The sequence below is a fragment of the Leifsonia sp. EB34 genome, from assembly GCF_041260585.1.
In the GTDB taxonomy this organism is placed as follows: domain Bacteria; phylum Actinomycetota; class Actinomycetes; order Actinomycetales; family Microbacteriaceae; genus Leifsonia.
The window spans coordinates 111511-166737 of record NZ_JBGCCV010000001.1 but is presented as its reverse complement, the minus strand read 5'-3'; the positions used below and the strand labels follow the sequence as shown (position 1 = coordinate 166737).

58 protein-coding genes, 2 tRNA genes and 1 other RNA gene (2 of these 61 cut by a window edge) are annotated in these 55227 nt (G+C 70.0%); 34 read left to right on the top strand and 27 right to left on the bottom strand.

The window, feature by feature from the left end; all coding sequences use genetic code 11:
• Positions 1 to 795: the end of a UPF0182 family protein gene (locus tag ABIA36_RS00855; protein WP_369960298.1), read on the top strand. 2181 nt of this gene lie to the left of the window's left edge; only the last 795 of its 2976 coding nucleotides appear in the window; its start codon lies off the left edge, out of view; it ends in the stop codon at positions 793 to 795.
• A 171-nt stretch (positions 796 to 966) separates the two neighbouring features.
• On the top strand, positions 967 to 2160 hold the full coding sequence (locus ABIA36_RS00850) for an ROK family protein (protein WP_369960296.1): 1194 nt from the start codon (positions 967 to 969) through the stop codon (positions 2158 to 2160).
• Between the two features lie 16 nt (positions 2161 to 2176).
• Here the strand turns inward: ABIA36_RS00850 and ABIA36_RS00845 are convergent, their stop codons facing one another.
• Entirely contained in the window at positions 2177 to 3316 is a 1140-nt protein-coding gene (locus ABIA36_RS00845) for an ROK family protein (RefSeq protein WP_369960294.1), read from the bottom strand.
• Positions 3317 to 3391: 75 nt separating this feature from the next.
• On the opposite strand from ABIA36_RS00845, the gene ABIA36_RS00840 reads away from it, so the two are divergent.
• Complete coding sequence (locus tag ABIA36_RS00840; protein WP_369960291.1) at positions 3392 to 3922, top strand: isochorismatase family protein; 531 nt, start codon at positions 3392 to 3394, stop codon at positions 3920 to 3922.
• Positions 3923 to 3946: 24 nt separating this feature from the next.
• Here the strand turns inward: ABIA36_RS00840 and ABIA36_RS00835 are convergent, their stop codons facing one another.
• From ABIA36_RS00835 to ABIA36_RS00820, 4 genes are all read right to left on the bottom strand, one after another.
• Positions 3947 to 7354: an ATP-binding protein gene (locus ABIA36_RS00835; RefSeq protein ID WP_369960289.1), complete on the bottom strand. Its 3408-nt coding sequence runs from the start codon at positions 7352 to 7354 to the stop codon at positions 3947 to 3949.
• Positions 7351 to 8073: a DUF4194 domain-containing protein gene (locus ABIA36_RS00830; RefSeq protein ID WP_369960287.1), complete on the bottom strand. Its 723-nt coding sequence runs from the start codon at positions 8071 to 8073 to the stop codon at positions 7351 to 7353. The genes ABIA36_RS00835 and ABIA36_RS00830 overlap by 4 nt, the downstream gene beginning before the upstream one ends.
• Complete coding sequence (locus tag ABIA36_RS00825) at positions 8070 to 9566, bottom strand: DUF3375 family protein (RefSeq protein WP_369960285.1); 1497 nt, start codon at positions 9564 to 9566, stop codon at positions 8070 to 8072. The genes ABIA36_RS00830 and ABIA36_RS00825 overlap by 4 nt, the downstream gene beginning before the upstream one ends.
• 79 nt (positions 9567 to 9645) lie before the next feature.
• Positions 9646 to 9722: transfer RNA gene (locus tag ABIA36_RS00820), tRNA-Met, on the bottom strand.
• Positions 9723 to 9845: 123 nt separating this feature from the next.
• Between ABIA36_RS00820 and ABIA36_RS00815 the strand changes: the two genes are divergently transcribed.
• The 7 genes from ABIA36_RS00815 to ABIA36_RS00785 are packed head-to-tail and all read left to right on the top strand — an operon-like array spanning position 9846 to position 15782.
• A complete protein-coding gene (locus ABIA36_RS00815; protein ID WP_369960283.1) occupies positions 9846 to 10913 on the top strand; it encodes a response regulator in 1068 nt (355 codons plus the stop codon).
• Positions 10910 to 11920, top strand: a complete 1011-nt coding sequence (locus tag ABIA36_RS00810; RefSeq protein ID WP_369960281.1) for an ATP-grasp domain-containing protein — start codon at positions 10910 to 10912, stop codon at positions 11918 to 11920. The genes ABIA36_RS00815 and ABIA36_RS00810 overlap by 4 nt, the downstream gene beginning before the upstream one ends.
• On the top strand, positions 11917 to 12669 hold the full coding sequence (locus tag ABIA36_RS00805) for a PHP domain-containing protein (protein ID WP_369960279.1): 753 nt from the start codon (positions 11917 to 11919) through the stop codon (positions 12667 to 12669). The genes ABIA36_RS00810 and ABIA36_RS00805 overlap by 4 nt, the downstream gene beginning before the upstream one ends.
• Positions 12666 to 12821 (top strand): hypothetical protein, encoded by a 156-nt coding sequence (locus ABIA36_RS00800; protein ID WP_369960277.1) that lies wholly within the window; start codon positions 12666 to 12668, stop codon positions 12819 to 12821. The genes ABIA36_RS00805 and ABIA36_RS00800 overlap by 4 nt, the downstream gene beginning before the upstream one ends.
• Positions 12818 to 13204 (top strand): response regulator, encoded by a 387-nt coding sequence (locus ABIA36_RS00795; RefSeq protein WP_369960275.1) that lies wholly within the window; start codon positions 12818 to 12820, stop codon positions 13202 to 13204. The genes ABIA36_RS00800 and ABIA36_RS00795 overlap by 4 nt, the downstream gene beginning before the upstream one ends.
• The gene (locus tag ABIA36_RS00790) at positions 13201 to 14979 is read left to right on the top strand and encodes a sensor histidine kinase (RefSeq protein WP_369960273.1); all 1779 of its coding nucleotides are present in this window, start codon (positions 13201 to 13203) and stop codon (positions 14977 to 14979) included. The genes ABIA36_RS00795 and ABIA36_RS00790 overlap by 4 nt, the downstream gene beginning before the upstream one ends.
• Entirely contained in the window at positions 14976 to 15782 is an 807-nt protein-coding gene (locus ABIA36_RS00785; protein WP_369960271.1) for a carbon-nitrogen hydrolase family protein, read from the top strand. Before ABIA36_RS00790 ends, ABIA36_RS00785 begins: the two co-directional genes overlap by 4 nt.
• Positions 15783 to 15795: 13 nt before the next feature.
• On the opposite strand, the gene ABIA36_RS00780 is transcribed toward ABIA36_RS00785, so the two are convergent.
• A complete protein-coding gene (locus ABIA36_RS00780) occupies positions 15796 to 16992 on the bottom strand; it encodes a pyridoxal phosphate-dependent aminotransferase (protein WP_369960269.1) in 1197 nt (398 codons plus the stop codon).
• 148 nt (positions 16993 to 17140) lie between these two features.
• On the opposite strand from ABIA36_RS00780, the gene ABIA36_RS00775 reads away from it, so the two are divergent.
• The 4 genes from ABIA36_RS00775 (at position 17141) to ABIA36_RS00760 (ending at position 21767) form a co-directional block, all read left to right on the top strand.
• A complete protein-coding gene (locus ABIA36_RS00775; protein ID WP_369960267.1) occupies positions 17141 to 18895 on the top strand; it encodes a trypsin-like peptidase domain-containing protein in 1755 nt (584 codons plus the stop codon).
• Between the two features lie 133 nt (positions 18896 to 19028).
• Entirely contained in the window at positions 19029 to 20072 is a 1044-nt protein-coding gene (locus ABIA36_RS00770; RefSeq protein WP_369960265.1) for a glycosyltransferase family 2 protein, read from the top strand.
• A 2-nt stretch (positions 20073 to 20074) separates the two neighbouring features.
• On the top strand, positions 20075 to 20893 hold the full coding sequence (locus ABIA36_RS00765) for a CDP-alcohol phosphatidyltransferase family protein (RefSeq protein ID WP_369960263.1): 819 nt from the start codon (positions 20075 to 20077) through the stop codon (positions 20891 to 20893).
• Positions 20886 to 21767 (top strand): glycosyltransferase family 2 protein, encoded by an 882-nt coding sequence (locus ABIA36_RS00760; RefSeq protein ID WP_369960261.1) that lies wholly within the window; start codon positions 20886 to 20888, stop codon positions 21765 to 21767. The genes ABIA36_RS00765 and ABIA36_RS00760 overlap by 8 nt, the downstream gene beginning before the upstream one ends.
• A 59-nt stretch (positions 21768 to 21826) precedes the next feature.
• Here ABIA36_RS00760 and ABIA36_RS00755 read toward each other — a convergent pair whose 3' ends face one another.
• The 7 genes from ABIA36_RS00755 to ABIA36_RS00725 form a co-directional block, all read right to left on the bottom strand.
• Positions 21827 to 22762 carry a hypothetical protein gene (locus ABIA36_RS00755; protein ID WP_369960260.1) on the bottom strand — a complete coding sequence of 312 codons (936 nt, stop codon included), beginning with the start codon at positions 22760 to 22762 and terminating at the stop codon, positions 21827 to 21829.
• A gap of 73 nt (positions 22763 to 22835) precedes the next feature.
• Complete coding sequence (locus tag ABIA36_RS00750) at positions 22836 to 23135, bottom strand: helix-turn-helix domain-containing protein (protein ID WP_369960258.1); 300 nt, start codon at positions 23133 to 23135, stop codon at positions 22836 to 22838.
• Positions 23136 to 23228: 93 nt separating this feature from the next.
• Positions 23229 to 23528, bottom strand: a complete 300-nt coding sequence (locus ABIA36_RS00745; protein WP_369960256.1) for a helix-turn-helix domain-containing protein — start codon at positions 23526 to 23528, stop codon at positions 23229 to 23231.
• Between the two features lie 136 nt (positions 23529 to 23664).
• Entirely contained in the window at positions 23665 to 23985 is a 321-nt protein-coding gene (locus ABIA36_RS00740; protein ID WP_369960254.1) for a hypothetical protein, read from the bottom strand.
• 136 nt (positions 23986 to 24121) lie between these two features.
• The gene (locus ABIA36_RS00735; protein ID WP_369960252.1) at positions 24122 to 24856 is read right to left on the bottom strand and encodes an ABC transporter ATP-binding protein; all 735 of its coding nucleotides are present in this window, start codon (positions 24854 to 24856) and stop codon (positions 24122 to 24124) included.
• Positions 24857 to 25741, bottom strand: a complete 885-nt coding sequence (locus ABIA36_RS00730; protein WP_369960250.1) for an ABC transporter permease — start codon at positions 25739 to 25741, stop codon at positions 24857 to 24859.
• 54 nt (positions 25742 to 25795) lie between these two features.
• A complete protein-coding gene (locus ABIA36_RS00725; protein ID WP_369960248.1) occupies positions 25796 to 26488 on the bottom strand; it encodes an NTP transferase domain-containing protein in 693 nt (230 codons plus the stop codon).
• A 386-nt stretch (positions 26489 to 26874) separates the two neighbouring features.
• Between ABIA36_RS00725 and ABIA36_RS00720 the strand changes: the two genes are divergently transcribed.
• Genes ABIA36_RS00720 through ABIA36_RS00710 form a run of 3 tightly spaced genes read left to right on the top strand, consistent with a single transcriptional unit; the run spans position 26875 to position 29825 of the window.
• Positions 26875 to 27915, top strand: coding sequence for an ATP-binding cassette domain-containing protein (locus tag ABIA36_RS00720; protein ID WP_369960246.1), 1041 nt, complete (start codon positions 26875 to 26877; stop codon positions 27913 to 27915).
• Complete coding sequence (locus ABIA36_RS00715) at positions 27891 to 29468, top strand: hypothetical protein (protein ID WP_369960245.1); 1578 nt, start codon at positions 27891 to 27893, stop codon at positions 29466 to 29468. Before ABIA36_RS00720 ends, ABIA36_RS00715 begins: the two co-directional genes overlap by 25 nt.
• A gap of 57 nt (positions 29469 to 29525) precedes the next feature.
• Entirely contained in the window at positions 29526 to 29825 is a 300-nt protein-coding gene (locus ABIA36_RS00710) for a DUF3039 domain-containing protein (protein ID WP_369960243.1), read from the top strand.
• A 19-nt stretch (positions 29826 to 29844) separates the two neighbouring features.
• Here the strand turns inward: ABIA36_RS00710 and ABIA36_RS00705 are convergent, their stop codons facing one another.
• Positions 29845 to 31149 carry a nicotinate phosphoribosyltransferase gene (locus tag ABIA36_RS00705; RefSeq protein ID WP_369960242.1) on the bottom strand — a complete coding sequence of 435 codons (1305 nt, stop codon included), beginning with the start codon at positions 31147 to 31149 and terminating at the stop codon, positions 29845 to 29847.
• 91 nt (positions 31150 to 31240) lie between these two features.
• Here ABIA36_RS00705 and murI point away from each other — a divergent pair, with 91 nt between their 5' ends.
• The 4 genes from murI to ABIA36_RS00685 all read left to right on the top strand — a co-directional run bounded on the left by murI (position 31241) and on the right by ABIA36_RS00685 (position 34463).
• On the top strand, positions 31241 to 32059 hold the full coding sequence (gene murI / locus ABIA36_RS00700; RefSeq protein ID WP_369960240.1) for a glutamate racemase: 819 nt from the start codon (positions 31241 to 31243) through the stop codon (positions 32057 to 32059).
• 41 nt (positions 32060 to 32100) lie between these two features.
• Positions 32101 to 32856 (top strand): ribonuclease PH, encoded by a 756-nt coding sequence (rph, locus tag ABIA36_RS00695; protein ID WP_369960238.1) that lies wholly within the window; start codon positions 32101 to 32103, stop codon positions 32854 to 32856.
• On the top strand, positions 32856 to 33455 hold the full coding sequence (gene rdgB, locus ABIA36_RS00690) for an RdgB/HAM1 family non-canonical purine NTP pyrophosphatase (RefSeq protein ID WP_369960236.1): 600 nt from the start codon (positions 32856 to 32858) through the stop codon (positions 33453 to 33455). Before rph ends, rdgB begins: the two co-directional genes overlap by 1 nt.
• A gap of 105 nt (positions 33456 to 33560) precedes the next feature.
• Positions 33561 to 34463 carry a cation diffusion facilitator family transporter gene (locus tag ABIA36_RS00685; protein ID WP_369960234.1) on the top strand — a complete coding sequence of 301 codons (903 nt, stop codon included), beginning with the start codon at positions 33561 to 33563 and terminating at the stop codon, positions 34461 to 34463.
• Positions 34464 to 34481: 18 nt separating this feature from the next.
• On the opposite strand, the gene ABIA36_RS00680 is transcribed toward ABIA36_RS00685, so the two are convergent.
• From ABIA36_RS00680 to ABIA36_RS00665, 4 genes are all read right to left on the bottom strand, one after another.
• Complete coding sequence (locus ABIA36_RS00680) at positions 34482 to 35189, bottom strand: DedA family protein (RefSeq protein ID WP_369960232.1); 708 nt, start codon at positions 35187 to 35189, stop codon at positions 34482 to 34484.
• A gap of 173 nt (positions 35190 to 35362) precedes the next feature.
• Positions 35363 to 35444, bottom strand: a tRNA-Leu gene (locus ABIA36_RS00675).
• 17 nt (positions 35445 to 35461) lie between these two features.
• Positions 35462 to 36499: an LLM class flavin-dependent oxidoreductase gene (locus tag ABIA36_RS00670; protein ID WP_369960230.1), complete on the bottom strand. Its 1038-nt coding sequence runs from the start codon at positions 36497 to 36499 to the stop codon at positions 35462 to 35464.
• Positions 36500 to 36555: 56 nt separating this feature from the next.
• A complete protein-coding gene (locus ABIA36_RS00665; protein ID WP_369960228.1) occupies positions 36556 to 37836 on the bottom strand; it encodes an MFS transporter in 1281 nt (426 codons plus the stop codon).
• A 70-nt stretch (positions 37837 to 37906) separates the two neighbouring features.
• Between ABIA36_RS00665 and prfB the strand changes: the two genes are divergently transcribed.
• The 6 genes from prfB to ABIA36_RS00635 all read left to right on the top strand — a co-directional run bounded on the left by prfB (position 37907) and on the right by ABIA36_RS00635 (position 43338).
• Positions 37907 to 39019, top strand: coding sequence for a peptide chain release factor 2 (gene prfB / locus ABIA36_RS00660; RefSeq protein WP_369960226.1), 1113 nt, complete (start codon positions 37907 to 37909; stop codon positions 39017 to 39019).
• A gap of 118 nt (positions 39020 to 39137) precedes the next feature.
• Positions 39138 to 40265, top strand: a complete 1128-nt coding sequence (gene ftsE, locus ABIA36_RS00655; RefSeq protein WP_369960225.1) for a cell division ATP-binding protein FtsE — start codon at positions 39138 to 39140, stop codon at positions 40263 to 40265.
• Positions 40262 to 41167 carry a permease-like cell division protein FtsX gene (gene ftsX, locus ABIA36_RS00650; RefSeq protein WP_369960223.1) on the top strand — a complete coding sequence of 302 codons (906 nt, stop codon included), beginning with the start codon at positions 40262 to 40264 and terminating at the stop codon, positions 41165 to 41167. The genes ftsE and ftsX overlap by 4 nt, the downstream gene beginning before the upstream one ends.
• Positions 41168 to 41250: 83 nt before the next feature.
• Positions 41251 to 41727 (top strand): SsrA-binding protein SmpB, encoded by a 477-nt coding sequence (gene smpB / locus ABIA36_RS00645; protein WP_369960222.1) that lies wholly within the window; start codon positions 41251 to 41253, stop codon positions 41725 to 41727.
• Between the two features lie 47 nt (positions 41728 to 41774).
• A complete protein-coding gene (locus ABIA36_RS00640) occupies positions 41775 to 42566 on the top strand; it encodes a tyrosine-protein phosphatase (RefSeq protein ID WP_369960221.1) in 792 nt (263 codons plus the stop codon).
• Positions 42567 to 42630: 64 nt separating this feature from the next.
• On the top strand, positions 42631 to 43338 hold the full coding sequence (locus tag ABIA36_RS00635; RefSeq protein WP_369960219.1) for a DUF5666 domain-containing protein: 708 nt from the start codon (positions 42631 to 42633) through the stop codon (positions 43336 to 43338).
• Between the two features lie 15 nt (positions 43339 to 43353).
• On the opposite strand, the gene ABIA36_RS00630 is transcribed toward ABIA36_RS00635, so the two are convergent.
• Complete coding sequence (locus tag ABIA36_RS00630; RefSeq protein ID WP_369960218.1) at positions 43354 to 44019, bottom strand: SIMPL domain-containing protein; 666 nt, start codon at positions 44017 to 44019, stop codon at positions 43354 to 43356.
• Positions 44020 to 44144: 125 nt separating this feature from the next.
• Here ABIA36_RS00630 and ssrA point away from each other — a divergent pair.
• Positions 44145 to 44539: a transfer-messenger RNA gene (gene ssrA, locus ABIA36_RS00625) on the top strand.
• A 186-nt stretch (positions 44540 to 44725) separates the two neighbouring features.
• Here ssrA and ABIA36_RS00620 read toward each other — a convergent pair.
• A complete protein-coding gene (locus tag ABIA36_RS00620) occupies positions 44726 to 45904 on the bottom strand; it encodes a site-specific integrase (RefSeq protein WP_241705291.1) in 1179 nt (392 codons plus the stop codon).
• A gap of 1429 nt (positions 45905 to 47333) precedes the next feature.
• Between ABIA36_RS00620 and ABIA36_RS00615 the strand changes: the two genes are divergently transcribed.
• Entirely contained in the window at positions 47334 to 48437 is a 1104-nt protein-coding gene (locus ABIA36_RS00615) for a fatty acid desaturase (protein ID WP_369960215.1), read from the top strand.
• 1165 nt (positions 48438 to 49602) lie between these two features.
• On the opposite strand, the gene ABIA36_RS00610 is transcribed toward ABIA36_RS00615, so the two are convergent.
• From ABIA36_RS00610 to ABIA36_RS00595, 4 genes are all read right to left on the bottom strand, one after another.
• Positions 49603 to 49788 (bottom strand): hypothetical protein, encoded by a 186-nt coding sequence (locus tag ABIA36_RS00610; protein ID WP_369960214.1) that lies wholly within the window; start codon positions 49786 to 49788, stop codon positions 49603 to 49605.
• A gap of 173 nt (positions 49789 to 49961) precedes the next feature.
• Positions 49962 to 50279 carry a hypothetical protein gene (locus tag ABIA36_RS00605; protein ID WP_241705295.1) on the bottom strand — a complete coding sequence of 106 codons (318 nt, stop codon included), beginning with the start codon at positions 50277 to 50279 and terminating at the stop codon, positions 49962 to 49964.
• Entirely contained in the window at positions 50276 to 50905 is a 630-nt protein-coding gene (locus ABIA36_RS00600; RefSeq protein ID WP_369960211.1) for a hypothetical protein, read from the bottom strand. Before ABIA36_RS00600 ends, ABIA36_RS00605 begins: the two co-directional genes overlap by 4 nt.
• Entirely contained in the window at positions 50902 to 51468 is a 567-nt protein-coding gene (locus tag ABIA36_RS00595; protein ID WP_369960209.1) for an RNA polymerase sigma factor, read from the bottom strand. Before ABIA36_RS00595 ends, ABIA36_RS00600 begins: the two co-directional genes overlap by 4 nt.
• Before the next feature lie 135 nt (positions 51469 to 51603).
• On the opposite strand from ABIA36_RS00595, the gene ABIA36_RS00590 reads away from it, so the two are divergent.
• The 5 genes from ABIA36_RS00590 to ABIA36_RS00570 all read left to right on the top strand — a co-directional run bounded on the left by ABIA36_RS00590 (position 51604) and on the right by ABIA36_RS00570 (position 53864).
• The gene (locus ABIA36_RS00590; protein ID WP_241705298.1) at positions 51604 to 52035 is read left to right on the top strand and encodes an Asp23/Gls24 family envelope stress response protein; all 432 of its coding nucleotides are present in this window, start codon (positions 51604 to 51606) and stop codon (positions 52033 to 52035) included.
• Positions 52032 to 52223 carry a DUF2273 domain-containing protein gene (locus ABIA36_RS00585; RefSeq protein ID WP_369960207.1) on the top strand — a complete coding sequence of 64 codons (192 nt, stop codon included), beginning with the start codon at positions 52032 to 52034 and terminating at the stop codon, positions 52221 to 52223. Before ABIA36_RS00590 ends, ABIA36_RS00585 begins: the two co-directional genes overlap by 4 nt.
• A gap of 74 nt (positions 52224 to 52297) precedes the next feature.
• On the top strand, positions 52298 to 52597 hold the full coding sequence (locus tag ABIA36_RS00580) for a hypothetical protein (protein WP_369960205.1): 300 nt from the start codon (positions 52298 to 52300) through the stop codon (positions 52595 to 52597).
• On the top strand, positions 52594 to 53175 hold the full coding sequence (locus ABIA36_RS00575; RefSeq protein WP_241705301.1) for a DUF6286 domain-containing protein: 582 nt from the start codon (positions 52594 to 52596) through the stop codon (positions 53173 to 53175). Before ABIA36_RS00580 ends, ABIA36_RS00575 begins: the two co-directional genes overlap by 4 nt.
• The gene (locus ABIA36_RS00570; protein WP_369960203.1) at positions 53172 to 53864 is read left to right on the top strand and encodes a hypothetical protein; all 693 of its coding nucleotides are present in this window, start codon (positions 53172 to 53174) and stop codon (positions 53862 to 53864) included. Before ABIA36_RS00575 ends, ABIA36_RS00570 begins: the two co-directional genes overlap by 4 nt.
• A 71-nt stretch (positions 53865 to 53935) precedes the next feature.
• Here the strand turns inward: ABIA36_RS00570 and ABIA36_RS00565 are convergent, their stop codons facing one another.
• The 3 genes from ABIA36_RS00565 to ABIA36_RS00555 form a co-directional block, all read right to left on the bottom strand.
• Positions 53936 to 54469, bottom strand: a complete 534-nt coding sequence (locus ABIA36_RS00565) for a hypothetical protein (protein WP_369960201.1) — start codon at positions 54467 to 54469, stop codon at positions 53936 to 53938.
• A gap of 63 nt (positions 54470 to 54532) precedes the next feature.
• A complete protein-coding gene (locus ABIA36_RS00560; protein WP_241706178.1) occupies positions 54533 to 54700 on the bottom strand; it encodes a hypothetical protein in 168 nt (55 codons plus the stop codon).
• Positions 54701 to 54912: 212 nt separating this feature from the next.
• Positions 54913 to 55227, bottom strand: partial view of a hypothetical protein gene (locus tag ABIA36_RS00555; protein ID WP_369960198.1) — the 3' portion only. Its footprint extends 90 nt past the window's final position; only the last 315 of its 405 coding nucleotides appear in the window; its start codon lies off the right edge, out of view; its stop codon occupies positions 54913 to 54915.

The following is a 55227-nucleotide window of genomic DNA, read 5'->3' as shown; positions in this document are numbered from 1 at the left end:
CAGATGCCGGGGCAGGAGACCCCGTCGTTCTCGCTCTACTCGACCTTCATCCCGCAGGCCGCCAGCGATTCCAGTCGCTCCATCCTGAAGGGCTATCTGGCGGTCGATGCGGACGCGGGCTCGACCAAGGGCCAGGTGGCGTCCGGCTACGGCAAGCTCAGACTCCTGTCGTTGCCATCGAGCGACACCATACCCGGGCCCGGTCAGGTGCAGAACAACTTCAACTCCGACCCGACCGTCTCCCAAGAGCTCAACCTGCTGAGACAGGGCAAGACCGACGTGATCAACGGCAACCTGCTCACGCTGCCGGTCGGCGGTGGTCTGCTGTACGTCCAGCCGGTCTACGTGAAGTCGACGGGGGAGACGAGCTACCCCATCCTGCAGAAGGTGCTCGTCGCCTTCGGTGACAAGATCGCGTTCGAGGACACGCTCGATAAGGCGCTGGACTCGCTGTTCGGCGGCGACTCCGGAGCCACGGCAGGGGACAAGAACGTCCCGGCAACGGGCGGAGGCTCGACCGGCGGCGGTTCGAGCGGCACCGGCTCGGGATCGAACGCCGGTGCGAACAACACCGCGCTGCAGCAGGCCCTCCAGGCGGCCAAGCAGGCGTTGGCAGCTCGCCAGACCGCGCTCCAGAACGGCGACTGGGCCGCGTACGGCGTCGCGGACGCGCAACTGCAGCAGGCGCTTCAGAACGCGATCGCGGCGGAGGGCGGAAGCGGCACCGTGACGGCCCCCGGCTCGACGGCGACCCCGAAGCCGGCACCGACACCGACGACGACGCCGAAGAAGTAGCGCCGGGCGAGGCCGGCCGGAACGACCCGCATCCACCTGGGTGCGGGTCGTTCCTGTATGTTCAGGGGCTGTGCTAAGTGGAGGCGGATGGCCTGCGGAGGCTTGCGTCCCGGTAGGTATTTCAGGGTGAAACCCTTGCGCGGACTTTGATTGTCTACTTTACTAACAAATATGCTCATCGATGAACTGCGGCGTCCCGGCCCCGACCGACGCCCGGTCGGCGCTGACGGCGCGATGGTCCCGGGCCGCGCGCTGCGTCCGCGCACGAAAGTCCTTCCCGAGCATGCCCGCAACCACAACCGCTCGCTGGTGCTGCAGTCGCTCTATCGCAACGGGCGGGCGAGCCGCGCGGACCTCGCCAGGGAGACCGGCCTCACCCGCGTCACGATCTCCGACCTGGTCGGCGAGCTGATCGCCGAGGGTCTCGTGGTCGAGCTCGGCCAGCGCGACGACGCCCGCCCGGGCAAGCCGGCCGTCCTGCTCGACGTGAACAGGGCCGCCACCCAGATCGTCGGCGTCGACCTCAGCGAGCACGCCGTCTTCCGCGGCGCGGTGCTCGACATCGACGGCGCCGTGCTGCGCTCGGCAGAGGTCGAGCTGGCCGGCAGCCGTGGCGAGGAGGCCGTCGCCAAGGTGCTCGCGCTGGTCGACGAGCTGGTCGCCGCGGCCTCCGCGCCCATCCTCGGCGTCGGCGTCGGCTCGCCCGGCATCGTCGACGCGACGGGCACGGTCGTCGCCGCGCCCAACCTCGGCTGGACGGACGAGCCGCTGCAACGGCGCATCGCCGAGGCCACGGGCCTGGCGGTGTTCGTCGCGAACGACGCCAACGTCGCCGTGCTCGCCGAGCACGGCTTCGCCGACGCCCAGGGCGACATGATGCTGGTCAAGGTCGGCCACGGCGTCGGCTCCGGCCTCCTGGTCGCGGGCGCACTGGTCTTCGGCAGCCGGTTCGCGGCGGGGGAGATCGGCCAGGTGATGGTCGGCACCGACGACGGCGCCCAGGGGCCCTACGACCGCGAGAAGTGCCTGGAGGCCTGGCTCGCCGTCCCGCGCCTGCAGGCGAAGCTGGCCGCGGCCGAACACGCGGGCGAACCGGTCGAACCGGTCCTGCGCGAGGCGGGCCAGCGACTCGGCGTCGCCCTGGCCCCGATCGTCGGTGCGCTCAACCTGTCCGAGCTGGTCCTGAGCGGCCCGGACGAGCTGCTCGCCGGGACGCTCCTCGATGCGGTGCGCGACACGCTGCGCAGCCGCACGATGGCCGGCTTCCACTCGGGGGTCACCATCCGGATGACCGCGCAGGGGCGGGATAGCGTCCTTCGGGGGTGCGTGGTCATGGTGCTGTCGGCGCAGCTCGGGGTGTCCTGACGAGGGTGGTCGCCCCTCACCGCGCCCAGCTCACCCCGAGCGTCGCCTGCAGCGCGTACTGCGCCGCCCCGCGGAACGGCTGCTCCTGCGCGGTCTTCGCGTAGCGGAAGCTGAGCGGCATCGCGGCGCGGACCGGGTGGCGGGCGGCCTCCGCGCGGACGTGGCCGATGAATTCGGGGCCGAGCTTGGGGGCGGCGCCGCCGAGGACGACGTTCGGGACGTCGAGGGCGGCGCCGACCATCAGCAGGGCCCTGGCCAGCACGCGGGCGCCGGCGGCGATGCGTTCGCGGGAGGCGGGGAGGGCGGCCAGCCCCGCGACATCCACCGCCTCCAGGTCGGCGCCGTGCGCGAGGCCGAGCAGGCTGGTCACCGAGACGACCTCCTCCAGGCAGCCCCGGTTGCCGCACGCGCAGAGGGGCGCGTCGTCGCCGAACAGCACGGGCACGTGGCCGATCTCGCCCGCGCGGTGGGTCGCGCCGGCGAGCACGTCGCCGTCGACGATGACGGCCGCGCCCACGCCGGTGCTGAGCGAGACGAAGAGCTGGTTGGCGCCGAACTCGTCGGAGATCGCGTAGTCGGCGATCGCTTCCGCGTCGGCGTCGTTGACCAGGTGCACAGGGGCGGAGACGACGCCGGCGAGCTCGTGGCCGAGGTCGACGTCGACCCAGCCGAGCTGCACGCTCTCGCGGATCAGGTCGGCGTCCACGATGCCGGGGACCTGGACCGCCACGGCGACCACGCGGGCCGTCGTCGCACCGGCGAGGCGGCGGACGACCGTGCGCACGTCCTCCACCGTCGCGGTCGCGGCGGTGCGGTGGGCGACGCTGTGCACCACGTCGCCGAGCAGGTCGACCACGGCTCCGCGGACCAAGCCGGGCTGGACGATCACGGACAGCAGCACGTTGCGGGAGGCGTCGACGCGCAGGGTGGTCGCGCGCTTGCCGCCGGTGCTCTCGGCGAGGCTGCCCTCCACGACGAGGCCGTCGGCGATCAGGCCGGCGAGGAGCGAGGAGACGGTCGCCGAGGTCAGCCCGGTGCGGCGCGCGATGCCCGCCCGGGTGGCCAGGCCGTCGCCGGAGAGCACGAGCTGGAGGGCGCTGGTGCGGTTGCGCTCCCGCACGGCGGACTGCGTCGCCTTGCCGTGATCGTCAGCCACAGTCCTCCTCGGCGCGCACCGGTCGTGGTGGCCCCCGGTTTACGACCATAGCGAACCCGGCGCATGATGGAACGCATGGGATATGGCCTCATCCTCGTCGACGTCCAGCGGAACATGCTGGAGGGCGAGACCGCCGTCGAGGGCGCCGCGGAGTTCCGCGGGGTGCTCGCCGGCCTGCTCGACGCCGCCCGCGACGCGGACGCCGCGATCGTGCACGTGAAGAACGACGGACGCCGCGGCGATCCCGACGAGCCGGCCACGCCGGGCTGGGAGCTGGTCTTCACTCCGCTGCCCGGTGAGCCGATCGTGCGCAAGGACGCCGCGAACGCCTTCGAGTCCAATCCGGCGCTGGCGGACGTGCTGCGCGCGATGGGCGTGGACACCCTCGTCGTGGCCGGCCTGCAGAGCGAGTACTGCGTGCAGGCGACCGCCGTCGGCGCGCTGGAGCGCGGATTCGACGTGATCGTGCCGGCGGGGGCGCACACGACCTACGACGACGGCGAGCCGGCGCGCGACATCGTGGAGCGGGTCACCCTCGACCTGATCGCGGCCGGGGTGGAGGTGCCGGAGTTGGACGAGGTGACGTTCGTTCCGACCGCTCGGTAGCGGTGGAGCGCCGGAGCGCCGCGGCTAGTGCGCCGCGATCCGCTCGCCCTCCAGCGCCTCCCGGATGCTGAGCGAGTAGATCCGCGACAAGCCCGGCCGGGCCGGGTCGCCCGTGACGTAGGCCACCGACTCCACGTGCTCCTCGAACGCGTTCACCTTGTCGCGCGGGGCGCCGACGATGAGCTGGAAGCCCAGCCCGCGGAAGGCCGCCAGCGCGCGCCCGGTGTACTCGTTGTCCGCCTTCACGAAGCCCTCGTCGAGCACGATCGGGGCGTAGGTGGGGGTGGCGTCCGTGCCGTCGCCGAGCCGGTACCGCAGCGCGGCTCCCAGCACGAACGCGATCAGCTCCTGGCCCTCGCCGCCGGACTTGCCTGCGACGCCCTCGTGCACGATCTGGGCGCCGTCGGCGCGGGTCTCGATCGCCCGGAACTGGTAGTGCTCGCGCGCGTCGAGCACCCGGCGCCGCCAGGCCTCGCCCGCCCGGGAGCGCTCCTCGAGGCGGGACAGGTCGCGGCGCAGGGCGAGGAAGTCGCGTTCGACCGCGGCGGCGTCCCTCCGGTCGGCTCCGACCGCGACAGCGGCGGCGGTGTGCGTGCGCAGCGTGCGGGTGAACTCGTGGAGGTCGCTGTTCGACACCGGCCGCGGGTCGATGTCGAGCGTCGACCCCTCGCGGAACTCGATGCCGCGTAGGGCGTTCGAGATGGGACGGACGCCGCGGCGGATCGCGTGGCCGTCCTCCTCGATCTGGGTGAGGAGGGCGCGCAGGCTGTCGCCCATGCTCGCGCCGGCCTTGACCAGCCAGTCGGCCTTGGCGCGCGGGAGGTCGTCCTCCACGAGCACCCGGTGGATGGCCTGCACGGCCGGGAGGCTGTCGATGCTCGCGTCGATCCCGGCGCCGGGGTCGAGGTCGCGGTAGCGCTCGAACGTCACGACGAGGAGCTGCTCGTAGTGCTCGACGCTCTGCTGGTGGGCGTCGATCTGGTCGCGGAGGGCGGCCAGCGCCTCGGCGTAGCGCCGGTCGACGTCGGCGGGCTCCCGCGGCGCCGCGAACGGCAGCGTGCCGAGCAGCAGCCGCTCCTCGGCGGTCAGGGCACTGTTGTCCGCGAGGGCGTCGGCGACGCTGTCCTCGATGTCGATGAGGTCGGCGTGCTGGGCCTCCAGCTCGTCCACGCGCGTCTGGAGGGCGGCGCCGCGGCGAGCGGCGTCGATGCGCTCGCGGTCGTGGCGCTCGGCCTCCTCCTGGAGGGCGGCGGCCTCGGGGTGCGCGACCGAGACGTTCGCGAGCTGCTCGGCGAGCTCGGCCACGCGCGCGGCGTGCGGCGCGACCTCGATGGCTTCCCACTCGAGCGCGCGGATCGCGCCGAGGGCCTCGCTGCGCCGGCGGCCCTCGCCGTGCTCGGCCTCTGCGCGGTCGGATTCGGCGCGTGCGTTCGCGAGCTCGGCCTCCAATGAGGCGATGCGGGTCGCGAGCTCGTGGATGCGCGGGGTGTTGTCCAGGCCGATCCAGGACGCGGTGCGGCGGTCGTCCTTGATGACGCGGCCGCGCGCGGCCGAGCGCATGCCGGAGCGGGTGACCGCGCCGGAGACGCCGGCGGGTCGCGGCGCGTCCAACTCGTCCGGCGACTCGACGCACAGCACGCTGCGGTCGGCCACCAGCTCGTCGTGCAGCCAGCCGTGGAACGGGCTGGCGTCGTCGAACTGCAGCAGGGCGGGCACGGTGCGGTCGACCGGGTCGAGGGCCGGGGCGCGGCCGGCGGCGGCCGGGACCAGCACTACCCGACCGCGCATGTCGGCCTCGTTCACGAAGCGGCGGACGGCGTCGAAGCGGCGCTCGTCGACGAGCAGGTGCGTGGCGACGTCGCCGAGCACGGCCTCCACCGCGCGGCTCCAGTCCCGGCGGCCGGGCGCGACCTCGAACAGCTCGCCCGCGTACGGGAGGTCTTCGGGGCGCAGGCCGGTGCCTTCGGCGATCCGGCGGCGGCGCTCGTCGGCGTCGGCGGGGACGTTGCTGCGGCGCTGCTCGAACGACCGCTTCTCCGCGGTCGCGGCGGCGATGGCCTTCTTGGCGGCGTCGACGCGGCCGGCCAGCTCGTAACGGTGCGCCTGCTGGTCGTCGTCCGCGGTGATGTCCGCGAGCCGGGACTCCGCCTCGCGCTGCAATGCGGCGAGCTCGTCGGCGGACTCCGGCGCGGTCAGTCCCGCGCGGGCGAACAGGGCGTCGGCCGCGGCGCGCTCACGGGTCTGCGCCGCGAGCACCCGCTCGGCGAACTCCTGTTCGCGGCGCAGCGCCACAGACGGGTCGCCGCCGGCCGCGGCGAGCCGCGCCTGGGTGTCCTGGTGCGCCCGGTGCGCCGCGCGCTCCTCGGCGTCGGCCTCCCGCCGCAGCGCCTCCTGCTCGCGCTTGCGGTCGCGGACCTCGTCCACCCGGCCGGACACCCAGTCGCGGATGCGCTCGGCCAGCCAGACCCGCAGCCGCGGGGCGGTCTCGCCGTCGGCGGGGGAGAGCAGCCGGCGCTTGCCGGTGGCGTCCTCGGCCGCCGCGGCGTACTGCTCGGCGCGGGCCGGGACGTCGGCGAGCACCTCCAGCTTGCGCCGCGTGGTCTCGAAGACGTCGTAGAGCGCGGACGCCTCGCGGTAGCTGCTCAGCGTGGTCTCCCAGCGGGAGAGCGCGCGCGGCTCGGTGAGCACGAAGCTCTTGAACAGCTCGTCGATCGAGAAGACGCCCTTGGACGCCTGGGCGCGGCGCAGCAGGGTCAGCGCCTTGAGCTGCGACTCGTCGCTGCCGCCGATGCCGAGCTCCTCGCACAGCCGCACACGGTGCTCGGGCTGCGAGGAGGTGACCAGGTCGCGCTCCGGGTGCACGAGCCGGCCGAGGGAGGCCCGGGTGAGCGGCGACGAGCTGCCGGGCTCCTGGACCAGCTCGTTGAGACGGCCGAGCGGGAACTCGCCGTGCGCGAGCAGGTAGACGGTCGCGGTGGTGACCTCGTCCTGGGTGGAGGTGTCCGGCCCGATCCAGGCCAGCCGTGCGGCAGTGATCGTCTCGCCCAGCTCGGTGCGCCAGGTGATGGCGGCGCCGCTCGGGAACGCCGTGCCGAGCGGGCGGAGGAAGTGCGTCGTGGTGGTGTCGGAGCCGGCGTCCTTCACCTCGTCGGTCTTGCCGCGCGCGTAACTGTAGACGGTGCGCTCGGAGCGCTGCCGGGAGTCGTCGCGGGCTGCGCGGTTGAACTCCTGCGGGTTCGGCATGATGACGGCCGACATGGCGTCGAGCACAGTGGACTTGCCGCGTCCGGTCGGGCCGAGGATGGCGATGCCGCCCCGGCCGACCGGCATCCGGTGCAGGCCGTCGTAGCTGCCCCAGTTGAGGAGCTGGACGAGCTCGATGCGGAACTGGCCGCGGCGCAGCAGGCCGTCGTCGGCGGGCAGGTCGGTCACTCGGCGTCCTCCTCGGCGCTGTCGATGTCGGTGCTGTCGATGTGGGCGCTGTCGATGCCGGCGCTGTCGATGCCGCCGGGAGCGTCCTCGCCGGCCCCCTCCAGGAACATCCGCTCCAGGTGCAGCAGCTCGGTCGTCCCGATCAGCGGCACGACCGCGGGGGAGACGACGAACAGGTCGGGGTCCTCCGGCGTCGGCGTCAGCAGCTCCAGCCGGTCGAGGGCGGCGATCGCCGCGCGGATGCGGCGGTCCACCCGCACCTCGTCGTGGGCGGAGTCGCCCTGGAACCGGCCGAGGAACTCCGCGATGTGGTCGCGGGTGACGGTGACCGGCTCGTCCTGGGCGTCGGTGTAGGCGTGCTCCTGGCGCAGCAGCACCAGCAGCAGCGACGCGTCGCGGGACAGCGGCTTCTCGCGGCGCAGCAGCACCGGGACGCCGTCCTCGCCGTTCTGGCGCTTGAAGGCGACCTCGTGCTCACGGTCGAGGTGCAGGGTCAGGAACAGCTCGCCGAGCCGGGCGCGGATGTCGTCCTCGTGGTCGAGGAGGTTCCGCCAGGCGTCGGGCTGCGTGGCGCGGGTGATGAAGCGGCTCGTCAGCAGGGTGACGAGCGCGGTGCGCGCCTCGCGGGGGAGGGCGTCGGAGGCGCGGTCGCCGAAGGCATCGGTGTGCTCCTCGCCGTTCTCGCTGCCGATCGGGTCCTGTTCGAGCGTGTCCGTCACCGGTCCTCCGCCTCCGTCTCGAGCGCGTCCCGTCCGAAGACGAGCAGCGGCATGGTCACTTCGCGGTCGCCGCCGGCCAGCTCCAGCGGCACGGTCTGGACGCCCTCGGCCACGGCGCCGTGCTCGGCGCCCAGCTCGATCAGGCTCACGGCCAGCCCGAGCCGGCGGAACTCCGGCGGCGTCTCGGCGTACACGTCGGCGCCGGTCACGGTCTCGGCGCGCGCGAGCAGCGCGTCGACCGTCTCCCGCACCGCGGCAGCGCTGGTCCCGACCGCGAGCCGGAGCGCCTCGCGCTCGTGCTCGGGCAGCGGGTCGTCGTTGTCGGTGATCGCGACCCCGACCTCCGGGCGGCCGCGGTCGCGCCAGAGCTGCGTCTGAGTCACGTCCACGAGATCCCAGCCGCCGATGCCGAGGACGTCGCCGTCGACCAGCACCGGGCCCGGCCGGCGCTGCGTCCACAGCGCTCCGGCGTCGAGCGCGCGCGCGGCGAGCGAGAGCAGCCGGGCGTGCCGCTCCGAGCCGCTGCGGCTGAGGAACCGGCGGAGCGACGAGGTCCAGCGCACGTAGGTCTCCTGGACGGTCTGCTCCTCGGCCAGCAGCGAGGTAATCAGGGTCTCCAGCTGGGTGCGCTGACGCTCGGTGAGCTCCGTGCCCGGACGGGACAGCACGCGGTCGATGTCGGCACGCATCCCCTCCAGCTCGCGCGAGGACAGCATGGCGGCGAACCCCCGGTAGGCGCGGCCCTCCGGCGTCTGCTCCAGCAGATCGTTGTCGCGCAGGAAACGGTCCACCAGCGCACCCTTGCCGACGTGCTGCGCGGAGGCCGTGCGCGCGACCTCGCGGTGGCGCTGCTCGACCATTGCGCCGAGCTGGCGGAAGTCCTCCGGGAGCGTGGCGGTGAGCCGCAGCACCTCGCGCACTTGGCGGGCGACCGCCTCCGGGGAGGCCGCATCGGCCCCGTCGCGCGCGATCGCGTCGCGCCGGGCCTGCAGCTCGGCGATCTCCCGGTCGAGGCGTTCGAGCTGGGACTGGGCGGTCGGGTCGGTGAGCGCGGCGAGGTGGTGGACGGCGTGGGCGATGCTCGCGAAGCGCGCCTCCGACACCGCGCTGTCCGGCTCCGCCAGCTCGCGGACGATCCGCAGTGCCTGGAGGGCGTACTGCGAGAGCCGGTAGCGGGCGCGGCCCTCGCCGGCGCCGGCGCGGGTGCGGACCAGCCAGCGGCTGTCCACCCAGCTCCGGCAGTACTCGGCCGGCGAGGTGCGCGAGGACTCGGTCTCGGCCACGAGTGGAGGCTCCCGGTCGTCGCCCAGCGCGTCCAGCGCCTCGGCGACCTTCTGGTGGAACCAGTCGGCCGAGACCGTGCCGTCGGCGTACTCCAGGTGGCGCGAGAAGAGCGGGAGGACCCAGCGGCCGTTGTAGCTGCGCAGCAGCGCCCAGGTGGGATGCTCCTCCCAGACCGCCGAGACGCGCCCGGCGTCGAGAGCCTCGTCCAATCGTCCTCCGGGTGCGAACAAGAGCGTGCAGACAAAAATCGGCCCGGACCTGGGGATTTCTCCTCAAGTCCGGGCCAGTTGGTTGCGGGGGCAGGATTTGAACCTACGACCTCTGGGTTATGAGCCCAGCGAGCTACCGAGCTGCTCCACCCCGCGGCACAAGAAGTGACTCTATCACGGCCTCGGGGCACTGTGAAATCGGGTGCGGCCCCGGGCGCGTCCGATTCGCCCAGACCGGGCGTCCCACTAGAGTCGAGCCAGGGATTCGGGAGAAGGCGTATGGCGAACTCTGCTCAGAAGTACCGCGTGTGCGTGATCGAGGACGATCCGGACGTCGCGTTCTACATGAAGACGGTGCTCGAGAAGCGCGCCGACGCGCAGGTGGTCGCCGTGACCGATCCCTCCATCGCCCTCGACACCATCGCCGCCTTCGAGCCGGACGTGGTCATCACCGACATCGAGATGCCGGGGATCTCGGGCATCGACCTGCTCCGCGAGCTGCGCGGCCGCCACCCGGGGATGCCGGTCGTGGTGATGACCGCGCATGTCTCGGTCGACTACGCCGTCTCCGCGCTGCGGGCACAGGCGGACGAGTTCCTCACCAAGCCGATCGCATCCTCCGAGCTCGTCGCGATCGTCGGCCGGCTCGCCGAGGAGGGCCGCGCCAAGCGCGCCGTCAGCCAGCGGCAGGTGGTCCTCGCGATCGGGGCCCACCCGGACGACGTGGAGATCGGCGTCGGCGGCATCCTGTCCGCGCACCGCGACGCGGGCAACGAGGTGGTCATCCTGACGCTGTCGCGCGGTGCGCGCGGCGGCGACGCCGAAGACCGCCAGCACGAGTCGCTGGCCGCGGCCGAGCTGCTCGGCGCCCGCCTGTTCCTGGAGGACCTGGAGGACACCCGCATCTCCGCCGCCGACCCGACCGTCAGCATCATCGAGCGCGTCGTCGCCGAGGTGAAGCCGGACATCGTCTACACGCACTCCGCGCACGACCGCCACCAGGACCACCGGGCCGTGCACGCCGCCGTCAGCGTCGCGACCCGCGACGTGCGCACGGTGTGCTGCTTCCAGAGCCCGTCCGCCACCATCGACTTCCGGCCGACCCGGTTCGTTCCGATCGACGGGTTCACGGAGGCGAAGCTGCGGCTCATCGACTGCTTCCGCTCGCAGGCGGAGCAGCGCGCCTACCTCGAGCACGATTTCGTCCTCGCCACCGCGCGGTATTGGTCCCGGTTCGGCGGCGGCACGAACTGCGAGCCGCTGGAGGTCATGCGCGACACCGCCGACATCTCGGTGCCGGCCGCGAGCATCCACACCGACGCCCGGATCAGAAGGAATCAGGAATGACCCAGAGCACCACCCGCGTCCTCGTCACCGGGGCAGGCGGACCGGCCGGGATCGCCGTCATCCGCTCGCTGCTCAAGCGCGCCGACGTGGAGGTGTTCGCCGCCGACATGGACGGCTGGGCGAGCGGGCTGTACCTGGTGCCCGAGCAGGCCCGCCGGATCGTGCCGCCGGGGAAGTCACCGCAATTCGTGGACGACGTGATCGCGCTGTGCGCCGCCGACGGCGTCGACGTGCTGTTCTCGACGGTGGACGTCGAGCTCCCCGGCCTCGCCGAGCGCCGGGACGAGCTGACCGCCGTCGGCACCGCCCTCGCCGCGCCGAGTCACGAGACGCTGGTGACCTGCCTCGACAAGTACCGGCTGGCGCAGGCCGTCGACGGCCACGCGCGGCTGCCGGAGACCCGGCTGCTCGACCGCGACGGCGTCGGCGCGGAGTGGGTCTTCCCGGTCATCGTCAAGCCGCGCAGCGGCGCAGGCTCGCGCGGCGTCCGCCTGATCGCCGACCGCGCGGCCCTGGAGGCGCTGGGCGAGGATCGCAGCATCATCGTCCAGGAGAACCTTCCCGGCGAGGAGTTCTCCGTCGACGTGCTCGCGGGTCTGGACGGCAACGTCATCGCCGCCGTGCCCCGCTCGCGGGAGCGCGTCGACTCCGGGGTCTCGATCGCCGGCCGCACCGTGCGCAGGGCCGAGCTGTCGGAGACCGCGGCGGACGTCGCACGCGCCATCGGCCTGACCGGCGTCGCCAACGTGCAGCTCCGCTACAGCAGCGACGGCGTCCCCGCGCTGCTGGAGGTCAACCCGCGCTTCCCCGGCGCGATGCCGTTGACGATCGCAGCGGGCGTCGACATGCCGTCGCTGCTGCTCGACCTGGTGCTCGGCCGGCCCGTGCCGTCCGCTGTCGACTTCGCCGAGCTCGCCAACGTGCGCTTCCTGGAGGACGTCTTCCTCGACCCGGGCGACGTGCTCGTGTCCGAGAACGCGGCGCACGCGGAAGGGCTGGACGAGTGACCGGAGAGGCGACAGGGCTGAGCGGACTCCTGGAGGGCGACTTCCACGTCCACTCCACCTTTTCGGACGACGCCCGCAGCACGCTCGCCGAGAACATCGCCGCGGCGCAGCGCGCGGGGCTCCGCTCGGTGCGGTTGACCGACCACGTGCGCGCCTCGACGGCCTGGGTGCCGGAGTTCGTCGCCGCCGTCGCGGCCGAGCCCGTGCCGGACGGCCTCACCGTGCTCACCGGCGTGGAGGCCAAGCTCCTCGACGTGACCGGCGCCGTCGACATCCCCGCCGACCTGGTCGTGGGCCTCGGCGGCGTAGACGCCGTGGTCATCGGCGACCACCAGTTCCCCGGCATCGACGGGCCGTGGTCGCCCGAGGCCACCCGGGAGCGGCTCGCGGCCGGCCTCACGGCGGACGACGCCCTCGACCTGCTGATCGAGGCGAGCATCCGGGCGATGGAGGGCACGCCGCACGCGCAGCTCGCGCACTGGTTCTCCATCCTGCCGAAGGTCGGGCTCGCCGAGGAGCAGCTCGGCGCCTCCCGGCTGGCGGCCTGGGCCGCCGCGGCGGCCGCCACCGGCACGATCGTGGAGGTCAACGAGAAGTGGGCCTGCCCCGGCCCCGCGGCGGTCCGCGCGCTCCGCGCCGCCGGTGCGCGTATCGTTGCGTCCACCGACAGTCACGACGCCGCCGACGTGGGCCGCTACGACCGTGTGGCGGCCGTGCTCGGCGCCGTCGAACGGGAGGAGCAGGCATGAGCCCCGTCGACCTGACCCGCGTCCAGCGCGAAGAGCTGCAGCGCGAGCTCGACCGCAACCGGCGCTGGGAGCTGCGACTGCCGCTCTACGGCGCCGTCGCCCTCCTGATCATCGCCGCGGTCGTCGTGGTGCGGGTGGTGTTCTTCCCGTGACGGCCAAGCGGGTCGTGATCGCGGACGACGACGCCGACATCCGCGGGCTCATGGTCATCGCCGCCAACCGTGCCGGGGTGGAGATCGTGGCCGCCGTCGACAACGGCCGGGCGGCCCTCGACGCGGTCACCGCCGGCGGCGTCGACCTTGCGGTGCTCGACATCTCGATGCCGGGGCTCAACGGCGTTGAGGTCGCCGAGGCGATCCGCGGCGACGAGCTGACCCGGAGCACGCTCATCCTCATGGTGTCGGCCTCCGTGCAGCTCCTCTCCGACCACGGCGTCGTCGCCGACCGCTCGGACAGCTTCCTGATCAAGCCCTTCAGCCCGCGCGCGCTCTCCGAGCGCATCCGCTCGATGCTCGGACTGGGGGAACCCGCATGACGCTCGACCGCTGGCTGAGCCGCATCCCGCTCGAATCGCCCTCCGTCTTCGTGAAGCTGGTGCCGACGCTGGTCGGCTACATCATCGCGCTGGGCCTGTCGCTCATCCCCGGGGTGGTGAGCGCGCACATCCCGCTCTACATCGCCGCCTCGGTGGCCGTGATGATCGGCGCCTTCCTGCTCGCGCTCCTGGTGCCGTGGCCACGCATCGGCGTGCACTGGACGGTGGTCGTGCCGCTGGTGGCGATGCTCTCGATCGGCCTGATGCGGATCGGCACCGGAGGCACCACGTCGTCCATCGGCGTCATCCTGCTGCTGCCGTTCATCTGGATCGCGACCGAGGACGGCCGGCGCAACATCCTCATCGCCGCGGGCGGGATCTTCCTCGTGCTGATCGGCCCGATCCTGGTCGACGTCGCCTCGACCAGCCCCGCCGACCTCATCCGCGCCTTCTTCTCGCCCGTCATCTATGCGATCGTCGCCGCGGTGGTCAACGAGATCGCGCAGCGCTCGCGGAGGCAGCTCGAGGCGACCCGCGCGGCGGCGCAGCAGCGCGAGGACATGCTGGAGCAGGCCGTGCGCACCCAGGACGAGCTGGTGCTCAACGAGGCGAGGCTGAAGACCGCGAACCGCCTCATCCAGAGCATCTGGAACGCCGTGACGGAGCAGTCCGTGATCGGCACCGACCTCGACGGCGTGATCGACGTCTGGAACCCGGGCGCCGCGAAGATGCTCGGCCTGACCGAGGCGCAGGTCCTCGGCGCCGACCGCAAGGTCATCGAGTTCCACCTCGTGAGCGAACTGGAAGAGCGACTGCGCGACATGGACGCGCGCTTCACCACGGTGTCGGGGATGGACGACTTCTCCGCTCTCGTCGACACGGTGCGGGCGGGCTACGCCGACGTGCGCGATTGGACCTACGTGCGACCGGACGGCAAGCAGGTGCCCGTCCAGGTCGCCGCGACGCCGCGGCTGGACGAGAACGGCCACCGCGTCGGCTTCATCTTCGTCGCCACCGACATGACGCAGGCGCGGGAGTTCGCGCGCCTCAAGGACGAGTTCGTCGGCCTCATCTCGCACGAGCTGCGGACGCCGCTCAGCTCGATCCTCGGCTACCTGGAGCTGATGCGCGACGACGACGAGTCGCCGCTGTCCGACGAGCAGCTCCAGTACCTAGGCGTCGCCGAGCGCAACGCGCACCGGCTGCTGCGGTTGGTCGGCGACCTGCTGTTCACCGCGCAGGTGGAGTCCGGCCGGTTCCCGATCGACATCAAGGACGCCGAGCTGCGCTCGGTGGTCGGCGCCTCCATCGAGTCGGCCACCCCGGTCGCCGCGACCGCGGGGGTGGCACTGGTCTGCGACGTGCCCGACGAGCCGGTGGAGGTGCGCGGCGACACCGTGCGCCTGGGCCAGGCCGTCGACAACCTCGTCTCCAACGCGCTCAAGTTCACCCCGTCGGGCGGGACGGTCACCCTCTCGTTGCGCCGCGAGGGCAACGAGGCGGTGGTGGCGGTGACGGACACCGGCATCGGCATCCCGGCGGTCGAGCTCAGCCAACTCTCGCAACGCTTCTTCCGGGCCTCGACCGCGACGCGCAACGCGGTCCCCGGTGTCGGCCTCGGCCTGACGATAACCAAGGCGATCGTGACGGCGCACGGCGGCCGGCTCGACATCGCCAGCGAGGAGGGCATCGGCACGTCGATCAGCCTGCGGCTCCCGATCGAGACGCCGCGCCCGGTCGCGGAGGCGGTGCCCGGCGCGGAGGCCCGGCCGTGACCGGCGTCGGCGTCGCGGTCGCGCAGTTCACCCCGGTCGACGACCGGGTGCACAACCGGGACGTTGCCGCCGCGCTGATCGCGGTCGCGGCGGCGCGCGGGGCGCGGCTGGTCGTCCTGCCGGAGTACTCCTCCTACTTCACCGATCCGCTCGGGCCGTCGTTCGCGCGCAACGCCGAGCCGCTGGACGGCGAGTTCGTCACCGCGCTCCAGGCGGCGGCGCGGGACCACGACGTGTACGCGATCGCCGGGCTGGTCGAGCAGACCGGCGTGCGCGACAAGTTCGCCAACACGCTCGTCGCGGTCGGCCCCACCGGGGAGACTCACGCGATCTACCGGAAGCAGCACCTCTACGACGCGTTCGGCTCGACGGAGTCCGACTGGGTGGTCCCCGGTGACCTCGCCCTGCCGGAGGTGTTCGAGGTCGACGGCCTCCGGATCGGGATGCAGACCTGCTACGACCTGCGCTTCCCCGAGGTGACGCGACGGCTGGCGGACGCGGGGGCCGAGCTGGTCGCCGTGCCCGCCGAGTGGGTGCGCGGACCGCTCAAGGAGCAGCACTGGTCCACGCTGCTGGCCGCACGCGCGATCGAGAACACGGTGTACGTCGCGGCGGCCGACCACACGCCGCCGATCGGCGTCGGCTCCAGCGCGATCATCGACCCGATGGGCGTCGTGATCGCCGGGCTGGGGGAGACCTCGGGCGTCGCCGTCGCCGAGGCGTCCGCCGAGCGCGTGCAGGAGGTCCGCCGGCGGAACCCGGCGCTGAAGTTGCGGCGCTACCGGGTGGAGCCGATCGACTGAGGCGGCTGGCGGGTCAGCCGCCCAGCGTCGCCAGGCGGCCCGCGGCCTCCTCCAGCACCTCGACGCGCTTGCAGAACGCGAACCGCACCAGGGACGCCGTCCGCCGCGCGTAGTCGTCGCGGCAGAACGCCGACAGCGGCACGGCGACCACCCCGGCGAGCTCCGGCAGGCTGCGGCAGAACGCCACCGCGTCGGGATGGCCGAGCGGTGCGGCGTCCGCGACGACGAAGTAGGTGCCGTCGCTGCGGTGCACGTCGAACCCCGCCGCCCGCAGCCCCGCGGACAGCACGTCGCGCTTGTGGGCGAGAGCGGAGGCGATCCCGGTGAAGAACGTGTCAGGGAGCGCCAGCCCGGCAGCCATCGCCGGCTGGAACGGGGCCCCGTTCACGTAGGTGAGGAACTGCTTCACCGCCAGGATCGCCGTCACGAGCTCGGCGGGCGCGGTCAGCCAGCCGATCTTCCAGCCGGTCGTGTTGAACGTCTTGCCGCCGGAGGAGATGGTGACGGTCCGCTCCCACCCGCCGGGCAGCGTCGCGATCGGGATGTGCTGCGGCCCGAAGGTGAGGTGCTCGTAGACCTCGTCGGTGACGATGATCGCGTCGTGCCGGTGTGCGAGCTCGACGATGGTCGTCAGCGTCTCGCGGTCGAGGACCGCGCCGGTGGGATTGTGCGGCGTGTTGACGAGGATGACCCGGGTGCGGTCGGTGACGGTGTCGCGCAGCCGGTCGAGGTCCGGGCGGAACGCGGGCGGCTCGAGCGGCACGGTGCGGTGCACGCCGCCGGCGAGGGAGATCACGGCGCCGTACTCGTCGTAGAACGGCTCGAACGTGACGACCTCGTCGCCCGGCTCGAGGAGCGCCAGGAGCGTCGCGGCGATCCCCTCCGTCGCGCCGGCGGTCACCAGGACCTCGCGATCGGGGTCGACCTCCAGCCCGTAGAAGCGCCGCTGGTGCTCGGCGACGGCGTGCCGCAGCTCCGGGACGCCGATGCCCGGCGGGTACTGGTTGGCGCCGCCCCGGATGGCCTCGACCGCGGCGTCCAGCACCGCGGCCGGGCCGTCCTCGTCGGGGAAGCCCTGCCCGAGGTTGATCGCGCCGGTGCGCACGGCCAGGGCGCTCATCTCGGCGAAGATCGTGGGGCGGACCACGCCGTCCGCACCCAGTAGTCCCGCACCGCGCGCGGCGGCCTTCCATGCCCCGGAAACCGTCATGGAACCACCGTAGGGCCTCGCTCCCATCGCATCCATTCGTTACGTTGGGGGGAGTCATCGGGAGGCGGAAGGTCGCCCACAGGACTCGCAAATAGAACGCCCAGGTTCGCATCCCAAGCTGTCTAGTGCTTGGAAGGAGCACCACACCATGACCGACTCCCCGATCACCCCGGAGCCCGCGAAGCCCCAGAACGACGCCGACACCGACGCGGTCGTGGATGCCGGCGCGCCTCACCCCGCCGAGACCCCCGCTGCAGCTCCGACCCCGGCCGCCGAGCAGGCGCCCGCCCCGGCCGCTCCGGCCGCCGAGCAGCAGCCCGCCGAGCAGGCTCCCGCGACTCCGACCCCGGCCGCAGGCCACGGCTGGACCGCTCCGGCCGCTCAGCCCGCAGCGCAGCAGCCGACCGCCGAGCAGCCGACGGCGCAGCAGCCGACCGTGCCGCAGCCGACCGCGCAGCAGGGCCCCATCCCCGTGAATCACACCCAGCCGACCCAGCCGGTCACCCCGCAGCAGCCCTACGGTCAGCCGGCAGGCGCGCAGCAGCCGCAGCCGCGGCCCGACTACGGCAACGGCGCCTTCGGTCAGCCGTCCGGCTACGCGCAGGCTCCGTACGCCCAGCAGCCCGGCGCCCACCAGCAGCCCTACGCCACCGCGCCGGGCACCGCCGAGAAGGCGCCGCGCAAGCGCAACACCGGCCTCATCATCGCCACCCTCGCCATCGGCGCGCTCATCGGCGGCATCGCCGGCGCCGGCGCCGGCATCGGGCTGTACTCGGCCACCGGCAGCAACGCGACCATCAAGACGGTCTCCGGCCCGCAGAACATCACGGTCAACGACACCAACAACGCCACCACGGTGACCGCGGTCGCCGCGAAGGCCTCGCCGAGCGTCGTCACCATCTCCGTCAGTGCCTCCAGCGAGGGCGGCACCGGTTCGGGCGTCGTCCTCAGCTCGGACGGCTACATCCTCACCAACACGCACGTCGTCACGCTCGACGGCGCCGCGTCCAACGTGAGCATCAGCGTCACCGACAACAACGGCAAGATCTACACCGCCAAGATCGTCGGCACCGACCCGACCACCGACCTCGCGGTCATCAAGCTCGACGGCGCCAGCGGGATGACCCCGATGAACTGGGCCGACTCCAGCAAGCTGAACGTGGGCGACACCACGGTCGCGATCGGCGCCCCGCTCGGCCTCTCCGGCACCGTCACCGACGGCATCGTGAGCGCGCTGAACCGGTCGATCAGCATCGCGTCCTCGGCGGCGCCGAAGTCCAGCGACGGCTCGAACGGCGGCGGCAGCGGCAACGGCAGCTCGCAGAACCCGTTCAACTTCGACTTCCCGAACCAGGGCGGCGGCTCGTCCCAGAGCGGCAGCCAGGGCACGATCTCGCTCCCCGTCATCCAGACGGACGCGTCGATCAACCCGGGCAACTCGGGCGGCGCCCTGCTCAACAGCAAGGGCGAGCTGATCGGCATCAACGTCGCGATCGCGAGCGCGAGCGGCGGCAGCTCCTCCGGCACCCAGTCCGGCAGCATCGGCGTCGGCTTCTCCATCCCGTCGAACCTGGCGAAGCGGATCTCCGACGAGCTGATCAAGAGCGGTTCGGCGACCCACGGCCTCCTCGGGGCCTCGGTGGGCGACGCCAGCCAGGACAGCAAGGCGACCACGGTCGGCGCCGCGATCAAGTCGGTCACCTCCGGCGGCGCGGCGGCGAGCGCGGGTCTGGAGGCCGGCGACATCGTGGTCAACTTCAACGGACTGCCGATCACCGACGCCACGGACCTCACGGCCCAGGTGCGCGCCCTCCCGGCCGGTGCGAAGGCCGACGTCACCTACCTCCGCGGCGGCCAGTCCAAGACCACCTCGGTGACCCTGGGCTCGCTCCCGGCGAACTGACCCGGCTCCGCTCGGAAGGCCGTCCCGCACCGCGGGACGGCCTTCCGTCGTAGTGCCGTCCGTGGGGCCGTCCGAGGGGCCGTCCAGGTGCCGGCTGATAAGCTCGGCGAGGCCCGAACGACGAATGGATCAGATGCCGGACGACAACGTGAACACCCTCCCCGGTGTGTCCTACGTGATGCCCGTCCTCAACGAGGCGACCCACGTCCGCGCGGCGGTCGACAGCCTCCTGGCGCAGGACTACAGCGGTCCGTTCGAGGTCACCATCGCCCTGGGGCCGAGCATCGACGGCACCACGGAGCTGGTCGCGGAGCTCGCCGCCGTCGACCCCCGCATCCGCGTCGTCGACAACGAGGTGGGCTCGACCCCGGCCGGGCTGAATCTCGCGATCCGCTCCTCGCAGTACCCGGTCGTCATCCGCGTCGACGCCCACAGCGTCCTGCCCCCCGACTACGCCAGGATCGCGGTGGAGACCATCCGGGAGACCGGAGCCGACAACGTCGGCGGCCTCATGGACGCGCAGGGCACGACGTCGTTCGAGCGCGCGGTCGCCCGCGCCTACGGCAGCCGGATCGGCCTCGGCGGCACCAAGCTCCACGTCGGCGGCGAGGCCGGCCCCGCCGAGACGGTGTACCTCGGTGTGTTCCGCCGCGACCGGCTCCAGGAGGTCGGCCTCTTCGACGAGGAGATCAAGCGCGGCCAGGACTGGGAGCTCAACCGGCGCATCCGGCAGGCGGGAGGGACGGTCTGGTTCACGCCGCGCCTCCGCGTGGTCTACCGGCCGCGCCCCAACCTGTACCGGCTCGCTCGGCAGTTCTTCTCGACCGGCATCTGGCGCGGCGAGCTCGCCCGGCGCTTCCCGGCCTCCAACGGCCTGCGCTACTTCGCCCCGCCGGTCATGGTGCTGGGCGTCGCCCTCGGCGTGCTGCTCGGCCTCGGCGGGGTGCTGCAGGCGGCGCTCGGCGCCACGCCGTGGCTGCTCTGGGCGTTCGCCGTCCCTGTGGCCTACCTCGTGATCGTGGTGGCGTCCGCGTTCGTCTGGGGGCGCCGCGACGGCTTTTCGTCGTTCCTCTGGTTTCTCGTAGTCTTGCCGTGCATCCATTTCAGCTGGGGGATCGGGTTCATCCTCGGATACCTGTCCCTCACCCGGAACATCACGGCCCACACGGGAAGGTAGGCATGACTGCAGCGGGACCGGCGGCGCACGGAGCGCGGCCCACGTCGATCGCCGAGCTCAAGGCGGTGGCGCAGCCCCCGGAGGTGCGCGGACGGCGCAACGCCGAGCACTGGACGGCGTCGCTGTACCTGCGCAATCTGTCGCCCTACCTCACCTGGGTCCTGCTGAAGACCTCCATCTCGGCCAACGGCGTGACCGGGCTGATGATCCTGACCGGCTGGGCGACCGCGGCGAGCCTCCTCATCCCGGGCATCGGCGGCGCCGCCCTCGCGCTCGTCCTCGGCCAGCTCCAGATGCTGGTCGACTGCTGCGACGGCGAGGTGGCGCGCTGGCGCAAGACGTCGTCCCCGGCCGGGATGTTCCTCGACAACGTCGGCCACTACACGACCGAGACCCTGATCGCCATCGCGCTCGGCGTCCGTGCCGCCGGCTTCCCGTTCGAGGCGCCGCAGGACTTCCTCTGGACGAACCTCGGCACGCTGCTCGCCCTCATCATCGTGCTCAACAAGGCGCTCAACGACATGGTGCGCGTCGCCCGGGCCAGCGCCGGCCTGCCGAAGCTGGCCGACACCGAGGCCGCGTACGCGCCGACGCACGGCCTCGTCGCGACCCTGCGCAGGGCGGCCAAGTTCGTCCCGTTCCACCGGATGTACCACTCGGTGGAACTGACGATGGTGATCTTCGTCTTCTCGATCGTCGGACTGTTCATCGGCACACCGCTCGCCGACCGTATCCTGCTGTCGATCCTCGTCCCGCTGGCGCTGCTGGCGGCGATCGGGCACTTCGTGGCGATCATGTCGTCCAAACGGGTCCGTGGCTGACCCCACGGTCGGCGTCGTCGTGCTCACCCAGGGCACGCGGCCGGACGACCTGCTGCGCGGCGTGGAGTCCGTCCTCGCCCAGCAGGGCGTGGCCACCGACATCGTCGTGGTCGGCAACGGCTGGGACCCCGCGACCTCGGACCCGCCGCTGCCGCCCGGCGTCGCGACGCTGGCGCTGCCGGAGAACCTCGGCATCCCGGCCGGCCGCAACCGCGGCGTGCCGCAGGTGGCGGGGGAGTACCTGCTGTTCCTCGACGACGACGCCGACATCCCGTCGCCCGGTTTCCTGCGCGACGCGATCGGCCTGTTGCGGAACGACCCGGGCATCGGGATGATCCAGCCCCGACTGCGGGCGCGCGACGGCAAGCCGTCGCCGCGGCGCTGGATCCCGCGGATCCGCAAGGGCGACCCGGGGGAGTCCTCCGCCGTGTTCTCGGTGCTGGAGGCCGTGATCGTGCTCCCGCGCGACGTGTTCGAGCGCGCCGGCGGCTGGGCCGACCCGTTCTTCTACGCCCACGAGGGCATCGAGCTGGCCTGGCGGGTCTGGGACCAGGGCAAGCGCGTCTGGTACGCGGGCGACCTGGTCGCCGAGCACCCCGCTGTCTCGCCCACCCGGCACTCGTACTACTACCGGCTGAACGCCCGCAACCGCGTGTGGCTGGCGCGGCGCAACCTGCCCGCCGTGCTGGTGCCGCTCTACGTGGCCTCGTGGACGGGCATCCAGCTTCTGCGCTGGTTCCGCAAGCCGGAGGTCCTGCGCGCGTGGTTCGGCGGCTGGCGCGAGGGCTGGAGCGTCGACCCGGGCGAACGCCGCCCCATCCGCTGGCGCACCGTGCTGCGGATGACCGCCGCCGGACGCCCGCCGATCGTCTAAGACTCGGGCGGCGTCAGTGTGTCTGGCGCCATCATGGCCGCCGGGCGGCCGCCGGTCGTCTAGGACTCGGGCGGCGTCGGCGTGCCTGGCGCCTCGATGGCGGCCGGGCCCTGTCCGGCGTCGAGCGCGGCGGAATCCTCGCCCTTTCTGCCGCGCCGGACCACGCTCGCCGGGAGGACGCCGCGCAGCACCACGCCCGCCTGCACCACACGGCGCCCGGTGCTGGCGCCGAAGCGCCGCACCGCGCCCGGCCCCTCGGACGGCGTGAGCGCGTCCGGGATGACGAGCGGCGCGGCCCCGAAGGCGAGCCGCGAGTTCGTCACCACCCGCTTGCCGAGGATGTGGTTGCCGGTCCCGCCGACGACCGCGCCGATCCCGAACGGGATCGCCCGCGCGACGATCGACGCGCCGCCGCGCACCGCGAACTGCCGGATGAAGGAGTTCCGCAGCCGGTCCACGAGCGGCCCGATGACCATCGACGGCAGCGTGGTCGTGACGAGCTCGCCCCAGTAGGCCGTGCGGGTCACCCCGGTTCCTGCCACCTGGCCGGCGAGCTGGCGCACCAGGTCGGAGCCCTCACGCCCGAGCATCATGGTCAGGACCAGAGCGCGCGCACGCGTCGGATCCTCCACCGCGATGCCGTGCAGCTCGCTCAGGGACTGCGCGTACAGCGCCGTGGCCTCCAGGAAGGCGGCGGTCTCGAGTCCCGACAGCGCCAGGGTCACGCCGGTGCCGATCGCGGGGATGACCGCCGTGGCGCCGACCGCCGCACCGCCGGTGGTGACGGCCGCGAGGTAGCGCCGCTCGAGGATGCCGGCGAGCTCGGCGGCCGTGGCGTCCGGGTGCCGGCGCCGCAGACCGCGCAGGTGGGCGAGCACGACGGGGCGCTGGATGCCGAGGAAGCGGTCGAGGGTGTTGTCGACGGCGCGCGGGGTGTCGCCGCCGCGGGGCGGACCGCCGGTCGGGGAGATGAAGGGCTCGGGTCGCTTGGTCATCTTTACCGAGTGTATGCCCCTCTGCCCAGGGGACCAGGGCTGAGGTGACCAGGCCAGCCGGCATCTCGACGCCTCAGCGTCGCCGGTCGCGCTCCTGCAGGAACTCGTCCGCACTCAGGACGTCGAACTCGTCGGGCAGGTCGTTCCTCGACAGCCCTTGCGTCAGGAGGGCGATGTCCGTGCCCAGGACGCTGGCGATGCGCAGCATGGTCACGAGGCTCGGATTCGCGATGCCGCGCTCGATCTTTCCGTAGTTGGTGACGTGCATCTGGGCCAGTTCGGCGATGCTCTCCTGGCTGAGGCCGAGGGAGATGCGCGCGTGCCGCACCTTCGCCCCGAAGTGGATCGCCGCAGGAGACGTCGACTGTTTCATGCGTCATGCCTATCCGGTTGCGGATTCCCGAACCAGAGCGGGTGGCACCTCGACATTCGTGCCGGAGGCCGGAAGATCGGAAAATGCATGCCGTCAGCGGCGTCTGTCGCGCTCCCGCAGGAACTCGTCCGCGGTGTGCACGGTGAACTCGGCCGGGAGGTCGGCCCGCGACAGTCCCTCGGTCAGGAGGGCGATGTCGGTGTCGAGAGCGCTCGCGATCCGCAGCATCGTCAGCAGGCTGGGGTTCGCGATGCCGCGCTCGATCCTGCCATAGTTCGTGACATGCATCCGTGCGAGTTCGGCGATGCTCTCCTGGCTGAGACCGAGCGCGATCCGTGCGCGGCGCACCTGCGCACCGAAGTGGACCGCGGGACGAGACGACGAATGTTTCATGCTGCATGTTTATCCGGCTCTGGTCTTACGGACCAGAGTGTGCGCGCCCGCGACATTCGCACCCGAGGCGGGAAGTCCGGAAAATGCATGCCCCGGCCGCGGCCGGCCGGCCGAACAGCGCGGCCGGCCGCGCGGCTCAGAAGCTGACCAGCCAGAGGTACTCGCGGCCGTCGGGCGGGAACCACCGCACGACGAGCACGGTGTCGCGCGCCGGGTCGTCGCGCCCGCTGATGCTGGCGCGCACGGCCTCGCCGGGCCGGACGCGGGATGGCGAGCTCACCCGTACGGAGGAGCTGCCCGCGATGCTCACGGTGACGCCGCGGAGCTCCTCGGCGCTGGTGTTGACGATGCGGAAGTGGGGAGCGCCGCTGCGGTCGACGGTCCAGGGGACGCGATAGGCGAAGCGCTTGTGGCGGAGCGGGGCGAGGGGGCTGCGGAGGTTCCGGAGTGTCTTCATGCCGCCAAGGTAATAACGCCCTCCGACGCTCAGGCGCCGAAATCGGGCCTATAAACCGCTTCTGGGGAGAACTCGCGAGAACTTTTTTCTGTGGAGGACTTCTCGCACGCCAGAAACAGGCTCTGACCAGGCTTTTCTACGACCCGTAATCCTGGTTGTAGAGGTCGAGCACCTCATCGATCGGGCCGTCCAGCACGAGGCTGCCCTTGTCGAGGTAGAGCCCGCGGGCGCAGAACCGGCGCAGGTCCTTCTCGTTGTGCGAGACGAAGAAGAGGGTGCGGCCGCTGGCGAGGAGCTCCTCGATCTTCGCGTAGCACTTCTCCCGGAAGCCCCGGTCGCCGACGGCGAGCACCTCGTCCACCAGCAGCACGGGCTCCTCGAGCTGCGCGATCACCGCGAACGCGATCCGGACCTTCATTCCGCTGGAGAGGTGCTTGTACGGGGTGTCCACGAAGTCGCCGATCTCGGCGAACCCGATGATCTCGTCGAACCGGGCGTCGATCTGCGGCTTCGTCATTCCGTGCAGGCCGGCCGTGAGGTAGACGTTGTCGCGCACGGTGAGGTCGTCCACGAAGCCGCCGGTGATCTCGATCAGGGGAGCGACGCCCTCGGTGACCCGGACCGTGCCCTCGTCGGGCAGCAGCACGCCGGCGACGAGCTTGAGCAGGGTCGACTTGCCCTGGCCGTTGCGGCCGACCACCCCGATCGCCTCGCCGGGCTCGACCCGGAACGAGACATGCCGCAGCGGCCAGAAGTCGTCCGGACGGGCACGGCGCTGGCGCCCGCCGAACAGATCCTTGAACGAGCGCCGGGCCCCACGGTTGCGCTTGAACCGCACGCCCAGGCCGGTGACGTCGATGACGGCTGACACCTAGATCTCCTTCAGGACGTCGCGCTCGAAGCGCTTGAACACGAGCCAGCCGACACCGAGCAGCACCAGCGACATCAGCGCGGCGACGATGACCAGGTACCAGTCCAGCTCCTCCGGGAAGAACGCCGACCGGTAGAGGCTGAAGATGCCGGTGAGCGGGTTGAACGCCGACCAGAAGTGCAGCGAGAACAGCGTGTCGGTGGCCGTACCCGGGTGCGCAGCGAGGTGGGCCGCGCAGTTCTTCGCGGCCACGCCCGGGCCGCAGCCACCCGGGAGGTCGCGGGCGCTGTAGATGATCGGCGAGGCATAGAAGAGGAAGCGCAGCGCAAGCTTCACGGCCCGCTCCAGATCGCGGAAGAACACCACGAGCGGCGCGACGATCAGGCCGACCCCGACGGTGAGGACGACCTGGATGAGGATGGCCAGCGGGAACAGCAGGATGTCGACGTTCACGTGCGCGCCGGTGGCGATCGCGAAGATCGCGAGCACCGGGAGCGAGAGCAGGAACTCGATGCCCTTGGAGGCCACGATCCGATTCACCCAGATCGTGCGCGGGATCATCGTGGAGCGGATGAGCTTCGCCTCGCGGAGGAAGGCGCGTGTGCTGTCGGACACCGCGCCGTTGAACCACATCCACGGCAGGAGCGCCGTGAGGAGGAAGACGATGTAAGGGTTCTCACCGACGCTGCGGTGGAAGATCACCGTGAAGACGAACCAGTAGATCGCGCTCATCACGAGCGGATCGAGGATCGACCACAGGTAGCCCAGGGCGCTGGTCGAGTAGCGCACCCGCAGGTCGCGCACCGTCAGCAGCCACAGCGAGTGGCGGTACCGGGCGGAGCGCGTCCGCTGCGCGGGGCGCAGATCGGCGGAGGTAGTGGTCACGGGAACCTATCGTATTGATCGCTGGCTGCGTGTTCCTTTCACGCGGCCCTTCGACTATACGAAAAGATTCGCGCGCTCCAGGTCCTCCTGGAAGTCCACCTCGACGGCGTACAGGTCGGAGATGTCGACCGGCTCGACCAGCAGGCGGTCCTGCTCGATGGCGAGCTCGAGGCCGCGCTCGAAGTAGTCCTGGTCGGCGACGCGCTGGAGCTGGCGCAGCAGGGCGGCCTTGTCCTTGCCCGAGATGTAGTTGATGCCGACGGCCTCGCCCAGTCCGCCCTTGACGGTCTTGGACAGCTCGTGGATGTAGCCCTCGGGGCCGGTGGTGTACTTGACCTCCTCGTCGGCGACCGACGAGGTGTTGACGGTCACGAAGGTCTGGTCGCGGGACACCATCGCCGCGCCGCGCACGAGCACGGCCGGGTCGAACACGACGTCGCCGTTCATCCAGAGCACGCCGCCGGGGCCCGAGGCCTGGAGGGCGCGCATGAGGCTCTTGGAGGTGTTGGTCTGGTCGTACTGCTCGTTGTAGACGAACTCGGCGTCCGGGAACGCCTCGATGATGTGCTCGAGCTTGTAGCCGACGACGATCGTCACGGTGACGTCCTTGCCGAACGCGGCGTGGATGTTGTCGAACTGCTGCTGCATGATGGTGCGGCCGTCGCTCAGCTCCGTCAGCGGCTTCGGGAGGCTCCGGCCGAGCCGGCTGCCCATTCCGGCCGCGAGGATCACTACCTGGGTCGTCACAATCATCTCCTTGAATCCGCGCGAACCCCGTGTGGGTGTGATTGCGGCGGAGCTTCGACGCCCGCCACTCCCGGGATGTCGCCGGGAGTTCATTCACGCTTTACGTGTTTCGACACGCCTTCATGCCTGCACCAGAGTACCGGCGGCCCTCGTCCGGGGGCAGGGGTTGACGGCGGTCGTTGCGCGGTCGTTATGTTCCTCACAGGACATTCCTAGGCAGTCTGGGATGCCGCCGACCCTCGCGACGAGGTGACCCGTCGGGGGGTACGCAAGTTGTTCTGTCTTGGTACGGTTGCGTGGTGAGTTTCGAGCGCGCGCGACCCGGCAGCAGCACCGATCCGGGTTCCGTCGCGCCCGAAACGCAGGGGGATGACGAGGGGGAGCGGATGACCGAGATCGCGCAGTCCGAGCCGGAGCAGGCCGGGCCCGTCGCGCGCCCGGCCGCCAAGCGCACGCAGCCGAAGACGGCGGCCGCCGCGGCGGGGCCGAGCACACGCACGCCGACGCCGCGCAAGCGCACGGCCACCGCGAAGACGGCGAAGACGGCGACAGCGAAGACGGCGCAGAAGCCGCGCACAGCGAAGGCCGTCGTCGAGACGGCTCCCGCGGTCTCCGCACCCGCAGAGCCTCCGGAGCCGGTGCGCCCCGCCCCGGTCGTGGACACGCGTCCCAGTGTCCTCACCGTGCACGGGCTCAGCAAGCGCTACGGCTCGATCGTGGCCGTCGACGGCGTGTCGCTGGACGTCTGCGAGGGTTCCTTCTACGGCATCGTCGGGCCGAATGGCGCCGGCAAGACGACCACCCTGTCGATGATCACCGGGCTGCTGCGACCCGATGAGGGCCGCGTCGTGGTGCACGGCGTCGACGCCTGGACCGAGCCGGTGCGCGCCAAGCACGTCATCGGCGTCCTCCCCGACAAGCTGCGCCTGTTCGACCGCCTCACCGGGGCCCAGTTCCTGCACTACGCCGGAACGCTGCGCGGGCTCTCCGCCAAGACGGTGCACGCGCGCACCGCCGACCTCGCGAACGCGTTCGGCATCGCCGACGCGCTCGACCGGCTGGTCGCCGACTACTCCGCGGGCATGACCAAGAAGATCGCGCTCGCGGCCGCCATGATCCACTCGCCGCGCCTGCTGGTGCTGGACGAGCCCTTCGAGTCCGTCGACCCGGTCTCCGCCGCGAACGTCGTGGACATCCTGCAGCGCTACACCGCGGCAGGCGGCACGGTCGTGCTCTCCAGCCACGGCATGGACATGATCGAGCGGGTCTGCGACAGCGTCGCCATCATCGTCCGCGGCCAGGTGCTCGCGGCCGGGACGATCGACGAGGTGCGCGGCGAGCAGACCCTGGAGGAACGGTTCGTCGACCTGGCCGGTGGACGCAAGGCGGCGGAGGGCATGGAGTGGTTGCACAGCTTCTCGGACTGAGGCTCAGGCTCCTGGCCAACTCCTTCCGGCGCAGCCCGTGGCAGGTGTTCGGCCTGGTGCTGGCGCTGGCCTACGGCATCGTGACGGTCGTCCTGGTGTTCGGCGCCCTGGTGGCGGCGCGCCTCGCGCCGGACGTCGCCGACGTGCACGGCGTCCTCGTAGTGGTCGGGTCGATCGTGGTCGCCGGGTTCTTGCTGCTGCCGCTGATGTTCGGCGTCGACGACGCGCTCGACCCGCGCAAGTTCGCGCTGTTCGGCATCCCGGACCGGGAGCTCGCCCGGGCGCTCGCCCTCGCCGCCCTCGCGGGCGTGCCCGCGATCGTGCTGTTCGTCTGCTCGCTGGGAACGGTCATCACCTGGTCCCGCGACCCGGGCGCCGCGGTGCTCGCCGTGCTCTCGGCGCTGCTCGTCGTGCCCACCTGCGTGCTCGCGTCGCGGATCTCGACCGCCATCGCCTCGCTCCTGGTCCCGCCGCGGCGGTCGAAGGAGGCCGGCGGCGTGGTGGCGTTCCTGGCCCTCGTGCTGCTCGCGCCCGTGCTGATCCTGCTGCTCACCGTCGACTGGGGCCGCGACGGCCTCGGCACGCTGAACGGCTTCGCCGGCTGGCTGCAGTGGACGCCGCTCGGCGCTGTCTGGAGCATGCCGGGCGCCGCGGCCGAGGGCGACGGGGGAGCGGCCTTCGTCCAGTTCCTGATCGCTGTCGCCACCGTCGGCGTGCTCTGGCTGGTCTGGCGCACGCTGGTCGCGCTGGTGCTCGTCGCGCCGGAGCGGGAGACCCGCGCGCGCGACCACCACGGCCTGGGCTGGTTCTCCCGGCTGCCCGGCGGCCCGACGGCGGCCATCGCCGCGCGCTCGATGACGTACTGGGGGAGGGACGCGCGCTACTGGGTGGCGCTGGTGGTCGTCCCGGTCATCCCGGTGTTCGTGGTGGTGGCGCTCGCTCTCGGCGGCCTCCCGATCCACTTCGCCTCCCTGGTGCCGCTGCCGCTGGTCTGCCTGTTCCTCGGCTGGACCATCCACAACGACGTCGCCTACGACAGCACCGCGATCTGGCTGCACCTGGTCTCGGGCACCCGCGGCATCGCGGACCGGCTCGGGAGGATGTTCCCGCCGCTGCTCATCGGCATCCCGGTCATCGCGGTGGGCTCGATCGTGACCGCGGCGGTGTTCGGGAACTGGGCCGTGCTGCCCGCGATCGCCGCGCTATGCGGGTCCATCCTGGTGATCGGCCTCGGCCTGTCGAGCGCGTTCTCCGCGCTGTTCCCGTACCCGGCCACCAAGCCGGGCGACAGCGCATTCACGCAACCGCAGAACTCCGGGGCGTCCGCGGCTCTCGCGCAGGCGTTCAGCTTCTTCGCGATCGTCATCCTCGCCTCGCCCGCGGTCGTGTTCCTGGCGCTCGGCCTGACCGTCAACCCGTTCTGGCTCGGGATCTCGCCCATCGCGTCCGTGCTGGTCGGCTTCGCCGCTCTCGGCGGCGGCCTGTGGGCGGGCGCGCGCGCGTTCGACAAGCGCGGCCCGGAGCTGATGGCGTTCGCCAACCGCAACGACTGAGCCCGGCGCAGCTGCTGTTCCGGCGGCGTCCGGACCTCACGCCGTTAGACTGGGATGATGAACGACTCCAGCACCCTCGAACCCGGAGGAGAACCGGGCAGCGGAGAGCCGGGTGGCGGCGGCACCTCGACGCTCGAGCGCGAGCGCGAGCTCCTGGAGACCCCGCAGATCTCCGAGCCCGGCGACCACGAGCGCTTCTCGCACTACGTGAAGAAGGAGCAGATCCTCGAGTCGGCGATGACCGGCAAGCCGGTCAAGGCGCTGTGCGGCAAGATGTGGACTCCGGGCCGCGATCCGGAGAAGTTCCCGGTGTGTCCCACCTGCCAGGAGATCTACGCGAAGCTGCGCGACGAGTGATGCTGATCGAGTAGGCGCCTCAGCCGAAGATCGTCGGCAGCACCGGGTCGCCCCGACCCAGCCGGAACGCCTCGTCCGGCAGCTCCCGCATCGCGCTCGCGCGGTGCTCGCGCGCCCGCGTCGTGCCCTCCGGGCCGAGGTGCTCGCGGTGGACCTCGCCGTCGGTGACCAGTGGCACGAAGAGGTCCCGGCCGGTGTCGTCCGGCACGTCGCCGGCCTCCACGATGTGGACGACCTCCGCGACCGCGCGACCCGACGCGTCCAGCCGGCGCACCGGGTGCTTGCGGCCGCCGATGCTCGCCTTGCCGTCGGACTCCTTGGCCACCGGCACCCAGGCGCCGTCGCCGTCGCGGTGGGCGACGAGCTTGTAGACCATCCCGGAGGCCGGCGCCCCCGAGCCGGTGACGACGGAGGTCCCGACGCCGTACGAGTCCACCGGCGACGACGACAGCGCGGCGATGGTGAACTCGTCCAGATCGTTGGTCACGGTGATGCGCGTGCGCGTCGCGCCCAGCCGGTCGAGCTGGTCGCGCACCTGGCGGACGAGCTTCGGGAGGTCGCCGGAGTCGAGGCGGATGGCGCCCAGCTCCGGTCCGGCGACGCGCACCGCGGTCTCGATGGCGCGCTCCACGTCGAAGGTGTCCACCAGCAGCGTCGTGCCCGGGCCCATGGCCGCCACCTGTGCGCGGAAGGCGTCCTCCTCGTTGTCGTGCAGCAGCGTGAACGCGTGCGCCGCGGTGCCCATCGTCGGCACGCCCCAGGTGCGGCCCGCCTCCAGGTTGGAGGTCGCGTCGAAGCCCGCGATGTACGCCGCGCGTGCCGCCGCCACGGCGCTGCGCTCGTTGGCGCGCCGCGAGCCCATCTCGGCGAGCGGGCGGCCGGCCGCCGCGGTGACCATCCTGGCCGCGGCCGACGCGACGGCGGAGTCGTAGTTGAAGACGCTGAGGATGAGCGTCTCCAGGAGGACCCCCTCGGCGAACGGCGCGTCCACGATCAGGAACGGCGACCCGGGGAAGAACACCTCACCCTCCCGGTACCCCCGGATGGTGCCGGAGAACCGGAAGTCGGCGAGCCAGTCCAGCGTCTCCTGGCGCACCACGTCGTTGTCGCGCAGGTACTCCAGTTCGGTGTCGCCGAACCGGAAGCGCTCGATCAGGTCCAGCAGCCGTCCGGTGCCCGCCAGGACGCCGTAGCGGCGGCCGGCCGGCAGCCGGCGGGTGAAGGCCTCGAACACGCTCTCGCGGTCGTGCGTGCCCTTGAGCAGTGCGGCGTCGAGCATGGTCAGCTCGTAGCGGTCGGTCAGGAGCGCGGAGGACTCGGTCACGGCTCCACCTTAGCCACGGCGCCGATGGGAAGGGGCGCGGACGGGTAGGGGCGCGGGCGGGTAGGGGCGCGGACGGGTAGGCTGGACTGCTGTGACGGATGCGCCGATTGGGATCTTCGACTCGGGGGTCGGCGGGCTCACCGTCGCGCGGGCCATCCGCGACCAGCTTCCGAACGAGTCGCTGCTCTACGTCGGTGACACCGCGCACTCGCCGTACGGGCCGAAGTCGATCGCGGACGTGCGGCGCTACTCGCTGGAGGTCCTCGACTTCCTGGTGGACCAGGGCGTCAAGCTGATCGTGATCGCGTGCAACACCGCGTCGTCGGCGATGCTGCGCGATGCCCGCGAGCGCTATTCGGTGCCGGTGATCGAGGTGATCCAGCCCGCGGTGCGCCGTGCCGTGTCCGCGACCAGGACGGGCCGGGTCGGCGTCATCGGCACGGCCGGCACGATCTCCTCCCGCGCCTACGAGGACGCCTTCGCCGCCGCGCCGTCGCTGCAGCTCTTCACGCAGGCCTGCCCGCGCTTCGTCGAGTTCGTGGAGGCCGGGATCACCAGCGGCGAGGAGGTGCTGCGCGTCACCGCCGAGTACCTCCAGCCGCTGCGCGAGGCCGACGTGGACACGCTGGTGCTCGGCTGCACGCACTACCCGTTCCTGAAGGGCGCCATCTCGTACGTCATGGGGGAGGGCGTCTCGCTCGTCTCCAGCGACACCGAGACCGCCCAGGACGTTTACCGCACGCTCGTCAGCGGCGGCCTGGAGCGCACCGAGACCACGCCGCCCAGCATCCGCTACGAGGCGACCGGCCTCGACGCCGACTACTTCCTGCGCCTGGCGCACCGGTTCATCGGGCCGGAGATCTTCCGGGTCGACCTGGTGCAGACCGGCGTGATCGACCTCCCGCTCTGAGCCCCCCCCAGAATCAACCGATTCCCACCGAGGAGAGAACCGTGACCGACATCACCCGCGCGGATGGCCGCACCCCCGACGGGCTGCGGCCCGTCACGATCGAGCGCGGCTGGAGCCGGCAGGCCGAGGGCTCCGCGCTCATCTCGTTCGGGAACACGCGTGTGCTCTGCACGGCGTCCTTCACGAACGGCGTGCCGCGCTGGATGGCCGGCAAGGGCAAGGGCTGGGTCACCGCCGAGTACGCCATGCTGCCGCGCTCCACGAACGAGCGCATGGACCGGGAGTCGGTGAAGGGCCGGATCGGCGGCCGCACCCACGAGATCAGCCGGCTGATCGGCCGCAGCCTGCGCGCGGTGGTCGACATGAAGGCGCTGGGCGAGAACACCATCGTGATCGACTGCGACGTGCTGCAGGCCGACGGCGGCACCCGCACCGCCGCGATCACCGGCGCCTACGTCGCCCTCGCGGACGCCCTGGAGTGGGGCCGCCAGCACCGCTTCATCGGCCAGAAGGCCACCCCGCTGGTCGACTCCGTGTCCGCCGTCTCGGTGGGCATCATCGACGGCACCCCGATGCTCGACCTGGCCTACGTGGAGGACGTCCGCGCCGAGACCGACATGAACGTCGTCGTCACCGGCCGCGGGTCGTTCGTGGAGGTCCAGGGCACCGCCGAGGGCGCGCCCTTCGATCGGGACGAGCTGAACGCGCTGCTGGACCTGGCGCTGGGCGGCACGGCCGAGCTGGCCGCCGTGCAGCAAGCCGCGCTGGAGTCCTCCGCGCTCGGCATCGAGGGCTGATGGTCCGCGTCGTCCTCGCCACGCACAACCCGCACAAGGCGCGGGAGTTCCAGCAGATCCTCGGCGACGTGGTCCCGGGGCTCGAGATCGTCGGTTACGACGGCCCGGAGCCGGTGGAGGACGGCGTGACGTTCGAGGCGAACGCCCTCATCAAGGCGCGCGCCGCTGCCGCGCACACCGGGCTGCCCGCGCTGGCCGACGATTCCGGCATCTGCGTGGACGTGATGGGCGGCGCTCCCGGCATCTTCTCGGCGCGCTGGGCCGGGCGGCACGGCGACGCGCAGGCCAACCTCCGGCTGCTGCTCGACCAACTCGCCGACCTCCCGGACGGCGCCCGCGCGGCGCACTTCACCGCGACGCTGGCGCTGGTGTCGCCGGACGGGACGGAGACCGTGGTCGAGGGGCTCTGGCCCGGTCGCATCGGGCACGAGGCGCGCGGCGAGCACGGCCACGGCTACGACCCGATCTTCGTGCCGGACGGGCACGACGCGACGGCGGCGGAGCTCGGGCCGGAGGTCAAGAACGCCGAGAGCCACCGGTCGCGGGCCTTCGCCGCCATCATCCCCGCGCTGCGCGAAATGGTCGCGGCTGAGCGCTGAGCAGTCGTGCTGAGTCGCCGCGGTCTGAGAATGAGAACGGCACTCATTCCTATCTAGCCGCAGCGCTGGCACGCCCCGCCGACTCCGACATACCGTAGAAGCACCATGAGTCACGACCACGGCCACTCCGCCAACCGCAACCGGCTCCTGATCGCCATCGGGATCGTCGCCGCGGTGCTCGTCGTGCAGGTCGTGGGCGCGTGGCTGAGCGGATCGCTCGCGCTGCTCGCCGACGCCGGCCACATGCTCAGCGACCTGACCGGCCTCGTCGTGGCACTGATGGCCACCATCGTGGCCGCCCGCCCCGCGACCGACCGGCAGACGTTCGGCTACCGACGGGCCGAAGTCTTCGGCGCGCTCATCAACGGGCTGATCCTCGTGGTCGTCGCGGTGTTCGTGACCGTCGGCGCGATCGGCCGGCTGGTGTCGGGGGAGGCGGAGGTCCAGTCCGGCCCGATGCTCGTGGTCGCCGTCATCGGCCTGGTCGCGAACCTCGGCGCCCTCCTGCTGCTGCGTCCCGCCGCCGACCACTCGATCAACATGCGCGGCGCCTACCTGGAAGTGTTCGGCGACCTGATCGGCTCGCTGACGGTCATCGCCGCGGCGCTGGTGATCATGTTCACCGGCTTCGCCCCCGCCGACGCCATCGCGTCGCTGCTGATCGCCGCGTTCATCGTCCCGCGCGCGGTGCTGCTGCTGCGCGACGTGGTGCGCGTGCTCAGCGAGGCGGCCCCCGCGGACACGGACGTGGCGGAGATCCGGGACCACATCCTCGGCACGCCAGGCGTCGTCGCCGTGCACGACGTGCACGTCTGGGCGATCACCTCGGGCGCGCCGGTGTTCACCGCGCACGTGGTCGTCGACGCCGGCGTCTTCCGCTCAGGGGCGACCGGGGACCTGCTGGACGAGCTCTCCGGCTGCCTGGCCAAGCACTTCGACGTCGAGCACTCGACGTTCCAGCTCGAGCCGGCCGAGCACGCCGCGCACGAGGACGAGTTCCACCGCTAAGCGGCGGTCTCGCTGGTCTCAGATGTCGGGCGTGGGGTGCGGCTCTGCTGCGGCGGCGCTCTCGGCCTCCACGCGCTTCTTCTTCGCCTTGCGCAGCGTCTGCACGTAGTGGAAGAGCGTCGGGACGAGCGTGATGACCACGGCGCCGACGAGGATCAAGTCGATGTAGTGGGTGACGAAGTTCGCGATCGGCGGGATGTAGCCGATGAGGAACCCGAAGAGCGTCAGCCCTGCGCCCCAGAGCAGCGCGCCGATCGCGTTGTAGAGCGAGTACTTCTTGTAGTTCATGTGCCCGACGCCCGCGGCGACCGGGGCGAAGGTGCGTACGATCGGCACGAACCGGGCCACGATGACCGCGAGCGCCCCGAACCGGTCGAAGAACGCGTTGGTGCGCCGCACGTTCTCCATGCTGAACAGCCCGGTCTCCTTGCGTTCGAACACGCGCGGACCGGCCTTGTGCCCGATCAGGTAGCCGACCTCGCCGCCGAGGAACGCCGCGAAGGCGATCGCCAGGCAGACCCACCAGATGTCGACGCCGAAGACGCGCGAGGTGTGCGTGAGCAGGCCGGAGATCACCAGCAGGGTGTCGCCGGGCAGCAGGAAGCCGACCAGGAGGCCCGTCTCGGCGAACACGATGCCGCACACCACGAGCAGCGCCCACGGCCCGGCCGCGCCGATGATCGTGGTGGGGTCGAGCCAGGGGACGAGGCCGGCGTGATGGATCACGAGTCTCCAGGGTGGGTTGCGTTCGGGTCCCGTGGCGTTCGCACCACGGATTCAGCCCCGAGTTTAGTGGGCGCAACCTCCACGAACCGTGCGAATCAGGGCTCTACCAGCGAACCTCACCCTGTGGGCCCACTGAGTGTCGCCCTTGTTCATCCCATGGACGGACGATGAGGTGCGGGAGAAGGGACTCGAACCCTCACGCCGTGAAGCACAGGAACCTAAATCCTGCGTGTCTGCCAGTTTCACCACTCCCGCGGTTGCGCTGCGCGCGGCTACGACAATAGCTCATCCACGCGGGGCGCGACCTCGCGGCCCAGGAGGTCGATGGCGCGCATGATGTGCTCGTGGGCGAGCGTGCCGTTGCTGACCTTCACGTCGAAACGGGTGAGGCCGAGGCCCCGCGCGGCGTAGGCGATCTTCTGCGCCACCGTCTCGGGCGAGCCGACCACCAGGGCGCCGTCCTCGGCCGCCTCGTGCTCGAAGCGCGCGCGGGTCGCCGGCGGCCAGCCGCGCTCGCGGCCGATCCGGTTGGTCATGGCCTCCCAGTGCGGCCAGAGCAGGTCCTTGGCCTCCTGGTCGGTCTCGGCGACGAAGCCGGGGGAGTGCACGCCGATCGGGAGGTCCGTGTCCTGGCCGAACTGCTCCAGCGCGTTGCGGTAGAGCTGGGTCAGCGGCTGGAAGCGCATCGGGCCGCCGCCGATGATGGCGACCATCAACGGGAGGCCGTAGCGCGCGGCACGCACAACCGACTCCGGGCTGCCGCCGACGCCGATCCAGGTCTTCAGGAGGCCGTGCTCGACCGGCGGGTTCACCGACTGCTCGGTGAGCGGCGGCCGCAGCGTGCCGCTCCAGGTCACCGGCTCCTGCTGCCGGATGGCGGCGAACAGGTCGAGCTTCTCGTCGAACAGCTCCTCGTACTGGCCGAGGTCGAAGCCGAACAGCGGGAAGGACTCGATGAAGGAGCCGCGGCCGAGGATGACCTCCGCGCGGCCGTTGGAGACGCCGTCGAGCGTGGCGAAGCGCTGGAACACCCGGACCGGATCGTCCGAGCTCAGCACGGTGACCGCCGAGCCGAGGTGGATGCGCTCGGTCTGGCCGGCGATCGCCGCGAGCACGACCTCCGGGGCCGCCACGGAGAAGTCCTTGCGGTGGTGCTCGCCGATGCCGATGAAGTCGAGGCCGGCCTGGTCGGCCTGCACGCCCTCCGCGACGACGTTGCGCAGCACCTGCGCGTGCGGCAGCGGACTGCCGTCGGCGTCCAGCGTGATGTCGCCGAACGTGTCGATCCCGAGTTCCAGCCGTGCGGCCATGTCCGTCCTCCTGCTCAATGCGTATGCATACGCATCGAACGGTACGGCAGCCGCCGCTATTCCGTCAGCCCCTGTGCGGGACGCGGTCGGCGCGGGATGTAGCGCGGGATGAACCGGGCGAGCAGCACGGCGCCGGCCAGCCCCAGCACACCCATCACCCCGCTCGCGAAGGCGATCGAGACCACGCCGGTCAGCAGCGAGACGACCAGCGGCGCCGCCGCCTGCCCCGCGTCGCCGGTGAACCGCCACGCGCCGAGGAACGCGGCCGGGTTCTCCTTCGGCGCCAGGTCGGCCCCGAGCGTCATGATGATGCCCGAGCCGATGCCGTTCGCCAACGCGAGGAACAGCGCGACGCCGATGTACCAGGCCACCGCCCCCGGGAGGTCGTGGCTGAACGACAGCGCGAGGAAGCCGATCCCCAGCCCGAGCATCGAGGGGACGACGCTCCACATCCGGCCGAACCGGTCCATGAGCTGGCCGCTGGCGTAGAACAGGGCGAAGTCGACGGCGCCGGCGAGGCCGATGATGAGCGCGGTGTTCGCCTCGCTCAGCCCGATCGAGACGGCCCAGAGCGGCAGCAGCACAGTGCGCGCGGAGCGGACCGCCGCGACGAGGGAGATGCCGGAGCCCATCCGCGCGAGCACGCCGCGGAACGCCCAGATGGTCGCGAAGAGCCCGCGGGTGCGCTCGTCGGCGTCCTCGTCGCCCTCGGTCAGTCGCTCGCCGCCGTGCCCGGCGGTGGTCGGCGCCGGGCCGAACATCCGCTCGGGGTCGGGGAGCACCAGCAGGACGACCACCGAGCCCAGGCAGCTCACGATGAAGATCCAGAACACCGACTGCGTCGACCCGGTCGCGGCGATCACCACGGACGCGATCAGCGGTCCGATGAACCAGCCGGCCCGGAAGATCCCGCCGAGCGTGGACAGCGCCCGCGCCCGGTAGCGGACGGGCACGTAGGTCGTCATGAACGCGTGCCGGGCGAGGGCGAAGACGGCCGTCGCGACCCCGACCACGAAGATGCCGACCATCAGCACCCAGTAGTTCGGGGCGAGCAGGCAGACCACGACGCCCGCGACCGCGACCGCGGCGGCGCCGATCATGGCGGTGCGCTCGCCGATGCGGGAGACCAGCCAGCCGCTCGGGATGTCCCCCGCCAGCTCGCCCAGCATCAGCATCGAGGCGATGAAGCCGGCCATCGCCAGCGTCGCGCCGAGATTGCCCGCGGCGATCGGGATGATCGGGATGATCGCGCCCTCGCCGGTCGAGAACAGCAGCGTCGGCAGGAAGGCGGCGAGTGCGACGGACCGGAAGGAGAACGGGCGCTCGTCGGAAGTCATTTGATTAACACAGTACAACTGTCCCGCGCACGTCTCGCCGCGAGGGCCAGCCGGTAGGCTGGAGGACGCCATGATCGAACTAGACCTCTCCCCGCAGATCGCGGAGCTCCGCTCGACCCTCGCCGACATCGTCGCCGTCGTCAACGTGGAGAAGCTCCGCGCCGACATCGCCGACCTCAGCGAGAAGGCCGGCGCGCCCGACCTCTGGGACGACACGGCGAACGCGCAGAAGGTCACCAGCGCGCTCAGCCACCGTCAGGCCGAGCTCGGCCGGATCACCTCCGTCGAGCAGCGGCTCGACGACCTCGAGGTGCTCGTCGAGCTGGCCGTCGAGGGCGACGACGAGGAGTCCGCCGCCGAGGCCCGCGCCGAACTGCAGGCGCTGCAGAAGACCCTGGGCGACCTCGAGGTGCAGACGCTGCTGAGCGGCGAGTACGACGAGCGCTCGGCGATCGTCACCATCCGCTCCGGCGCCGGCGGCGACGACGCCACCGACTTCGCCGAGATGCTCATGCGCATGTACCTGCGCTGGGCGGAGCAGCACAAGTACCCGGTCAAGGTCATGGACACCTCCTACGCCGAGGGCGCCGGCATCAAGTCGGCGACCTTCGAGGTCGAGGCCCCGTACGCGTTCGGAACGCTCTCGGTGGAGGCCGGCACGCACCGGCTCGCCCGGATCAGCCCGTTCGGGTCGGCCGACAAGCGCCAGACGTCGTTCGCCGCGGTCGAGGTCATCCCGCTGATGGAGGAGGCCACGGCGGTCGAGGTCCCCGAGGGCGACATCCGCGTCGACGTGTTCCGCTCCTCCGGCCCCGGCGGCCAGTCGGTCAACACCACCGACTCCGCCGTCCGCATCACCCACCTCCCGACCGGCATCGTCGTCTCGATGCAGAACGAGAAGTCGCAGATCCAGAACCGTGCAGCAGCCATGCGCGTCCTGCAGACCCGGCTGCTCCTGCTCCAGAAGGAGGAGGAGGCCGCCAAGAAGAAGGAGCTCGCGGGCACCATCACCGCGAGCTGGGGCGACCAGATGCGCTCCTACTTCCTCTACGGCCAGCAGCTCGTGAAGGACCTGCGCACGGGCTACGAGTCCGGCAACCCGGCGTCGGTGTTCGACGGCGACCTCGACGGCTTCATCGCCGCGGGCATCCGCTGGCGCGCGGGCGCCAAGGACGAGGATTAGACCGTCACAGGCCGCCCGTCGCCCGCGCTCAGCGCGTGTGCCGGGGACTGTCAGGCTTGCGGCTCTCGGGCATGTCGCTACTGTGGATCGCGGAAGAGTTGCTTAGTCTCTAACAGTCATGATCCGGTTCGAACACGTATCCAAGCAGTACGCGGGAACAGCGCGCCCTGCGCTCAACGGCATCAACCTGGAAGTGCTGCGCGGTGAGTTCGTCTTCCTCGTCGGCGCGTCCGGCTCGGGCAAGTCGAGCTGCCTCCGGCTGATCCTCAAGGAGGAGCGGCCGACCAAGGGCGCCATCCACGTCCTGGGCCAGGACCTCGGCACGATCTCCTCGCGCAAGGTCCCGTACTTCCGCCGCAACATCGGGGTGGTCTTCCAGGACTTCCGGCTGCTGCCGAACAAGACGGTCTTCCAGAACGTGGCCTTCACGCTCCAGGTGATCGGCAAGTCGCGCGGCTTCATCCAGGAGGCCGTCCCCGACGTGCTCGCGATGGTGGGCCTCGACGGCAAGGCGCAGCGCCTCCCGCATGAGCTCTCCGGCGGTGAGCAGCAGCGCGTCGCGATCGCGCGCGCCGTCGTCAACAAGCCGCAGATCCTCCTCGCCGACGAGCCGACCGGAAACCTCGACCCGGCGACCAGCGCCGGGATCATGTCGGTGCTCGCCCAGATCAACGCCGGCGGCACCACGGTGCTGATGGCCACGCACGAGGCGGCGATCGTCGACCAGATGAAGCAGCGCGTGATCGAGCTCGTCGGCGGCCAGATCGTCCGCGACGAGCGGCACGGCGGCTACGGCGTGACCTCGGCGATCCCGCTGCCCCGGCCGACCGCGGACGGCCTCGCCGCCCACGTGCCGCAGGCCGCGGGCGTGCAGAGTCCGGCCTCCGCTCCGATCCCGACCGTCCCGGTGTCGGCCGCCGCCGCGGCGCCCGCGCCGTCCGAGCCGATGACGCGTCCGCACACGCCGGTGGCGCACCCCACCGGGCCCGTCCCGGTCGGGGCGACCGGCCCGGTCCCGGCCTACCAGCCGCCAGCGCCTGCGCCTGCGCCTGCGCAACAGGCTCCCGCGCAACAGCCTCCCGCGCCGGCCCCGGCCGTGCCCGCGCCCGTCCCGGTGTCCGTGCCCGCGTCCGCGGCCGGCGAGGACCTCCCGGACCACCTGAACTTCACCGCCAACCTCGACCTGAGCGGACTGCGCGACGCGTCCGACCGCGACGGCGAACAGAATGTGGGGCCCACGAAATGAGATTCGGGCTCATCTGGTCCGAGGTCGGCAACGGCCTGCGCCGCAACCTCTCGATGGTCGTCTCCGTCGTGCTCGTCACGTTCATCTCGCTGACCTTCGTCGGCACGGCCGCACTGCTGCAGCTGCAGATCGCCCAGATGAAGACCTACTGGTACGACCGCGCCCAGGTCGCCGTGTACTTGTGCACCGAGACCGACAACTGCCCGGGCGGCGCCGCGACCACGCAGACGGTGGAGGCCGTCAAGAAGCAGCTTCAGTCTCCGGAGATCTCGCCCTACATCCAGAAGTTCTACTTCCAGGACCAGAAGCAGGGCTACGAGCAGTTCAAGCAGCAGTTCAAGGGCAACCAGATCGCGAACTACGTCACGCCGGACATGATCCCGCAGACGTTCTGGGTGAACCTGAAGGACCCGAACCGCTCCGATGTGCTGACCGAGACGCTCTCCGGCACGCCCGGCGTGCAGAGCGTGGTGGACCAACGCAGCTATCTCGATCAGATCTTCAACATCCTCAACGCGGCGAGTCTGACCGCGATCGGCATCGCCATCCTGATGCTGGTGGCCGCGGTGCTGCTGATCGCGACCACGATCCGGCTGTCGGCGTTCTCGCGAAGGCGGGAGATCGGCATCATGCGGCTGGTGGGCGCATCCAACCGCTTCATCCAGACCCCGTTCATCATCGAGGGCGTGATCGCCGCGCTCATCGGATCGATTCTGAGCTGTGTGGTGATCTGGCTGCTGGTGCAGTACTTCGTGCGCGGCTTCCTCGGCCCCAAGATCCCGTCGATCAACTTCGTCGGGATGGATCAGGGCTGGCTGGTGATCCCGTTGCTGATCGTCGTCGGCGTGGTGCTGGCGGCGGCCTCCGCGAACTTCGCGATCAAGCGCTACCTGCGGGTCTGAGCACTCGCCGCGCGTGACGCTATAGACTGGTCTGCTGCCCGGCGATGTGCCGGGCAGCACCATCTTCGACGTCAGGAGACGCTGTGCCCAGGGAACGTGGCCAGAAGGTCGTGGCCACCAATCGCCGAGCGCGCCACGACTACACCATCGAGGACACCTACGAGGCGGGCCTCGTGCTCACCGGCACCGAGGTGAAGTCGCTGCGCGAGGGTCGGGCGTCGCTGGTCGACGGCTACGCCTTCGTCGACGGGGGAGAGGCCTGGCTCGACGCCGTGCACATCCCCGAGTACCTGGACGGCACCTGGAACAACCACGCCCCGCGCCGCAAGCGCAAGCTCCTGCTGCACAAGGCGCAGATCGTGAAGATCGAGAACAAGGTCAAGCAGGGCGGCTACACGATCGTCCCGCTGCAGATCTACTTCAGCGACGGGCGCGCGAAGGTCGAGATCGCGGTCGCCAAGGGCAAGCGCGAGTACGACAAGCGCCAGGCGCTGCGTGAGCGCCAGGACAACCGCGAAGCCCAGCGCGCGATGTCCAGCCGGCGTCATCTCGGCGAGTGACGGGCGCCGCTCGACGCGCTGTCGGCGCCGGGTGGCAGGATGAGGGCATGAGCAGCGACGACGAGGCCATAGGCGCCCACGCGACGGGCCGTGCGGCGACGCGCGTCGTCGCGGAGCGCATCCCGGTGAACGGCACCTACAACTTCCGGGACGCCGGCGGGTACCCGGTTCCGGAGGGTGCGGTGCGCCGCGGCAAGCTGTTCCGCTCGGACGGCCTCGCGCGGCTCGGCGACGAGGGCCGGCAGGCGCTGCGCGACCTCGAGGTGCGCGTCGTGATCGACCTGCGCGACGACTTCGAGCTCTCGGTCATGCCGGACGACGTGCGCGGGCTCGGCCTCCAGCGTCTCCACCTCCCGGTCTTCGAGGGCTCCGGCGCGTCGCAGTCGACCATCGGCATCACGCTGGTCGGGCTCTACGAGAAGATCCTGCTCCAGCACGGCGAGGTCATCGTGACCGCGCTGCGGGAGATCGCGGACACCGGCGAGGATGCCGTGGTCGTGCACTGCACGGCCGGCAAAGATCGCACCGGCATCGTCATCGCGCTCGCGCTGCTCGCCGTCGGGGTCGAGCGCGAGCTCGTCATCGCGGACTACGCGGCGACGCAGGCCAACCTCCGCGGCCCCTGGCTGGACGGGATGATCGACCTGGTGCGCAGCCACGGGGTGGACGTCACGCCGGACCTGCGGATCATCCTCGGCGGCAGCCCGCCCGAGGCGCTGGAAGAGGCGCTCGACCTGGTGGATCGCCGGTTCGGGAGCGTGCGCCAATACCTGCTGGCCACCGGGCTGGACGAGCTGGAGCTGGCGAAGCTGCGCTCCGTCCTGGTGGAGCCCGCGTGAGTTCACATCGAAGGCATAACCGGCGTTCAGCCGTATCGCGGCTTGATCAGGTGTTCTGGTAGGCATGGACGAGAATCAGCCCACCGAGCCGCTGCACCCGCAGCAGCAGGTGCCGCCGCAGCAGCAGATGCCGCCGCAGCAGATGCCGCCGCAGCAGCAGAACGGGAACCCGTACGGGCCGCCGCCGCACTACGGCGCGCCGGCGGGACCGGTGGGGGAGCCGTTCTACAAGCGCCACGGCCTCGCGTTCGCGATCTCCACCCTCGTGCTCGCCGTCGTCCTGCTGTTCGGCATCGCCGGCGTCGGCGCGTTCGCGGTGGGCTCCGTCATCTTCCACGCCGGCTCGCCCGTTTCGCGCCTGCTGCACGACGGCAACCGCGGCCCGGTGCAGGTGAAGCCGGGCGCGCCCGGATTCCCCGGAGGCCCTGGGCAGAACGGTAAAGGCAACGGTTCCGGCCAGGGCGGCCGTCAGGACGAGGGCCCGATCGCCAAGGGCGTCGTCCGCGGCACCGTGACGCAGCTCTCCGGCTCGACCTGGACCATCACGACGCAGCGTGGCGCCTCCCTGACCGTCGTCACCACGTCGTCCACCGTGTACGGCGCACCCGGTCAGACGCGGAAGGCGTCCGACTTCGCCGTCGGCGACGACGTGATCGTCATCGGCACCCGGTCGGGCAGCACCGTGACGGCGACCCGCATTCTCAACGTCGCCGACCTCCCGCTCGGGCCGGGACAGCCGAGCCCCACTCCGTCACCGAAGCCGAGTAGCTGACCGCCCTCCCTCGGCTCAGGACGCCGCGAAGCGTGCGTGCACCTGCACCGCGACCGTGATGTCCTCCGGCTTGAGGGCCAGAGTCGCGCCGCCGAGTTCGGCGGACATCGCGCGCGCCTGGAGCGGCAGCGGCTGGGGGGTGGCGGGCCCGTCGCCGAGCATCCCCGGGTCGCTGAGCGCGAGGGGCTTCACGGTCGTCAGACCGAGGCTCGTCGCGTAGACCGTCGCCTTGGCGACCGCGTTCTCCACCGCGCGTCGGCGCGCCTCCTGCGTGATCGACTGCCGGCGCGCGGGCGTCAGGCTCCAGGTGACCCCCTGGATGCTGACGCCGTCGAGCAGCGAGACGACGCCCACCCAGTCGGACAGCGCCGTCAGATCGCTGAACGTGACGTCCATCCCGATCTCGGCGTGGTAGACCGGTGCGAGCCGGCGGCCGTCCTGATTCCACGGCCGGTCGCCCCAGACCCGGAGCCGATCGGAGGCCCACGCGGTCACCGGTCCGGTCTGCGGATTGTGCAGCTCCCGCAGCTCGGCCGCCAGCGACGCGTGCCGCTGGGTGGTGAGCGCCAGCGCCTCGTCGCGCTGCTCGCCCTCGTAGGCGACGCTCAGCCGCACCGCTCCCCGCTCGGGCGGGTGCGTCAGTTCGAACTCACCCTGGACAGTGATGATGGTGTCGGCCATCCACCGATCGTGGCATAGAAGTGGGGTCGCTGTTGTTATAGGATGAGAAGCTCGCCGCCAGGAGCGGCGTGTATCTGGACAACTCAACAGCGCGCGATGACGACCCGGCCTCACGGCCGTCGCATGGGGATGATCGGTTTCGACATTGTCTGCGAGAGTGTGAGAAGCGGGTCGAGGATGCATGGTTATCTCGTAAACGATCCATGCGAAAAAATAAGTGCCAATAACAAGAGCACTGTCTCGGCCAAGGCCGACTTCGCCCTCGCGGCGTAAGTTCCCCTTCGCCACTGAAGAGACCGTCAGACCGGGAATTGTCTTCTACCCGGATCCTGGCGTCAGCTAGAAGACTTGCTTCTGCGTTGCGCATCAGGGCGCAGAGGGACTCTCACTGATACTGAGCCCGTCGGAGCAGGTGCCAGAGACAAGTTCCGGGGCTGAGAAAGCGACTTAACTGGCTACACCCGTAGAAGGCACATGACCACAGCAGTGGACGGGGGTTCGATTCCCCCCATCTCCACCAATCGGTCGTCGTCGCGCGTTGCTTGAGATCCGCGTAATCACGCGGAAGTCGGGGCCTTTTCCGCTTGCGGGAGAGGCCCCGATTTGGTCGCGTGCCCACACTTTGCCCACACTTTTGTGGGCATTGGGTGATCTCGTTGGTTCTAACGGAGCTCATTGTGATTACATGAGCGTTATGGGCGCGGAGTTAGTTGCGTGCCCACACGTCGGCGAGGTTGGCCCGGCGGGCACCTTCGTCGAGGCGCTCAGCCACCTCGTCGAGATCGTCTTCGAACAGGTCCGCGTACGTGTCGAGTGTCATCGCGGCCGACTTGTGGCCGAGCATCCGCTGGACTGCTTTGACGTTCGCTCCGGAGCTGACGGCGAGGCTTGCCGCAGTGTGCCGGAGATCGTGCGGAGTGAGGCGCTCAATGTCGGAGGCGACGAGAGCGTCGAGAAACCATGACGACGTGCCGGCGCTGGTTTTGGGTCGGCGCAAGAACTGCCCGAAGCGATCGGCGAAGACCAGGTCGTCTGGCGCTTTGCCTTCGCAGAGGTGCGCGAGCGGCTCGGCGAGGACGGCGGGGAACGGCACGGCGCGCTTCTCCCACGACTTTGGTGCACCGACGAGGATCTTGCCGTCGACCTCGGTGGCCGTGCGGCTGATCTGCAGGCGTCGACGCAGCATGTTCAGGTCGCGAACTTGGAGCCCGACGGCCTCTCCCCATCGCAGCCCGCAGTACGCGAGCAGGACGATCATCGTCCGTTGGGTTGGCGTGGCGGCAGCTGCGGCGAAACGGGCGACCTCGGCGTGGCTGAGATAACGACGTGGCTTGTTGGAAACCTTTCGGGGCGCTCCCTCTGTGCGCCGCGCGACATTCTTGGGTACTCGGCCATCTTTGAGGGCCATGTCGAGGACGCCGGCAAGCACACCGAGGGCGCGGAGAACGACCGTCGCTGAGCGCGGACGGGCCTGCGCTGCAGGGACGGTCTTTCCTCCGCTCTTGTGCGTGACAGCCGTTCCTTGCCCAAGCTGACGGATCCACTGCTCCACGGCGCTGGCGCGGATCGCCCCGACTGGTGTCGTTGCCCAACGCGGGCCGACGTAGACGCGCCACGATACGGCGATCGAGTGGTAGCTCGAGGGCTTCATCGATTGCTGCTTGTTCGCCAGCCACTCGGCAGCCAATTCGCCGACCGTGACGCGTGCCGCGGCAGCGGAGACGAAGGATCCGCTTGCTTTCGAGATCTCGACGTTGGCGAGATAGAGCTCCGCGTCTCGCTTGGTAGTGAAGCCGCGTTTGTCCGTCTGGACGTGCTCCGGTGTCCGGTATCGGACCCGCCAGCGTCGTCCGGCCGCTGTGTCGTACGGAGTGACGCTGCCCATGATGACCTCCTAGTGACGGCGGTGGTCGTGGCGCTTCTGATCAGAAGCGCCCTCGGATACAGGTTGGCAAGTTCGGGCGAGATCGTCGCGTACTTCAGGCTTTCGAGCGTGCGGCGATTGAAACCAACCCGGCTCGGTTCTTGCGACTGCCCCGCTCCCTGATGATTGCGTGTTGGGAGACCGTGTCAAGGGCGCTGCGCGTCGCTTCGCGATGCAGCGGAGCTGCACCCTTGACGCGGTCGACCAACGCGCGAAACTGTCCGCTGCGGGGCCGGCTGAGAGCTGCTCAGCATCAGAGGTTCCGGTGTTAGGCATCGGGAGCTCGCCTGCTCAGCGCTTGACGACTGAGACCTGTTAGTGCGGCGAGTGAGTTCCAGCTCTCGCCGGCGTTGCGCAAACGGGTGATCAGTTGGTCGCGCTCTGTCCGAGCTGCGGCCTGTTCTCGTCGCAGACGTTCGATCGTCGACGCGACGTCACGTAGATGTCGGAGCGCTTCTTCGCGTCCGCCCCACTTCGTTTCCAGCTCAGATAGAGCGTTGGTGGTTCGCGCAGTTTCAGCGATGCGCTGTCTCTCGGATGAGCGTCTGGCGGAGGCTGCGTCGCGCTCAAGCCGCTGGCGCGCGTAGGACCTTCCACGTCCCTCTGTCCGCTTTGCCTTCCCCCGATTTGCCATGCACCTTGGTTTACACGCGACCCCCGTCATTCCGGGCGCTGAGCAGCGCTCCACTTAAAGTGCCTACGTGCATTGCTTTTCGACTGGTTGTCTTTGGTCTGTGCTTGCTTGCCCTTCGCTGCTTCTCGCGCTGGGTTTCTCATCTCTTTCGGTGGTCGTCTGTAGGGTCCATTCTTCGTTACTGATTTTCGAGTCCCTCGGCCTATCTATGGCTGATCCATCTCGAGGCGGGTCCAGTGATGCGAGCCCAATTGCCAGCGCGACCTCTAGCGCGTTCGTCATTTTAAGGAGGAGCTAGCTCAGCCGACGTAGGCGCTCGCGACTGCGCATTGCCACGGCGCGCACGATCAGGGGTGCGTCGCCGATTGCTGGGAGAAACCAGAACAGCCACGAGAGTAGAAGGCGCCTGGTCCACCAGGTCGCTGAGCGTCCTGCCCAGTTCAGTGCGAGGGGCATCGCCATGTCTGCGGAGTCAGCGGTAGACGAAGCCGAATGCCGCGGCCCCTCCTGCCAGGACCAGGGGTGCGTCGGTCGGCCACCAGAAGGCCGACATTGCGCACGTGGTCGAGAAGGTGAGCAGGATGGCGCCGGGGTACCCGGCGCCCGGCGATCTGGTGACGGTATACACTCATGCCCGACCGCGAGTAACCCCGCCGTCACGGTCCCACGCTACCCACAAGGTGCACTGTTAGTCTTTTGATTGCTGCCCCAGACCCTGGTTGCTAGAGCACTTCGCTCGCGCCGATAGGGGGCACAATGTCCGGCACCGATTCGACAGTTTCAGCGGTCATTTTCACGCGCCCCAAACGCGGCGGTGACCGGTCCAACCCGACCACTCAATATTCGGCGCTCCTTCGTACCGTTCGAGATGCCGGCCTGTTGTCGAGGCGCCGCGGCTTCTACATCGGGATGTTCATCATCCTGGTTGTCGTTCTGAGCGCCGTCGGTGTCGGCTTCGTTCTGCTCGGTGACTCCTGGTTCCAGCTCATCCTGGCCGGCATACTCGGTCTCGTCTTCACCCAGTTCGCCTTTCTCGGTCATGAGGCGTCACATCGCCAGGTTTTCACTTCAGGCAAGGCGAACGACGTGTCGGCCCGCGTGATCGCGAACCTGATCGTCGGTATTAGCTACTCCTGGTGGATGACCAAACACAGTCGTCACCACGCGAACCCGAACATCTTCGGCAAAGACCCTGACATTGCGCGCGACTTCGTCTCGTTCACCGAGACCGACGCCGCGAAAGCGCGCGGCCCCTACGCTTGGGTGACTCGGCGACAGGGCTACCTGTTCTTTCCGCTCCTCGCCTTCGAGGGGGTGAACCTGCACCTGCACGGCTTCCGCACCGTCTTCGGGCCCGGCAAGGTCGACAAGCGCTGGCTGGAGGCACTGATGCTCGTCGCCCGATTCGGCGCTTACCTTGCCGTGCTGTTCCTCCTGCTGCCACCCGGACTGGCGTTCGCGTTCCTGGGCGTTCAGCTCGCGGTGTTCGGAATCTATATGGGCGCATCCTTCGCTCCGAACCACAAAGGGATGCCCATCCTGGCGCGTGACGCCAACGTGGACTTCCTCCGGCGCCAGGTTCTCACGTCCCGCAACGTGCGGGGCGGCCGCCTCATGGATCTCTTCATGGGCGGACTCAACCACCAGGTCGAACACCATCTGTTCCCAAACATGCCCCGACCGCATCTCAAGCAAGCACAACTGATCACGAAGGCCTACTGCGCCGAAAAGGGGATCGCATACACGGAGGCCACGCTTATCGAGTCGTACGGCATTGTAATCCGGTACCTGAACCGGGTCGGCCTGTCTGCTGGTGCCGATCCTTTCGACTGCCCAGCCGCGAGCGCGTTGGGGCGTTAAGACAGGGTGGCTCGAAACTGGGCGCTGCGTGTGGACGGAGGGCGCTGCTGTGACAGGGGTTCCTGAGGCGTTCGAAGTCATCGTCGTCGGCGCCAGGCCGCGGCCCGGCGGCGGCAATGAGTGCTTTACGCGCTCGGGCGACCGCCAGGGTACTGATGTCCTTGATCGAAAACCGCTGGGGCCGGGACAAAGTGCGCGGCGACGGGGGCGCGCCCTGAAGCCGCCAGCGGATCGATGGCCTGGTCTCCCTGGCCTGCTCTGCCCGAACGAACGGGTGTCTCGGTTCCAGCTGGTCGCTGGAAATGCCGACACGACTGGAACGGCATTGAATCCCGGGTATGTGGTCCCTCGGGCTGAGCTCGATCACCGGCTTATGCTCGCTGCCGGCAAGTCCGGGGTGATCTACCGCCAGCATGCCGGCGCGAAGTACACCAAGATTCGAGCCGCGTCGTCGTTGACGGCACCTATAGCGCGCAAGTGCTGATCGGCGCCGACGGGGCGAACGCAACGGTGCGCCGTCCCCTGGGACAGCCGCCCAACCGCGGGTACCTGGCCGTAGCCGTGCGGGGGTACGCGCCCGCCCTGGATGGCTTCGACGGGCTCTATCTTTGCTGGGATCCTTAGCTTGGCACCGGCCTGGCCTACGCATGCGCGTTCCGAACTGTCCACGGCACCGTCAATCTCGGCTACGGGACGACTGCATCGGCAATGACCCGGTCAGAGTCGGAGGATCGCGCAGCCGGATTACTCCCAGGCTTCGCGGTTGACTCCACCCGACTGACCGGACACTTATTGCCGTTATCAACCCGCATGCCCCGCCCCGTTGTCGGCCGCGTGCTTCTTGTCGGCGGCGCAGCCAGTCTGGTCAATCCGCTAACCGGGGAATGCATCTTCTGCGCGCTGGCCTCCGGCGCTCTCGGCGGGAAGGCCGCTATCACTGGTAATGCCGGTGGAGTCTATTCTCGTGCCCTTCGGGAGAAGATTCGGCCGTTAACACCGCCAGTGACGAGCACTGTATCCACTTCTGGAGTGGCCATCAGTGATTGCAGCTGCCGCGCGTGCCAGCGGGCGCGATTCTCGAATCTTCCGGCAATTGGCCTCCGTCGGGCTCGGCGAGGGAGACCGCCTGAGCGGCATCGCGCGGACGCGGCTCAGGCGGCGGATACTACTTTGTGGTGGGGACGGACGCGGGCTGGCTGGCAGCCGCGTGGATCTTGTCGGCCGCGGTGCGGAGAGCGTCCTCGACAGCGTCGGTGATGGTGTTGACCTTGTCCTCGACCGCGTCGACGACGTGGTCGGTGACCTTGCTGGTACTTTCGCCAGCGTCTTTGATGCTTTGCCCTGCAGTCATGATGACCTTCTCTGAGATTGCCGTTCGCGGGTGAGGCGAGCGGACGCAGACCGGGCGCAGTGCCCGGCAATTGCTGGGCGCAACAGCGATGACGGTCCGTGTGTACTAACGATACGTCCGCCAGATGTGTGCGCTCACATCTGGCCGGGTCGGCGCCCGCTTGGCGTGGGCGGTCAGCTGATGCTTGCTACGGTGACCCGGATTTCCGTTGGGGTTAGTGCAACGTGGCTTGTGAGGTAGTTCGCGACTGTGTCGTAGACGTGTCGGCAGGTGGTTTGGGCTGCGAGGTCACGTTCCACGCCGATGCTGATCGAAACGGAGATTCGGTCGGCAGTGATGGTTACGACTACACCCGGCGGCCGGCCGTTCGACGCGCCGAGGTTGCCGATCGAGCCGGGGATGCTGAGCACGGGAGCATAGATCGCGGTGACCCCGCGTGTGCTGCGGATCAGTGTTGTGAGTTCGTCCGACAGGTCGCGTTCCTGTGTCACGAGATGTCCTCCTCATGCGGGTGCGCGTTGAAGCGAACGATGTCGTGGATGGTGATGTTGATCGCGGTGAGGTTGAGCGGGGTGTGGCGGGCGACCTCGTGGAAGATTTCGGCGCGCACTCTGTCGGTGGCCGTGGCGATGGGTTCGTCCCAGTAGGCGCTCGCCTCGATCTCGAGGGTGACCGGTTCCGCGGGGATAGTGATGTCGCCGACAAAGCGGCAGCGGCCGATAAGCATGCCGCCGGCGCTGTCTGCCGCCTCGCGAATCATCCCTCGCACCGCTCCTTCGGTGATGACCAGCCGGGCAGCCGGGTCGGAAAAGGGCAACGGGATGTCACGCCCGCGACCGGCTTCCCTGCTGATGCCGGACAAGATGGCGTGCACCCAACCGTCGTCCCGCTGGGGTTGGTGCTGGGCGTCCCAGTCGAGCAGGCCAGTAGAGAGGGCACGCAGTCGTTGGAGCGCGTCGAGAGCCATTCGGCACGCTGCCGAGCGGTCGATCGACGAATCGGGTGGTGTTTGATCGCGGTCGAGGTAGTCCAGCAACTCGTCGATGGTGTGTCCGTCGAGCGAGTCCGGTGCCAGATCCCACCGGTCACGGTCTGGGGTGGGCGGTTGGGCTGTCATCGCCATTCCTCCATTTCCCGGATGACCGTTTTTCGCGCACGGACGAGAAGTCCGCGCACGGTCGAAACAGGCAGGTCCATTTCCTGGGCGATGTCCTCGTAACTGTAATCCGCGACTTCCCGCAACAGCCAGCAACGCCGCTGAATCTCGGGCAGGCCCATCACCGTCAGGGAGAGCGCATCCTGCTCCGAGTGCGTCTCCGCAGTCGTCTCGGTGGAGGCGACGGATTGGGGCGGCAGGCTGTCTTCGTCCAGTCCGGGGTGCTGGTGGTGGCTGCGGATGCGATCCAGGCAATTGCGGGTGACGACGCGCATGAGCCAGCTGGGGATCGCGTCGACGTTGTCCAGGGTGGGCAGTTTCTGCCAGAGCGTGAGGAACGCTTCCTGCACGACGTCGTCGCTCTCATCCGTCGAGCCCAGCATTCTGATCGCATACGCGCGCATCCGGGGTCCGTGGCGGCGCACCAGCAGTTCGAACGCGGCCACATCTCCGTCGGCCGCCCGGCCCGCCAGCGTGCGATCGGTCGCCTGCTGCAACGGCACTTGCGGTCCGGACTCGGCCATGGCCCCTCCCCGGCGAAAAGACTTCACCCCGACGTGTGACGAATGGGCTAGTTCACACGTTCTAGTAGTGACTATCCCACTGCCGTCGATGCACACACAGCGCCGGTCCCATCTTCCCGTTCGAGGAGCTTCATCATGGCAACACCCACTCCCACCCAGGCGGCACCGGTCACCCCCATCGTCGCAGGCGCTTCCGGCGGCAAGACCGTCATCGAAAACAACGTCGTGTCGAAAATTGCCGGCATCGCGGCGGCGGAAGTGACCGGAGTTCACGCCCTCGGCGGTGGTGCCGCTCGTGCCCTCGGTGCGATCCGCACCGCCATAAACGCCGCCGACCTCGGTCAGGGAATCAAAGTCGAAGTCGGGGAGACTCAGGTCGCTGTCGATGTGACCATCGTCGCCGACTACCCGGTCGCGCTCCAACAGGTCGCCGCTGACGTCCGTTCAGCCGTCACCGACGCCATCCAGACCCTCGTAGGTATGGAAGTCACAGAAGTCAACGTGACCGTCAACGACGTGTACATCCCCGCCGTCGACGACGAACAGGGCGAGGCGCGAGTCCAATGACCGCCGCGCGCATCGGAATCATCATCGGCGCGGTCCTCGCCCTCACCTGGATCACGCTGGGCTTCTGGGCGTTCGTGCTGGTGGGCATCGCAATGATCCTCGGCGCGTTCATCGGACGGCTCGTGGACAAGCCGATCGACCTCCGCAACCTGTTCAACGTGTTCCGCGGGAAGCGCTCATCCTCGTGACCGCCGCCTCCGCGTCCCAGCCGATCGCCCCGCACGGCCGTACCCGGGTCACTTCGAGGGCGCTTGATCGGATCGTGACTGCTGTGACCGCGGATGCCCTGGACGTCGACCCGCAACACGTCCGCGTCGAACTCGCCGACTCCGCCGGCGCACTCGCCCTCCACGTGAGCACACCGATCGGTGTGGTCGCTCTCCCGCGGATCACCGCCGACCCGGGCGTTGTCGCCCGCACCGGTGGCAACGTGCTGCAACGTGCGCGCAACGCACAAGAACAGATCCGAACCAGCGTCGCGGAGCTGACCGGATCTGAGATCGCAACAGTCGTCGTGCACCTGACCGGAGCGACCATCCAGGCTGAGGCCCGAGTCCAATGACCGACACAGGTTCGATTCACGCACGCATCCAGCGCCGCGAGACGCACTCGCCCCGGGCGATCCTAGCGATCGTCATCGCGACGATCCTGATCCTCGTGTTTGCCTGGCTTGCTCTGGAGCTTATGCTGTCCCTCCTGCATCTGCCAGCACTTCTGGTCGCCCCGACGGACATGCTCACCGCCACGGCCCGGCTGGCAACCTACCCACCGGCGGTAGTCGCCAGCGCCGCCGTCCTCGTCACCGTCATCGGGCTGGTCCTGATCATCGCCGCCCTCGCGCCCGGCCGACGAGCACGTCACCTGATCGACACCGAACGTGCCGTAACCGTCGTGGATAACGAGGTCATCGCCTCTGCTCTCGCCCGGACCGCCGCCGAGGCCGGAGGGGTCGCTCGAGACAACGCCCTGGTCACCGTCTCGTACCGCCGCGCGGTGATCCGAATCACTCCGACCTCCGGAGTGCCGGTTTCATTCGCCGCCGTGACCGAGGCGGTGACGGAGCAACTGCAGTCATTCGGTCTGCGGCCTCCCGTAACGGCGCGGGTCGTCATCGATGCGGCCGGAAAGGTCGGAGCATGAACAACACCAACCGGGCCCTCAACCGTTCACTTGTGCTGTTTGCCGGCCTGATCCTCTTCGCGTCCGGTGTCGGAGCGTTCCTGCTGGCCACCGACCCAAGTATCCGCAACGGGTGGTCGGCCGCAGCGACCCGCACGCAGGTGAGCCTCGCCTCTGCTCTCACGGCACCCGCGGTCACGCGGAACGGACCAGGATGGTTGTCCATCGCGGCAGTAGTTGCCCTCCTGCTCCTTATCGTGCTTCTGTTCGTTTTCGTCTTCCGGCAGGGGCACGGACACACCAGCAAGCTGTTCCAGGAGGGCACCACCGGCCGTGGTCGAACCGTCATTGACGCAGCACTGGCCGAGCACTTGCTTCACGACTCGCTCACTGGCCGCCCGGAACTCATCACGACCAGCGTGTCCACCTACACGGTGCGACACGCTGCCGTGCTGAAGGTTGCTGTCACCTGCCGTCGCGGCGTTTCACCACGACATGTCGCGACTCTCATCGAAGCCACGCTTCGCGCCCTTGACACGCTGCTCGGGGCAGAGTTCCCGGCACTGGTCCAGATCGGCGGCGGCATTCGCACCCGACTTGCCAAGTCCACCCGACTCACGGCGACCACCGAGCCCGAACCCTCAGACCTTCTCGCGTCTGCTACACGGCCTGCGGCAGCGGAGCAGCCTGAAAGAGTTCCCGCATCGTGAACTGCTCGTCGTCGGGGTAATCGCGGGCATGTCTTCTTTTCCGTCGCGACCTGCCTGATCGCGGGTGCCGATCAGGGTACGGCGGGATGGCCGTTGTGTGCGCGGGGATGAGTAGACGCGTCGGATCCTCCTTCGCCTTCCCAGCGCGCTTCGGATTCGGCTGTTGCGTCGGCGCGCGCGAAGGTGACGGCCGCGGCGGCGAGAGCGACGAGCGCTACACGGTCGGTTTCGCGCTGCGACTTCTCCATCAGTTCAGCTTCCAAGCGTTCGTGGGCTGCTGCGGTGTCGACGCTGATGACGTGCAGCCGTTCGGCGATGGCCGCAGCGAGCCCGTCAGTGAGTTCCTCCAGGTTGGTGTTTGCGATCTCGAGCCGGCGATCGGAGACCCGGAGCTCCGCGGCGGGGTATCCGGCGGCGGTGAGAGCGTCGCGGGTGTCGTTGTCGTGGATGGCGTCAATCTCCGCCCGGGTGGGGCGGCGGGTGAAGACGGCGGAGACGGTGTACCGTTCCGGAGCCTCAGGGGTGAGCAGAGTGGACGGTAGCGCATCCGTGAGGACGGCGCCGACTTCGAGTTCGGTGGAGGGAGACCGGTTGAGTGTGTTCATGATCTGACATTACGCGCCGTGGATGTGCGCGCACACAGCCTCGATGGTGGTGTGTTGCCGGAGTCAGACGGACTTCTTCCGACGGGCGTTGCGGCGGACGAGGGCGAAGATCAGGGTGCCGACGAAGAGGATGATGCCGATGATGGCCAGCCAGAGCAGGCCCTTGATGGCGAACCCGACAACGGCCAGGATCGCCCACACGATCAAAAGGATCACGATTACGGTCAACATGGTGCTTACGGTACCCGCGAATGCGGAGCCCGGTCATGAGCGACCGACCTCGCACGCTTCTGGCTAGAAAAGCGGCAAAGTCATCGATGCTGGCTGACCGAGTTCTCGCCGCGCACGCAACGTGGTCGAACGTTGCTTCACCGCCTCAAGCATTGTCGAGGCCTCGCGACAAGATCAGACAAGGCTGGCCGCAACGACCACACCGGGGCTGCCTAGCCGCGACCCTCCACTGGCTCTACGCCCGGTTTCGCAGCACGGCCCAGGGCAGCCCGACGTGGTGGTTGGATCCAGAACGTGTTGGCTCCCGGCGCTTCATTTGCGGGTGGGTCGCTTCGGACGTGCAGTTCCCGCCCGCGGGGGTCTTCTCCCGCGGCAAGATCGAGAAGCGCGTGCACTGCTTCATCGAGGGTTCGGGCGTCGATGTTGTGGATGCGTGCGGCGGGTTCAGGTTTCCAGTAGCACTCGATACGGAATTGGGAGTCGTCGTGGGTGATCGAGCCGACGAGGGCGGATTCGTTGCCGAAGTC

Bases quoted from the DNA above. Each gene is read 5' to 3' on its own strand.
- ABIA36_RS00575 (WP_241705301.1), top strand. From the start codon at position 52,594: ATGACCGACACAGGTTCGATTCACGCACGCATCCAGCGCCGCGAGACG.
- ABIA36_RS00610 (WP_369960214.1), bottom strand. From the start codon at position 49,788: ATGACTGCAGGGCAAAGCATCAAAGACGCTGGCGAAAGTACCAGCAAG.
- ABIA36_RS00640 (WP_369960221.1), top strand. From the start codon at position 41,775: ATGAGCAGCGACGACGAGGCCATAGGCGCCCACGCGACGGGCCGTGCG.
- ABIA36_RS00720 (WP_369960246.1), top strand. From the start codon at position 26,875: ATGACCGAGATCGCGCAGTCCGAGCCGGAGCAGGCCGGGCCCGTCGCG.
- ABIA36_RS00685 (WP_369960234.1), top strand. From the start codon at position 33,561: ATGAGTCACGACCACGGCCACTCCGCCAACCGCAACCGGCTCCTGATC.
- prfB (WP_369960226.1), top strand. From the start codon at position 37,907: ATGATCGAACTAGACCTCTCCCCGCAGATCGCGGAGCTCCGCTCGACC.
- ABIA36_RS00710 (WP_369960243.1), top strand. From the start codon at position 29,526: ATGAACGACTCCAGCACCCTCGAACCCGGAGGAGAACCGGGCAGCGGA.
- ABIA36_RS00620 (WP_241705291.1), bottom strand. From the start codon at position 45,904: ATGGGCAGCGTCACTCCGTACGACACAGCGGCCGGACGACGCTGGCGG.
- ABIA36_RS00570 (WP_369960203.1), top strand. From the start codon at position 53,172: ATGAACAACACCAACCGGGCCCTCAACCGTTCACTTGTGCTGTTTGCC.
- ABIA36_RS00815 (WP_369960283.1), top strand. From the start codon at position 9,846: ATGGCGAACTCTGCTCAGAAGTACCGCGTGTGCGTGATCGAGGACGAT.
- ABIA36_RS00790 (WP_369960273.1), top strand. From the start codon at position 13,201: ATGACGCTCGACCGCTGGCTGAGCCGCATCCCGCTCGAATCGCCCTCC.
- ABIA36_RS00665 (WP_369960228.1), bottom strand. From the start codon at position 37,836: ATGACTTCCGACGAGCGCCCGTTCTCCTTCCGGTCCGTCGCACTCGCC.
- ABIA36_RS00560 (WP_241706178.1), bottom strand. From the start codon at position 54,700: ATGTTGACCGTAATCGTGATCCTTTTGATCGTGTGGGCGATCCTGGCC.
- ftsE (WP_369960225.1), top strand. From the start codon at position 39,138: ATGATCCGGTTCGAACACGTATCCAAGCAGTACGCGGGAACAGCGCGC.
- ABIA36_RS00780 (WP_369960269.1), bottom strand. From the start codon at position 16,992: ATGACGGTTTCCGGGGCATGGAAGGCCGCCGCGCGCGGTGCGGGACTA.
- ABIA36_RS00635 (WP_369960219.1), top strand. From the start codon at position 42,631: ATGGACGAGAATCAGCCCACCGAGCCGCTGCACCCGCAGCAGCAGGTG.
- ABIA36_RS00630 (WP_369960218.1), bottom strand. From the start codon at position 44,019: ATGGCCGACACCATCATCACTGTCCAGGGTGAGTTCGAACTGACGCAC.
- ABIA36_RS00750 (WP_369960258.1), bottom strand. From the start codon at position 23,135: ATGAAACAGTCGACGTCTCCTGCGGCGATCCACTTCGGGGCGAAGGTG.
- ABIA36_RS00800 (WP_369960277.1), top strand. From the start codon at position 12,666: ATGAGCCCCGTCGACCTGACCCGCGTCCAGCGCGAAGAGCTGCAGCGC.
- ABIA36_RS00615 (WP_369960215.1), top strand. From the start codon at position 47,334: ATGTCCGGCACCGATTCGACAGTTTCAGCGGTCATTTTCACGCGCCCC.
- ftsX (WP_369960223.1), top strand. From the start codon at position 40,262: ATGAGATTCGGGCTCATCTGGTCCGAGGTCGGCAACGGCCTGCGCCGC.
- ABIA36_RS00745 (WP_369960256.1), bottom strand. From the start codon at position 23,528: ATGAAACATTCGTCGTCTCGTCCCGCGGTCCACTTCGGTGCGCAGGTG.
- ABIA36_RS00770 (WP_369960265.1), top strand. From the start codon at position 19,029: ATGCCGGACGACAACGTGAACACCCTCCCCGGTGTGTCCTACGTGATG.
- ABIA36_RS00595 (WP_369960209.1), bottom strand. From the start codon at position 51,468: ATGGCCGAGTCCGGACCGCAAGTGCCGTTGCAGCAGGCGACCGATCGC.
- ABIA36_RS00810 (WP_369960281.1), top strand. From the start codon at position 10,910: ATGACCCAGAGCACCACCCGCGTCCTCGTCACCGGGGCAGGCGGACCG.
- ABIA36_RS00765 (WP_369960263.1), top strand. From the start codon at position 20,075: ATGACTGCAGCGGGACCGGCGGCGCACGGAGCGCGGCCCACGTCGATC.
- rdgB (WP_369960236.1), top strand. From the start codon at position 32,856: ATGGTCCGCGTCGTCCTCGCCACGCACAACCCGCACAAGGCGCGGGAG.
- ABIA36_RS00775 (WP_369960267.1), top strand. From the start codon at position 17,141: ATGACCGACTCCCCGATCACCCCGGAGCCCGCGAAGCCCCAGAACGAC.
- ABIA36_RS00585 (WP_369960207.1), top strand. From the start codon at position 52,032: ATGACCGCCGCGCGCATCGGAATCATCATCGGCGCGGTCCTCGCCCTC.
- ABIA36_RS00840 (WP_369960291.1), top strand. From the start codon at position 3,392: ATGGGATATGGCCTCATCCTCGTCGACGTCCAGCGGAACATGCTGGAG.
- ABIA36_RS00590 (WP_241705298.1), top strand. From the start codon at position 51,604: ATGGCAACACCCACTCCCACCCAGGCGGCACCGGTCACCCCCATCGTC.
- ABIA36_RS00850 (WP_369960296.1), top strand. From the start codon at position 967: ATGCTCATCGATGAACTGCGGCGTCCCGGCCCCGACCGACGCCCGGTC.
- ABIA36_RS00755 (WP_369960260.1), bottom strand. From the start codon at position 22,762: ATGACCAAGCGACCCGAGCCCTTCATCTCCCCGACCGGCGGTCCGCCC.
- ABIA36_RS00670 (WP_369960230.1), bottom strand. From the start codon at position 36,499: ATGGCCGCACGGCTGGAACTCGGGATCGACACGTTCGGCGACATCACG.
- ABIA36_RS00565 (WP_369960201.1), bottom strand. From the start codon at position 54,469: ATGAACACACTCAACCGGTCTCCCTCCACCGAACTCGAAGTCGGCGCC.
- ABIA36_RS00740 (WP_369960254.1), bottom strand. From the start codon at position 23,985: ATGAAGACACTCCGGAACCTCCGCAGCCCCCTCGCCCCGCTCCGCCAC.
- ABIA36_RS00600 (WP_369960211.1), bottom strand. From the start codon at position 50,905: ATGACAGCCCAACCGCCCACCCCAGACCGTGACCGGTGGGATCTGGCA.